A 56,415-nucleotide genomic window follows, 5' to 3' on the forward strand; every position below is an offset into this window, starting at 1 on the left:
AAGCATCAATCACGAAGGCGACATAGACGAAGCCTGCCCAAGTATGCACGTAGGTGAAATCGACGACCCACAGGGCGTTTGGCCGGCTGACGCGAAATGCCCGATTGACCTTGTCCAGCGGACACGGTGCCTTCGGGTTGCTGATGGTGGTGATCGTCTTCTTCCCACGATGGACGCCTGCCAGCCCCATGGCGCGCATTAATCGTTCCACCGTGCATTTCGCCACCATGATGCCTTCACGCCGCATCTGGTGCCAGACCTTGCGTGTGCCATAGAGACCGAAGCTGGCCTCATGGACCCGCTTGATCTGCTCCCTGATCTCGTCATCACGCTGCGCACGTGCTGGACGCCTGCCGGGATCGGCACGACGCGCGGCGTGTTCATGGTAGGAGGATGGGGCGATCGCCAGTTCCCGGCAGATCGGCTCGATACCCAAATCCTCGCGATGGACGTCGATGAACGCCATCATCATCTCCCGGGGCGGTCGAGCTCCGCCATCGCAAAATACGCAGATGCCTTGCGCAAAATCTCGTTGGCCCGGCGTAGTTCCTTCACTTCGCGCTCCAGCAATCTCAGGCGTTCCCGGTCATCCGCCGCCAGCGCCGCTGGCCCCGCTCGTCGGCTCGCCTCTTCGCGGCACCACCGGCGCAGCGTCTCCAGCGAGCAGCCGATCTTCGCCGCGATCGACTTCATCACTTCCCATTCCGAGCCGTACTCGGCCCGCTGCTCCACCACCATACGAACCGCCCGCTCGCGGACTTCAGGTGAAAATTTGTTGGTTGTCTTGCTCATAACGGATGCTCCTTCTCACAAGTTGGAGCCTCCTGGAAACCCGGGGCGCTTCAGCCCCTCTAGGCTGCCGCTTTAGGCTCGCGTAAAGCCTAGAGCAGATCACGCCTACTTCGCTGTCGAGTTACGTTCAGCTTCAAGTCGGTTCGCGAGCAGTCCCCGGGACCGCTCGACGTATGTGCGGCATGCGCCAAGCCTATCGTTGTATCGTCCTTCGCCCGCATTATCGGGGTGCGCGGAAATAAGGATGTCGCATGGCAGTTCACCCATAAGCTTGTAGCTCGCCGTGAAGCCTCTGACGATCGGGGCGCTTGACGGTGCGGAGTAGCGGTAGTCTCCGGCGGATACAGGGTTGAGGCTGGAAGCGAAGACGATCGCCTTGCACACTTGAACCTCGCACGACCGCCAGCTCCAGCTCATGCTGCCCATGGTATGCCCTGGCGTCGCGTGGGCGGCTATCGCGGTGTGGCCGAGCTGTATCACTTCGCCGTCCTCGACCACTCGGATCTGCGTTACGCGCGGCCAGACGCCACCATAAGCAAACTGCGGGTCGTCCTCCAGAAGCGCTCCAGCCCGCAAGCCGTCAGCCCCCCGGGCGCTCGCGATCACCGTCGCGCCGGTGTCACGGGCAAGCGCCGCTAGGCCGCCGCTATGGTCATAATGCGGCTCGGTGCTCAGTATGAATTTGATGTCTTTAGGGTCGAACCCTAAGCTGCGTACATTGTCCAATATCTCCGGGGCCGCTTGCGGCAGCGCGCCGTCAATTAGCACCAGCCCTGCACCAGTATCGATCAGCGCGACACTCAAGCCGGCGAACCCCATGAGATAACTGCCACCAAAGATTTTTTCGGGTGGCAAAGGCGCGAGCCATTTCTCCGCTCTTTTCAGCTCCATCGGTCTGGTCAGGGGGTCGTCTTCTACATGCAGTGCTGAATCGCGGGCTGCGCCCGCGACCACCGGGGCCCGCGCCTCCTGCGCATTGCACCCAGCCATGACGCTCATGCTCGCAAGCCACGCCCCGACTGTTATTGGTTTAATCATTTTCCTTCCTTTCATCCCCTGAATGCCAATCGGCCGAGCGCGCGACAAAGTATGAATTATCGACAAAGCCATGAGAATATTTGATGGGTGGGTTATGGACCGTGCCCAACTCCCACTTAACGCGCTGCGGGCCTTCGAGGCGGCTGCACGCCATCTCAACTTCACCCGCGCTGCGATCGAGCTTTGCGTCAGCCAAGGCGCGGTCAGTCATCAGGTCACGCAGTTGGAACGCCGCTTGGGCGCTCGCCTCTTCCACCGACTACCGCGTGGTCTCGCGCTCACTGACGAAGGTCATGTGCTTGTTCCTGTGCTCGCCGAGATGTTTGATCGTGTAGCCGAAACGCTCGACCAGTACGGCGAGGGCCGCTTCCGGGACCCCCTCAAGGTCGGCGTCGTTGGCACCTTCGCAACGGGTTGGTTGCTTCCGAGGCTAGACATCTTCGCCCGCGCTCATCCATCGATTGATCTGCGCATCTCGACCAACAACAACCGCGTTGACCTGGTCGCCGAAGCGCTGGATTTCGCGATCCGTTTCGGCGACGGTGCGTGGCACGGCACACATGCCGAACCGCTGCTGAGAGCATCCATGACTCCGGTCTGCGCTCCAGCCATTGCAGTGCGGCTCAAATCGCCCGTCGATCTCGTCCACGAGCGGCTGTTGCGCTCGTATCGCCCTGATGAATGGGCGTTATGGTTCGCCGCCGCCGGTGTACCCACCCCGATTCTTCGCGGCCCCATTTTCGATAGTGCAGCGCTGATGGGATCCGCCGCCGCCGCCGGTCTCGGAGTAGCGCTGGTTCCGGCGGAGATGCTCACTCGCGAGCTCGCGTCAGAATTGCTCGTCCAACCATTCCCGATCGAGGTTGATGTGGGCCGCTACTGGCTTACTCGTCTGATATCGCGTCCCGAAAATGCAGCAATGCGGCACTTTCGCGATTGGCTTGTGGCGGAGATGGGCAGTGCCTCCGTCCAATCTTCATCGTAGGTCTGCGATCCACCTATCTTCGGTCGCACCGGGCCGAGCATGGCCTTCCCGAAAGCCAACTTGCGGCTTTGGCGCAATGCGGCCAAGATCTGTCATTCAACAACCGGCCCAGTTGCGGCCGCGATCTTTGTCGGGCGGATTGTGCGCTGATTGTCAGGTATGACGATAGATCTGCCGTTGAGCCCACGTGCTGGAACGACGGCAAAGTCCCACTTGCCGCCTACCTATGTCGACCCATTGTCGCCGCTCAGGCACCAATTTCGCGTTCTCAGGTCCGGACCGTCCGGTAACCTCATCGGCCAGTCGTTGCAGTGCGGCCGTGCGGTCAACCTCCAGGAACAGCCAGTTGGGCGGGGTCCTTTCAAGGCCGGTGGCCGCGAGAGGGAACTGTCTGCATGCCTTCGTGGCTTTGGCGACAGCTGCTTTCAGCGCAGGCGCTGCGGATGCAGGGTATTGCGTCAGGTAGAGCGTGACATGTGCCAGACGGCCTTGGGTATGGAACGTGGTCATCCCCCGGGCGGCGAGATCGATGCTCGCCTTTTCCACTCCCTCAACGATGGATGGCGAGGGAAATGCAGGGTTGGTTATTTAGCAGCGCGTTTGGTCAGCCTGCAAATCCAGCGGGCGTTTCCGGGGGCGACCCTTCAGGACAGTTCAGCCCCCATCCGCATCTTTGGATGTCGAAGGTTCGTTAGACCCACTACCTGATTGGCGCTTTGTCCGCCCAGATCACTCAGAACGGACAAGGCGTTGGCTGGTCTCAATAACTGGCGCGAACCGTGAGCAGAATGTTTCGCGGCTCGCCATAGTTGTTATACGTGTTGATCGAGCCGACGCGGACATAATAGATCCTGTCGAACAGGTTGTTCGCGCTCACGAAGGCATGCAGGTGCTCGTTGAAACGGAAGCCCAACTGCGCGTTGGCGACCGCAAAGGCGCCCTGCTCGCGTACCCCTGCAACACCGGCGCCGACAACGCCACTTTGTGCGTTGAGGCCGACCGCAGCGAAAGCACCGCCCAGCACTTCAGGCTCGTAACGCACATAGGCCTTGAACTGGTGGCGCGGCGTGAAGATATCGAACACGGCGCCCTGCTGGCTGGCTGGCGCCACCGCATATTCGGTCTTCACGTTGGTATAGCCCAGCGTCAGCTCCAGCCCCGCAATCGGACTGCCGGTCGCTTCGAATTCGAGCCCCGCGATCTTCACTTCGCCTGCCGCGACGTAGAACCCGGGCGCGGTCACGTCTTCCAGCAGACGGTTCTTGTCCTTGCTGCGAAACACGGCAGCGGTGGCATTCAGCCTGCCGTCGAGGAAGCGCCCCTTGAGACCGAGTTCATACTGCTGCCCCACACGCGGATCTAGCACGGTGCCGTCCTTGCGCAGCGCCGTCTGCGGATTGAAGATGTCAGCATAGCTACCATAGAGCGTGACGTTCTCGGCAAGGCGCAGCACCGCGCCGACGCTGGGGGTGAACTGCCCGCGCTCCTTAGACGTCACGCGAAACTGGGTGACAGGCGACGGTGCGATCCCGCGGGTGCGGTTGGTATAGTCGCTGATCCGGCCACCGAGCACGATCGTCAGCGGCTCCAGCGGACGCAGGCGCAACTGCGCGTGAAAGCCCGATTGCCGCAGATCCGTCTCGCTTCCCGAGGTGAAGACACGGGCAGGTTGCGGAACGGCGTCAGCATCGAAAATCGAGAACCGCCCCGCCACCGTCTGGGATCTCGACAGAAACTCAGTCGTGCGCTTGTCGAAGCTGTAGCCGACGGTCAGATCATGCTGGCGTCCGAACAGGGTGAAGGGGCCAGTCGCATAGGCGTCCAACGCCTCCTTGCCGTTCTCACCCTCGCTGCGGCGGTTCACATAAGTGGCCGTAAGCGTCGCAGGGTCGACGCCGGTGCCAGGCTGGATGAAGGCGTCCATCCACGATCGCGGAATGTCGCGCTTCAACGCGCGCACAACGACCGACCAGTCCCCCACGCGCTGCTGCACTTCGGCGGCATATTCCACCGTCTTCTCGGTGAAGATGTTCCAGTCCGGCAGGTGCTGGAAGCTGCGCGGAAAGTTCAGGAAGCTCTGGTTGGAAAAGGCCGGCTGCCCGTTCATCGGGGTGTTAGCCTTGTTGTCTTGGTACGAAATCGAGGCGCCGATCGTCGTGCTGGGCGTCAGGTCGTAATCCAAGGCGCCATAGGCGATCATCTTGCGGGTGTGCGACTTCGCCTGGAAGAAATCGCGATCGGTCAGGCTGGCCACCGCGCGCACGCGCAGCCGCCCGGCTGCATCCACTGGGCCGCCTATGTCGAACTCGCCGCGATAGTTGTCCCACGAACTGACCGACAGGGCGCCGGAGACCGCCACCTTGTCCTGTCCGCGCTTGCGAATGAGGTTGATCGTGCCGCCTGGCGAACCCGACCCCCGAAACAGGCCTGTCGGTCCACGCTGCAATTCAAGGCGCTCGTAGATCACCAGATCAAATTCGGGCACGCCGGACGAGAACGTCGAGGGGATGCCATCATAGGCGTAGTCCAGCACGAAACCCCGCGCACGATAGTCCGGGTTGGAGCCATCGAACGGCATCACCGTGATGCCGGTCACCTGCTGCAGCGCTTCGCCGATCGTGAAGAAGTTGCGATCCTCCATCTGCTCGCGCGTCACCACGCTCACCGATTGCGGGATTTCCAGAAGGTCGGCGGGCGCCTTCCCCGCCACCGTCGCCTTCTTAGGCGCGTAACTGTCATCTTCGCGAATCGCAGTAACCGTGATCTCGCCGCGATGGGCGGATGCCCGGTCTTCGGTTTCGGCGAACGCGGGCATGGCGAACAAAGGCGCGCCCAGCAGGGCCGCCGTCAAAGGCAGTCGGATCAAATTTACCCCCTTTTTCAAAATTAGATTGTTACGGTATATCATCTCTATAAATTAACAAGAGGCTGACCATGACCTTCCCGCAGAACATCGTCCCGGCCGCCGATGGCCGCCTGCCCGTCACCCTGCTCTCGGGTTTTCTGGGCGCGGGCAAGACGACGCTGCTCAACCACATCCTCGCCTATCGCGAAGGCCTGCGCGTGGCAGTGATCGTGAACGACATGTCCGAGGTGAACATCGATGCCGATCTTGTCCGCGGTGGCGGGGCAGCGTTGTCTCGCTCCGAGGAAGCGCTGGTGGAAATGACCAGCGGCTGCATCTGCTGCACGCTGCGCGATGATCTGCTGCAGGAAGTACGCATACTGGCCGAGGCGGGCCGGTTTGACTACCTCGTGATCGAAAGCACCGGCATTTCCGAACCTCTGCCCGTCGCCAGCACCTTCTCTTTCCGTGACGAAGCCGGGCATTGCCTGGGCGATGTGGCGCGGCTCGACACGATGGTCACTGTGGTCGATGCGATCAATCTGTTGACGGATTACTCTAGCCAGGACTTCCTGGCAGATCGCGGCAAGGCGCTTGGCGATGAAGACTCGCGTAGCCTCGTGGGCCTGCTGGTGGAGCAGATCGAGTTCGCCAACGTGGTGATCGTCAACAAGGCTTCATCTGTCGAGCCGGAGCACCTCACGGTCGTGAAAAAGCTGGTCGCCAGCCTGAATGCCGATGCGACAATCATCACCTGCGACCACGGCAAGGTGCCGCTGACGCAGATCCTCACCACCGGCACTTTCGACGAGGAGAAGGCGGCGCAGCACCCGCTCTGGGCCAAGAAACTCTACGGCTATGCCAGCCACACGCCCGAGACCGAAGAATACGGCATCGAGAGCTTCGTCTACCGCGCCCGCCGTCCGTTCGATCCAGCCAAGTTCCACGCCTTCCTGACGACAGACGGCCTTGACGCAGTGGTGCGCGCCAAGGGTCACTTCTGGCTGGCGACCCGGCCCGACTGGGTGGGCGAACTCGCCGTCGCCGGATCACAGACCATTACCTCACGCATGGGGCGCTGGTGGGCGAGCATCCCCAAGCATCAGTGGCCGGAAGACAACCGCTTCGAGAGCTTCGTCGCTTCGCACTGGACGACGCCATGGGGCGATCGACGGCAGGAACTGGTATTCATCGGCATCGGAATGGACGAGACGCGCATCCGCGCCCGGCTGGATGCGTGCCTCGTGCCTGGCGATACCTTCGCACCTGCGCAATGGCTGAATATCCGCGATCCGTTCCCGGCCTGGGGCGAGCAGGCAATGGAGGCGGCACAGTGAGCATCGCGGCACTTGAACGCACCCGCGCCGCGTGGATTGCCGACGAGGCCCCCACGGTGCTTGAGTGCATCCATGACAGGCATGTCCAACTCGCCTTGTGGCAGCGCCACCGCTCGCCTGCCCTCGACTGGCTCGACAGCCTGGATTTCGACGAGATCGACGATGTGCAGAAGAACTTGGCAGTGGAAAGCTTGGCATCTTGCCTTCCCGGTGCTCTGATCGAAGCGGGCTATCCCGATGGGCCGCATACCGCATTGAGCCAGGAGATCAGTGACCTTGCCCACCGTTACGCCCAGGTCATGGAAGTCGGTTCCATCCGAATGCGGCTTGAGATCGTCGAGACCGACGCCTGCCGCAAGTTCCACATGGACAATGTCAAGGCCCGCCTGCTGATGCCGCTCACTGAGCCAGGCCCCCAGTGGATCGAGGCAGACATGCGGTTCGACCACCAGGTCAACCACCTGCGCGCGGGAGACGTCGGCTTGTTCAAGGGGCGGATCTGGGCCGAAACCCCGGCGATTCTCCATCGCTCGCCGCCAATCGCAGGAACCGGCGTCTCGCGCCTCCTCCTCGTATTCGATCTGGCCTCGCCGGCGCTTACTCCAGAAACCTGATTACGCAGATGCATAGGTTCGGTGCCGACCCTTATGAGACACTCAGAGCTCAAATCTTGATCCCTAGGTGCGGAAGGTCCGATATCTCGGCAGGTGTCGATCAACTCAGGCCATTCCCCACTGGCCAGATGGATGGGGGCATTTGAGACTATGCGGACGTTGTGTCTGTCAGCGATTATTTCGGGCAGCGGATCGAGGCGCTCGCAAAGGCTGGGAAGGCGCGCCGCCTTGGCGCCGTTTAATTAGCCCAGCTTATCGCGTCATGCATATTTGGCCGTCTAATCGCAAAGACCCTGCCACGCTAATCTCCGCTTGGAAACAGGAGGACGGCCATAGTGCTATTCAAGTCATTGCTACCTGCCTTAGCGGTAACCGCGGTAATGCTGGTATCTCCTGCACTTGGTACCGAGAGGAAGGAGAAACCTCTCGTCATTGTGGAGCAAGGAAGTCTTGCAGCCGGCGGGACGGTCCAGAAGACGCCCGGCAAATATACCAACAACGCCCCGACCTCCCAGGGCCAGAGCCTGCACGGTGATCATCTCTACGCTTTTTACCAAGTCCCCGAGAAACCGCGCCGCTTACCCATCGTAATGCTTCACGGTGCCTATCAGTCTGGGCGTAGCTGGGAAACGACACCGGATGGGCGCGAGGGCTTCCAGACCCTGTTCTTGCGCCGGCATTTCACGACCTACATCGTCGACCAGCCCCGACGTGGCCGCGCGGGCAACAGCACCGTTGCCGCCACGATCGACCCGGCGCCAAACGACCAGTTGTTATTCGATCAGTTCCGTCTTGGTGCCTGGCCCGATTTTTTCAACGGCGTGCAGTTTGATCGCGATCCCGAGGCGCTGGATCAGTTCTTCCGGTCGGTAACGCCCAACACCGGTCCTTACGATGCCAGCGTCGTTTCCTCGGCGATGACTGCGCTGTTCGAGCGCACTGGCCCTGCGATCCTGTTCACGCATTCGCAGGGCGGCGAACCCGGCTGGCTGACAGCGATCCACAGCACCAATGTCAGGGCTATTATTGCCTTCGAGCCGGGTAGTGGCTTCGTGTTTCCCATCGGTGAAGTGCCGACAGACATGCCAAGCGCTGCTGGGACGCTCAAGGCCGTCGAAGTCCCGCCGAACGACTTCGCCCGGCTTACCCGGCTTCCGATCGTCATCTATTACGGGGACAATATCCCAACGGAACCGTCGGCAGAACGCGGCAAGGACAACTGGCGCGTGCGCCTGGCAATGGCGAAGCTGTGGGTCGCCGCCATCAACCGACATGGGGGTGATGCCCAATTGGTGCATCTCCCTGAGATCGGCATCCGCGGAAACACCCACTTCATGATGTCGGACCTCAACAACGGCGCCATCGCCGATCACGTCTCTCGCTTCCTCGCCGAGAAGCACCTTGACTGAGCAGGATTTCCCGAAATGCCCGACCAATTTTCAAATCGCAGCAGGCGCGAGTTTCTTGGAACCTCGGCGCTGTTTCTCGCAACTACAATGACTGGAGTAGCGCCCATGAGCCAAGCCGCCACGCAGCCCACGGCCAAGCCGCTGAACTATCGCGATAATCCCTTCACACTGGTTTATGACGGCGCGCTCACGAAGAATGAGTCCGGCAAGGTGAATATCCATCCCTCCAGCTACAAGCTGCACGGGCTCAACATCGTCGCCAACGTCTACACGCCGGCGGGATATGACCCGGCCAAGTCCTATGCAGCGATCGTGGTCGCTCATCCCAATGGCGGGGTGAAGGAACAGACCGCCGGCCTCTATGCGCAGCATTTGGCCGATCGCGGCTTTATCGCGATCACCATGGATGCTGCCTATCAAGGCGGCAGCGGCGGCGTCCCACGCAGCGTCGACAAGCCGACCAACCGCGTCGAGGACATCCATGGCGCCGCAGATTTCATCGCGCGTTTCCCCGGCGTCGATGCCGATCGCCTTGGGCTCTACGGCATATGCGGCGGCGGCGGATACTCGCTGGCAGCGGCCAAGACGGACAAGCGTTTCAAGGCGGTCGCGACCTTGAGCATGTTCAATTCCGGACGCGTGCGCCGAAATGGGTTCCACGACACGCAGATCGCGACGATCCAGGAGCGTCTCGCGCAGGCTTCTGCTGCGCGCGCGCAGGAAGCGAAAGGCGGGGCGGTCCTATACTCCGGCGATGCGGACCTTACCGACGCCCAGATCGCTGCGCTGCCCTTTGATCTCTATCGCGACGGCTATCACTATTACTGGCGCACCAATGCGCATCCGGGCTCGACCTTCAAGTACACCACTAGCAGCCTCATGGACCTGATGCGCTGGGACGCGACCGACGAAATCGCCCTGATCGACGTTCCGCTGCTGATGATAGCCGGTAGCGAAGCCGATACCCTTTATCTGACCGAGGATGCCTTTCCGAAGGCAACTGGCACCAAAGACAAGGAATTATTCAAGATCCCAGGTGCGCGGCATATCGAGACCTATTGGGTGCCCGAATATGTCGAGATTGCTCTTGGAAAGCTGGTGCCGTTCTTTTCGCGCACATTGGGCGCCCGAAGTAGCACAAGCCTGGCCGCCGGTGTCTCGGCACAGGGTGCAGTCGAAGTTTCACGAAGCATAGGATTACCGCTATGAACATGATCATGCGCAGCCTGATTCTCCTGTCAGGCATAATGCTCGGCTCCGCTATGCCGGCTCCGGTGCAGGCCCAAACGGCCACCAAAGATGCCGCCGGCCAGCCTTCGCGCGCCCAGCAGCTGATGGGTGACATCGACCCCAAGCTGGCTCAGCTCACTGACGAAGTCCTGCTCGGTGATGTGTGGGAACGACCCGGCCTGCCCAAACGCGACCGCAGCCTCATCACCGTCGCCGCACTGATCGCGCTCAATCGCCCCGAGCAGCTGCGATCGCACATGCAGCTTGCGCGCCGCAACGGGGTCACCGAAACCGAGATCGTAGAGGCAATCACTCAACTTGCCTTCTACGCAGGTTGGCCAAACGCGATCACCGCCGTGGGCGTCGCCCGTGAAGTGTTCCACCCTAAGAGCCAGGCCGAGTGATGCGCCGCGCAACCAAGGCTGCCATGGCTATTGGCGTCGCCTGTTTGCCGTTGCCCGCTGTGGCAGTCGACGGTAAAGCTTCCACCCCAGGCGTCTCGGTGATCCGAGAAGGCTCCACCGAGAAATCGACCGGTGCGGCCGCCAATTTCTCCGGAACTGCACGAGTAGAGGGCCGCTTCCAGCGCGAAGCGCCCGCGCGTATCGGCGGCGGGACCGTCACCTTCGCTCCTGGCGCGCATACCGCATGGCACACCCATCCGCTCGGCCAGACCCTCGTTGTCACGCGTGGCCGCGGCTATGTGCAGCAGTGGGGACAACCGGCCGAACGGTTCGGCCCGGGCGACGTTGTCTGGATTGGACCCGGCATCAAGCATTGGCACGGGGCTGGCCCGGACGAAGCGATGACCCACGTCGCGCTGGCGGAGAGCAGCAAAGGGCAATCCGTGACATGGGGTGAGCTTGTCAGCGATGCGCAATACACGGCCGCAGTCCGTAATCAGCCACGATAGCGCAGGGTCTCCACGAACAGCGCGAAGGCCGGGGATGTGTGGCGGCGACTGGGGTAATAGAGGTGGTAACCGGCGAAAGGGCCGCACCAGTCTTCCATCACCCGGACCAGTTCGCCGCGTTCGATATAGGACAGCACCAGATCCTCCGGGAGATAGGTAAGGCCCAATCCGTCTAGGGCCGAGTTCAATCGGAGGCTGATATTGTTGAAGACCAGCTGCCCATCGATCCGGACGTTGACCTCATGCCCGTCTTTGTCGAGATCCCACGGGAAGATGCCGCCATAGGTTGGCAGTCGGATCCCGATGCAATTGTGCCCGGTCAGATCTTGCGGCGATCGAGGCACGGGATAGCGCGCGAAATAGTCGGGCGATCCGACAACGGCCATGCGCAGGTCAGGACCGATGCGCACCGCGATCATGTCCTTGGCCACCTGGTCGCCCAAGCGCACGCCTGCATCAAAGCCCTGGGCGACGATATCGATCAGGCCATGATCAACGACGATCTCAACGCTGACGTCCGGATTGTCGGGCAACAGCTTACGCAGAGCCGGTTGCAGGACGGAAATAGCCGCATGCTCTCCTGCGTTTATGCGGATCTTACCTGACGGCTTGTCGCGCAGTTGGCTAAGCGAGGCCAGTTCCTGCGCGATCTCCTCAAAACGTGGCGCCACCGTGTCGAACAGACGGTGACCCGCCTCGGTCGGTGAAACGCTGCGAGTCGTGCGGGTAAGCAAGCGCAGGCCCAGTCGTTCTTCCAGGCTTCGGATCGTCTGGCTGAGCGCCGACTGCGAAACACCCAGCTGAGCCGCCGCACGCGTGAAGCTGCGCTCGCGCGCGACCATCACGAAGGCGGTCAGCTCGTTATAGTTTTCGCCCGCCATTGATTAGATCACCTTATAGCGACATGCCGATTATAGCGCCTAATCGCATTTCGATGCTGGGGCTATATCCAAAGCGACAATTTCCTTGCGCTGCCTGTGCCCCATTTGCCGGACAGCCTGACCAGAGCTTCGGACACACCTCGCCATGATGCAGCGCGTTCACCCTTCCGGCGAGTCTCACAAAAGCGCCATATTGGCGATCATACTCATGAGCTATGTGATGATCGTCCTCGATATCTCGATCGTGCTTACCGGCCTTCCCAAAATCCACGAACAACTCGGCTTCAGCGAGGCCAATCTCGCCTGGGTCCAAAGCGCCTATACGCTGACGTTCGGGGGCTTCATGTTGCTGGGTGCCCGTGCCGGAGACATTCTCGGGCGTCGGCGAATGTTCGTAACAGGTCTTGCCATCTTCACGATGGCGTCGCTGGCGATCGGTGCGTCGCCGTCGGCCACATGGATGCTGTCGTGGCGTGCGATCCAGGGCTTTGGCGCTGCCGTGCTGGCGCCTTCGACCCTCGCGCTGCTGCAGACCAATTTCGCCGAAGGCCATGAGCGCACCCGCGCAGTTTCCTATTATGCGGCGGCAGCAGGCGCCTCGGCCACGGTCGGGCTGGTCCTTGGCGGTGTCCTGGCCGAATGGGTGTCCTGGCGCGCCGGTTTTTATGTCAACCTGCCGGTCGGCATCGGCCTGATCATCGCGGCCTATCGCTACATTGAGGAGACCCCCAAGCATACGGGTCTTTTCGACCTGCTCGGAGCGCTGACATCCACGCTGGGCATCGGCGGTCTGGTCTTCGGCTTCATCCGGTCGGCACAGAGCGGGTGGAGTGATCCAATCACGATCATGTCCATTGCCGGAGCTGCCGTGCTCATCGTGCTGTTCGTCATGATCGAGCGGCGTGCCGTCCAACCGATCCTGCCGCTCGACCTGTTCTCCAGCCGGGTGCGTTCGGGCGCTTATGCCGCACGGGTGCTTTATCTTGGCGCCATGGTCGGGTTCTTCTTTTTCACGACCCTCTACCTGCAGACCGTGAAGGGCTACGGCCCGGCAAAAGGTGGTCTCGCGTTCATCCCGGCAACCATCCTCCATGTGCCGCTCGCGATCGCATTTCCCCGACTGGTCAAGACGTACAGCGCCAACCGCCTGATGGTCGTGGGCATCGTCATGGGCATTGCGGGCATGGCGTGGCTCAGCTTTGCAAACGCAGGTTCGCCCTACATCACCGCAGTCGCGCTGCCGATGCTGCTGATTGGCGTGAGCCAAGGCCTGACCCTTAGCCCGCTGACGTCCGCTGGCGTCGCCGGCGTAGCCCATGCAAATGCCGGCGCTGCTTCGGGCGCCGTCAACGTCGCGCACCAAATTGGCAGTTCGGTGGGCCTCAGTATCCTGATCGCAGTTGCCGGCGTCGCAAGCGCCGGCCTTCAGGGCCAAGCCTTTGCCGTCAGGCGCATTGACACCGCGTTCGACACTGGGACGGTGATGCTGATTCTCGCCTTGCTAGTGGTGCTCACCACGATCGTCGCCGCGGACAAAGTTTCACAAAACAGACCCTGGGGTGCCACCGACGCCGCTTGAACGAAAGGCATATCCCATGTCCCAGTCCGTCCCCCACGTCACGCTCAACAACGTGATACGTTGTAGGCTTGTTCCATGAATGGGATGAATCGTCCATGCTCCTTTTCACTGGCCTATCGATAGGCTTTGCCGCTATCCGCGCCCTCACCTTGCCCGTTTCGGCCGCGAATCCGGCGGCCAGCGTATTAGGCAAATAGCGTGCCCCGTTGGCTGGGGGTGGTCGTATCGGCCTGCTGGAGCGGCCTGCCCTTCTTCACGGCAACCGACGCCATTCCGGCGATCGCGGACGGCCTCTTTCGCATGGAGGAGACGGAGGCTGGCGAGACGGATGGAGAAATGATCCGCATCAGCCACCAACCCGACGAGAGCCTGCGCGTCGATGGCGGAGATCATCCGATGCGCGCGCTGACGGTTCCGGTCGACAGCAGCCGTCTCGGCCTGTTCATCCTGCAATTGCAGAAGCTGGACCCGGCCGATGCCGACCGCGCGCCCAAGGCGAGGTACATGCTGCTACATCCCGGATCGGCATCCTGCCCTACGACGGAGCAACGGGCGCGCTCGTAAACCGGCAAGGCGGATCCGCCGCGCGCGATCCGCAATCGGCGGCCAGTTGCACCTTCCCCGACTGCGCGCTGCTCCGCCGACAGATGCTGGCCATCGCCGGCCAGCCCCAGCACGACCGGATTCTATTAATGAAGGTCAGCGACTGAACCTCCGTCCGCGCGGCCCATGTTGATCAGTTCCATGCGCTGCGGCACCGTGCCGATCTCGATCCCTTCCTCGCGAAACCGGCGCAGCAGGACGGTGAACACATTGCTTCGGGCGCCGTAAGCCGCCCGCGGGCTGGCGACATGGGCGAAGCTGTTGAAGAAGATGCGCCCGTCCGCAATCGAATCAATGAACAGGGAATAGGCCGGCTCCGCCAGCACCGCCGGTTCATCGGCATAGGTTGCCAGCACGATGTCCCGCACCTTGTCCGCATCCGTTTCGATCGGCACCGAAAACTGGATCTGCATCCGGCCTAACGGACTTGCCAGCGTTTTGTTGAGCACCGTCTTGGTGATCAGTTCGGAATTGGGCACGATCAGGGTCGAATGATCGGGCAGCTGGATCTCGGTCGATCGCACGCTAATCCGCTTCACATCGCCCTCATCCTGCCCGACCCGCACCAGATCGCCGATCTTGATCGGCCGTTCGGCGAGCAGGATTAGGCCCGACACGAAATTCTGCGTTATCGCCTGAAGGCCAAATCCGATGCCGACGGACAGGGCCGACAGCAGGATGGCAATGCGCTCTATTCCGATGCCGAGTGAAGCCAGCCCCCAGATCACCGCCAGCGCAATGCCGACATAGCGGGCGACGAGGCTCACCGAATTGCGACCGCTGCCATCCAAGTCGGTGACCGGCAGATAGCGCCGCTCCAGCCAGCGCATGAAGCCGCGCACCAGGGCCAGGCCGATCAACAGCACCAACATCCCACGCAAGATGGCTCCGGGCGAGATGGCGACGCCGCCGACCTCGAAGCCCTGCGCCAGCGCGCCGAGGCGGCTGAACAGGCTGGCGACATTTCCTGCGCCAAAAGGCGATAGCAGCAGTGAGAAGCCAAGCAGCAGCACCGCCAGCCGTAACAGGCCCGACAGCAGCACGCCGAACTGCTCGACCGCGCTCCCGCGCAGGCCAAGGCTGCGGACCAGCGCCATGCCGAAGCGGCTGGACCGGTCGAATATCGTCGTCGCCAGATCGTCGATCGCCGCCGTCAGCAGATAGACCGCCGAACCAAGTACCGTTGCCCAGCTCATCATCTGCAACAGGAAGAGGCTGAGAGTGAAATAGCCGAGCAGCAGGCAAACCGTCGCCACCGCGACCACAATCCATGCCACAAGGCTAATGAGACCGCTGACGCTCTCGTTACGATTGGCGTCATCCCCCTCCATCTTCGCCGCCCGCAGCCGCGCAACCGTGACGAGAACTGCGCTGACCAGCAGGATGTGGAGCAGGGCGAAGATCCCCTGGGTCGCTTCCTGCGCCGCCTTGCCCACGCCGGCCGACGCGTTGAACTGCGCATAGATCACGCCGAGGAAAGCCAGCACCGCCAGCAACAGGCTGTAGGGGCGCAGCTTCGTTGCGCCATTATCGCTGATCGCCGCGATCCGCCAGGACGGGCGGCTGCGCATCAGCAGCGCGCCGAGCACGGAGAAGGTGAAGCCGCTAAAGGCACAGCCGCCGACGAATGCGCCGAGCAACGGCTCCCACCGATCCGCGACCAGACCGGACCAGCGCAACCCCTGCGCGATCGACAGGGCAGCCAGCAACGGAGCGATTGTGCCGACCGCCACCCGCCACAACGCGTAGGTGGAACGCCGCACTCGCCGTCCCGGCACGCCTTCGGTCAGCATCCGCTGCCCCATATGCCGCGCAGCGACCTGTCCCGGCCCAACGATCAGCACGGCCAGCAGCAGACCCGCCAGCGCATGCCATGGCCGATGATCGCGCAGTTGCTCTGCGGCCTGCGTCCGGCCCGTCTCCAGAAAAGCGGTCACGCGCCGCATGTCGCGGGGGAAGGCATGGGCAAGCCCGGACCAGAAGCCGGGCGACAAGGGCGATGGCGAACGGGTCGATATTTTCTCGCTGAACTGCTCCGCCTCGCTCCGTTCGATCTCGTCGGCCAGTTGCTGCGCCTCGACACCGATCAGGTTGCCGCGCTTGATCGCCGAATCGATTGTGGATCGCTGCCGCGTCAGGGCCGCACGCTGCCGCTTGATGTCGGGTGCTTCGCTACTATCCGCCGCAACGGTGCCCAGACCCGTCAACTTGGCATCGAGCAGGGCCAGTTGATCCTGCAAGTCGCCGGCGGCATCCGACGCGGTCGTTTTGGCCGCCTGTATTTTTGCCAGCAACAGCTTGCGATCGCTGGCATCCATCCGTGTGTCGAGACTCTGATCGACCGAGCGCACATCCTTTTCCGCCTGTGCCAGCCGGATTGCCGCATCAGTGGCCGGGTCCGCCTGCGCATGCGCCGGGCCAGCCAGACCAAGGCTCAGGGCCAGCAGCATGACCATCATCAGGGCATGCATATGCCGTATCGAATCAATTGCCTGATCGTGTCGGAACAAAGGCCACCCATTTTATACGCGACGTTGCCGCCCTCTCTATGGCCGACAGGGGTTCAGGTCCACAGCTTGCAGACGGAAATCAGGTCAGACGCGGCGCGATGTGAAACCCGCTGGCCGTATTGCGGAAAGCGCGTGTCCCAATCTTAGCAAATGGCGAAACGTACCGACCTGTCCGCAAGGTCTGAGCCCTAGTCGCTGCTCATCGCATCAGTTAAATCCTGTTGGAACGATAACCGGCGGCCAAATCCCAATGGGGGAAGATCCCGGCCACGAGGCGACACATTTTAATTTTAGACGCTCAGATATTCATTTCTATTTTCGACAAGCAGACAGTGTGCTTTTCAATCTTCCTGACGCGAAGCGCAGCAGTCAGCGTTCGCTTGCCGCGACCAGGCTGAAGTGGCCGTAGCATTCGATCAGCATGTCCGTGAGCACGCGGATCTTGCGGGCCGGATTTTGCCCCGGAGGTCGAATGACATAGATGCCAAGGTCTGGCGGCGGATAATCCGGCATAACCGGAATGAGCGCCCCGGACGCCAGATGGCCGCTGATCAGTTCTTCTGGAACGCCCGCAAGGCCTATTCCGGCAAGAGCCGCGGCCACTAGCGCAACGGCATTGTCCGCCTTGAACCGCCCTTGTGGCTTCATCGATATGACCTTGTCGCTATCCATGGCCATCCAGGTTTCGGTCCCCTGCATGACTACCTCATGGGTCACGAACTCCTCCGGCGTTTTCGGTGCGCCATGCTTGCGGATATAGTCCGGGCTTGCGACATATTTCGCTGTTGTCGACCCGACGCGCCGCGCAAGCAGGGAGGAATCCGTCAGATGACCGACCCTGATCGCGCAGTCGAAGCCTTCCGCGATCAGATCGACAAAGCGGTCGGTATAGCTGGCCTGGACCTGCAATTGTGGATGACGCTGCGCCAACGCCGCCAGAACCGGCGCGAAATGGGTCGGGCCGAAGGACAACGGAGCGGCTATGCGCAACCGGCCGCGAAGTGCGCCGGCAGGTAAGATAGTCTCCCTGGCAATGTCGATTTCAGCGCAAACCCTGGCTGCATGATCGCGAAAGATTGCGCCCGCTTCCGTGAGGGCCGCACCTCTGGTGGTCCGGGCGAGAAGCTGAATGCCGAGATCCTGCTCCAGGCGCGCCAACCTCCGACTGACAATCGATTTGGAGACGCCGAGACGGCGTGCTGCCGACGTGACACCGCCCGCATCAGCGACTTCGACAAAAGTCCGCAATTCCTCGATGTCCACCGCAAGCGTTCCCAAAAGTGCGACACAGTGTGCCATCATCCGGCGCTACCGTATCACAAACAGGAAGGGCAATGTCCACCCGGCAGCGCAACATGCTGCGTGTCGTCCGCCAACCACCCATGACCACATGGTAGCAGAGGAACAATCATGACCTTTCGCAACGGCCTCGATTCCCTTCTTCGTCCCGAAGATTCGGTCCTCGTCCTGATCGACCACCAGCCCTATCAACTGGCCAATCTGAACAGCCATGATCCGCAAGCGGTGGTGAATAACACGACCGCGCTGGCGAAGCTGGCCAAGGCATTCAAGGTTCCGACCATCCTGACCAGCGTGATCGCCGACCGCGGCGGCCAGCTATTCAAACAGGTCACCGACGTGTTTCCCGGCCAGGAAGTAATCGACCGCACTTTCATTAACACCTGGGAGGACAAGCCAACCGTCGATGCCGTCAGGGCGACTGGCCGCAAGCAACTGATCATCGCCGGGCTGTGGACGGAAGTGTGCGTCGCGATGCCGGCTATCCAGGCGGTCGGCGAAGGCTGGGACGTGACGGTCGTGACGGACGCGTCGGGTGGCACCACGCTCGAAGCCCATGAGGTCGCCATTCAGCGCATGATCGCGGCGGGCGTGAACATGATGACCTGGATCGCTGTCGGATCCGAATGGCAGCGTGATTGGGCACGCCTCGAGACGGCTGCGCTGCTTCCCGAAATCCTTATCGACCACTGCGGCGGCAGTGGCATTGCCTATATGTGGGAACAGCAACTGCTTAACACGCCGTTTGTCGCGGCCGAGTAATATATCACACGTCATCGCCCCGGATGGCGCCGCCGCAAAGGCGGGTGCCATCCGGGGCGGCCTTACTCAGATCTGAACCTGACCACCATCCACGAAGAGTTCAACGCCGTTGACGAAGCTCGCCTCGTCGGAGGCCAGGAACAGCACGGCCTTGGCGATCTCCTCGGGCTGGCCGACCCGACCGGCCGGGATCAGACCAGCCAGATAGTCCTTCGCCCCCTGGGCCTGCTCGCCGCCGCCGAACAGGTGGTTCAGGCCTTCGGTATCGGTGACGCCGGGGCTGATCGCGTTCACCCGGATATGGCGATCCTTGAGGTCCAAGATCCAGTTGCGGGCGAAGTTGCGCACCGCCGCCTTTGTTGCCGAATAGACGCTGAAGGCGGGCGTGCCGGAGATGCTGGTGGTGGAGCTGGTGAGGATCACCGAAGCGCCGTCCTTCAAAAGCGGCAACGCCTTCTGCACGGTGAACAGAACGCCCTTCACATTGGTGTCGAACGTGCTTTGATAATGGTCTTCAGTGATCGAGCCGAGGGGGGCCATCTCTCCACCGCCAGCATTGGCAAAGATCACGTCGATCTGGGCATGCTGCTGCTGGACGGCATCATAGAGCCGGTCGATGTCGGCGAGACTGGACATGTCCCCGCGCACGCCGGTGACCCTACCTTCGATCTGCTTCAGCGCCGCGTCCAACGTCTCCTGCCGACGGCCGGTGATGAACACCGACGCGCCCTGCGCTGCAAAAGCCTTTGCCGTGGCGAGGCCGATGCCGCTCGTGCCGCCGGTCACCACCACCACCTTCTTGTCGAACTTGTCCGTCATCGTCTGTCTCCTTTGAGTTGGCGGCGAAGCGCCGCTGCCCCTTTCAAATGAGACAAGAACGATGATGCTTGTAGACGGCAAATATGGCACCTAGCGTTCCATTGGAGGAACGCTGGTGAAGATTGATCTCAACGACTATGCTTATTTCGCGGAGGTCGTGACCCATGGCGGCTTTGCGGCGGCCGGTCGTGCGCTGCGTGAGCCCAAGTCGAAACTCAGCCGACGCATCGCCGGGCTGGAAGAGCGCTTGGGCCTGCGCCTCATCGAACGGTCGAGCCGCCGCTTTCGCGTGACTGATACCGGACAGGCCTTCTATGAACGATGCCGCGCCATGCTGGCCGAGGCAGAGCAGGCCGAGGCGCTGGTCATGCAGGCACAGGCCGAACCGCATGGTCGTATCCGTGTCCGCCGTCAGCACCAATGGCACAGATTTGAGGTTGTGATCTAAGGAGGATCTGGGCTTCGTCGTAGTGACGAAGGAACGAAGATGAAGCCCAGATCCTCCAATGTAAAATCGCCCGCCAAGGCCCCAGCAGAGCGGGTAGTGAAGGACATCCGCCGACAGACCCGGCGCCACTTTTCGGCCGAGGACAAGATCCGCATCGTGCTGGATGGCCTGCGCGGGGAAGACAGCATCGCCGAGCTATGCCGCAAGGAAGGCATTGCCCAGAGCCTGTATTACACCTGGTCGAAGGAGTTCATGGAAGCTGGCAAGCGCCGCCTGGCCGGCGACACCGCCCGTGCCGCGACCACCGGAGAGGTCCAGGACCTGCGCCGCGAAACCCGGGCCCTGAAGGAATGCGTGGCCGATCTGACACTGGAAAACCGTCTGCTCAAAAAAAGCATGATCGCGGATGGGGGCAACGACGAATGAGGTATCCCGCATCCGAGAAGCTCGAGATCATCAGAACCGTCGAGCAGTCGCACCTGTCGGCCAAGCGCACGCTGGACCAACTCGGCATCCCTCGTCGGACATTCTACCGCTGGTATGATCGCTACCTCGAAGGCGGGCCGGAGGCGTTGGAAGATCGGCCATCGGCGCCGAGCCGGGTGTGGAACCGCATCCCGGCGGGCATCCACGACCAGATCATCGAGCTGGCGCTGGAACAGTCTGAGCTGAGCCCCCGGGAACTGGCCGTGCGCTTCACCGATGGGCAGCGCTACTTCGTGTCGGAATCCACGGTTTACCGCCTGTTGAAGGCCCGCGACCTGATCACCAGCCCGGCCTATGTCGTGATCAAGGCTGCCGATCAGTTCCACACGAAAACCACGCGGCCGAACGAGATGTGGCAGACCGACTTCACCTACTTCAAGATCATCGGGTGGGGCTGGATGTATCTGTCGACCGTGCTCGACGACTTCTCGCGCTACATCATCGCCTGGAAGCTGTGCACCAACATGCGAGCCGAGGACGTCACCGACACGCTGGACCTCGCCCTGGCGGCTTCTGGTTGCGACAGCGCCACGGTGCTGCACAAACCCCGGCTACTCAGCGATAATGGCCCCAGCTACATCGCGGGTGAGCTGGCGGAATACATCGAGGCCCGGAAGATGAGCCATGTCCGCGGCGCCCCGTGTCATCCCCAAACCCAGGGCAAGATCGAGCGCTGGCACCAGACCCTGAAAAACCGCATCTTGCTGGAAAACTACTTCCTGCCCGGCGACCTCGAAGCTCACATCGAGGCCTTCGTCGAGCACTACAATCACCAGCGATACCACGAGAGCCTGGCCAATGTGACGCCTGCCGACGCCTACTTCGGCAGGGCTCCGGCAATCATCAAACTGCGCGAAAGGATCAAGCGACAGACCATCGAACATCGGCGCTTGCAGCACCGCAAGTTCGCCGCCTAACATCAACCCCCTGACGAGGTCCGCACTCCGCTAATCTACGCCGCGAGTTGTGCCGAATGTTCTGACGACGGACACGCATGATCGGCGAAGGTGGCCACATCGAGGCCGCCAATCCCATATTGCGAAGAGAAAAGCCTGTTGCCGTTCAGATCGATAATGTCAGCTGAGAGAGTATCATTCCCCGCAGGCGATAGACCTACAACATAGGCGGCGTCCTCTATGATCCGTAACGAAACACGGGGACGGCCCCTCCCAGAGGGCAGAGAGATATGCTCTTCCAACAGGCCTTGCACGACCAGGCGACCAACTATCTCGGTGATGGAGCCTTTAGCCATTCCGGTCGCCTGCGCCAGTTCGACACGAGACAGGGCTCCGGCCCGTCTGATATGCTTCATGATCCGAAGCGTGCTGTCGTCAGAGCCTTTCGTGATCACGTTTGCCTTTTTAAGCGACGCGATCGAATTCAACAAATGATATCCCTTAAACTAATTTTTTCGGCGTTTGTTTTCTTCATAACAGCGGGCCTGTCGCATACCGACTCTGTGTGGACGGCTCTCCATCGACAAGTGGCATATTGAGCTTTGCAGCGTTGGTTGGTGCGGCCATGTGCCCGACCTGTTGACGCGGCGCATGGTGCCGCTGGCCGTAATGCCATTAGCGCGGCTCAGGTCCCAACCTGTGGATCGGTGCTAAAGCGCAACCCCATCAAATTTCATCCACACTACTATATTGCAACGAGAAATGTCCAAAAGCGGGGTCTCAATAAGCGCTGACTGGAAGCCCAGCGCAATCCCTCCTTCCTGAACTCCTTCAGACAGTTGAGGCGGCCAAATCTGGGTGTCAGCTTCGCCGCCGGTTCACAGTTTTTGCTATTTGCCTTACGTGGTCGAGCTGATCGGTATAGTGGTTTTTATCACTGCCAAATGATCAATATAATCTGTGACTTGCCGGAGAAATACGACAAAATTGGATCAGGCTGTCGTCTCAGACGATCCGATCCGCTGCAGCATCGCGGAGCTGATCGCGAAACCATATTAGTCCCGTGTCCGCCGACCGTGCATGATGATATTGCAGCATTTCGCGCATGACCGGCAGCTCGATGGGCGCATTCAGTATCCGAAGGGGCAATCGTGACGCCATAACCTTTGCAAGACGCTCGTGCATCAGGGCGAGCCTAGTCGTTCCCGGCAACATCCAGGCCACTTGGCTAAAGGCGGCGCAGATAATCTCTATCCGACGGCGGTCGCCATGTTCGCGCAGGTGATTTTCGATGAAGGTGCCATCGCGCGATACGCTGACGGCGACATGACCGGCGCTATAATAATAGTCTTCGGTCAGCGGCTCCTGCAACATGGGGTTGCCTGACCACCCGACGACGACATGGCGCTCCTCGAACAAAAGTTCGCGCGGATGCGGCCCTTCCAGGAAACGTTCGGGCGCGACGATGAAGTCCAGCTCGCCATCCTCAAGCCGGCCATGAATGTCGTTGCGGGGCAGCGTGATCTCTATCCGCACGCCCGGTGCGGACTTCTGCATCCGTTCGAGCATGGGACCAATCAGCACTGTGGTGACATAGTCGGATGCGACAATGCGGAAAATGCGCTGGCTGTGCGCCGGGTCGAAGGACAGCCCGCGCGCGATGATCCCACGCAGATCCGCTACCACGCCGGAAATTTCGGGCGCGAGGGAAAGCGCGGAAGCGGTGGGAATCATCTTCTTCCCATGCTGCACCAGGATTTCGTCGGAGAATGCTTCGCGCAAGCGGCGCAAAGCCGCACTCATGGCGGATTGCGTGAGGTTTAGGCGCTTGGCCGCGCGCGTTACATTTCGTTCCTCCACCAAAATGTCGAACGCGACTAGCAGGTTGAGATCAAAACGGTCCAGCCTCACAACCATCAATCCCATTGCTTGTTTTCGACATATATCATCCATTTTACTGCTTTTTCGAACTATGTCACCCACCATCCATCCCGCAAAGATCGGGCGAATAGGGAGGATGTATGATAAAAAAAATTCTTTGGAGTGCCACCATTCTGAGCAGCGCCATCGTGCCGCAGATGGTGTTTGCGCAGAACACGCAGGTATCTGACGGTGGACTGGCGGAAATCGTCGTGACCGCGCAGCGGCGCGAGGAAAGCTTGCAAAAGGCTGCCATCGCCGTGACAGCCGTGACCGGCGACGACCTGACCCGGTCGGGCATCACCGAAACGTCCAACCTCGGCAAGTTGGTGCCTGCCCTCGTAGTGCAGCCGACCGGCGGGACGACCAGTTTCTTTCTGCGCGGCGTCGGCACCAACTCGCAGAATAGCTTCTCCGAAAATGCGATCGCCTTCAATTTCAACGGCGTCTATGTCGGTCGCCCGACTGCGCCCGCCGGTGTCTTCTACGATCTAGAGCGGGTTGAGGTGGTCAAGGGACCGCAAGGTACGCTTTATGGTCGCAACGCGACCGGCGGCGCGATCAACGTCCTGCCCAAAAAGCCAGTTCTCGGCAAATTCGGCGTCGAAGGCCTAGCCGAATATGGCAACTACGACAGCAAAAAGGGCTTCCTGGCGGTCAACGTGCCGTTCGGCGAAGTCGCCGCGCTGCGCGTCGCGGGCCAAGTGGTCGATCGCGACGGCTATATTTCCGACGGCTATGACGATGACAAGGGCGAAGCAGTGCGTGCATCCTTCCTGCTCAAGCCGTCGGACATCTGGTCGATCAACATCGTGGGCGACTATTATCATCAGGGAGGCAAGGGTGGTGGCGCGGTGCTGTTGCCCAGCAAGGCTTTCGCCGTGCCCTCGGTAAATGATCGGGTCAGCATTTCCGATCCGCGCGCGCTCGCCGCCATCAACGGCTATGCTTCCACCTTGTTTGCCCCGCCTTTTTGCGCAGGCGGCTTCATCACCAGCGGCTGCATCGAAAATGCGCGTTCGGACGGCTATCTCGACAATCATTTCTACGGGCTGAGCGCGCAGGTCGATGGCGACATGGGCTTTGCCACACTGTCGGTCATCCCCGCCTGGCGCAAGTCGGAAGCGGATTTCCGCACCTACCTCCCCGGTTTCCGTGGCGAGATACAGGATAATGCAGAGCAGATGTCGCTTGAAATGCGCCTGACATCCGCCGCCGACCAGCGGCTGCGCTATGTCCTGGGCGGCTTCTTTTTCAATGAGCAGCAGGACACGCTCAACTATTTCCGTCAGGGCCGACTGTCCACCACCCGCTTCACCCCCCGCCTTAAAACGCAGAGCCTGGCCGCCTTCGGTCAGCTGACCTTTGACATTACCGACGCACTGCGCCTGATTGCGGGCGGACGCTACACACAGGAAGACAAGTCGCAACTTACAGCGTCGGCGGGCGGAGGATTGCCCGGCCCTGTCGACCCGCCACTGGGCATACCCGTGACTGGCGACCTCAGGTTCAATAAATTCACCTGGAAAGCCGGGATTGAACTCGATGCCGGCCCGGCCTCCTTGGTTTATGCGAATGTCGCTACCGGCTTCAAATCGGGCGGTTTCTACGTCGCGGCCCCACCCACCAACAGCTTCCGCCCGGAAAGCCTGACTGCCTATACGATCGGAGCCAAGAACCGCTTCTTTGGCAACAAGCTACAGCTCAATATCGAAGCCTTCTACTGGGATTATAAGGACCAGCAGGTGACATTCGTAGGTGGGGTGCAGACTGGCAATGGCCTTTTCGCGCAAGGGTCGCTCACCACCAACGCGGGCAAGTCGCGCATCTTCGGTACGGAAATCGAGGCTCGCTTCGCGCCGACCCGCGACGATCTGTTTAACGTCAACGTTCAATATCTGAACGGCAAATATAAGGGCCTGCAAACCGCCAACTTTTCCCCCACCGGCGCGCCCGTCACCACAGGCTGCAGCATTACAGGATCACGGCTCGCCAATCCCGGCATCAATAGTGCGCGCTTCTATGACATTGACTGTTCGGGCAAGCCCACGGTCAACTCCCCGCGCTGGGCGCTCAATATGGGCTATCAGCACAGCTTCCATATCGGCGGAGATATGGTGCTGGTGGCAGGTGTGCGCTCGAACATCGAAACCAGCCGCTACATGAACTCGAATTTCCGGTCGGAGGAAAAGCAGGGCAGCTTCATGATGTCCGACGCATTTCTGACGCTGGAAGGACCGCAGGACAAATGGAGCGTTACGGCCTTCATTAACAATATCGAGGATAAGGAAGTTCTGGCCCGCGCCGGCACGCGCCCGATCCTCGACTTCCCGGTCGGCACGTTGCGGCCGCCGCGTACCTACGGCGTGCGCCTGGGCTTCAACCTGTGAGCCTGATGTCAGCCCGGATCACCTGCGCGGCGTTATTCGGCGTGACCGCCCTGCTGGCTAGTGTCGCGGCGGCTGCCGACAGCCAGCCGCGTACCGCCTTCGTCACATTGGGAACGATGGGCGGTCCGGTGCCGGACGGGCATCGGTCGCAACCTGCCAACGCCATCATCCACGACCGGAAAACCTATCTGGTCGATACAGGGGACGGCACTGTGGAACAGATGGCGCGGGCGGGCCTGCCCCTATCGGGCATCCGCGCCATTTTCCTCAGCCATCTGCATGTCGATCATATCGGGGGGCTGGCGGCAATATTGGGATTGCGCAACCAGACTGAGGCGCGCGATGTGCTGACCATCTATGGTCCGCCCGGCACGCGTGAATTCGTGGCCGGCCTGGTCGCCAGCCTACAACCATCGGCCAAGGCGGGCTATGGCATCCCCGGAAAATCCTGGACGCCGCCTGGAAATACCGTGTCGGTGATCGAATTGCAGGACGGTGAAACTATCCGCGTGGACGATATGAAAGTCAGCGTCGCGCAAAATACCCATTATGATTTCACGCCGGGCAGCGTGGAGGATCGCAACTATAAATCCTTCGCACTGCGGTTCGACCTGCCCGAACGATCGATCGCCTATACGGGCGACACCGGACCCAGCCCCGCGGTCGAGCGCCTCGCGTTGGGTGCCGACCTGCTGGTCAGTGAAATGATCGACATGGACGCCACCATGGATCGCGTGGCGCGCACCAGCCCAAACATGCCCGCGGACGTCAAGGCGGTGATGATCCAGCATCTGACCAGGCATCACCTCACGCCGCAGGAAGTCGGCGCGCTGGCTGCGCGTGCGAAAGTGAAGGCACTGGCCGTCACACATATCGCCGGCGGCATGCCCGATGCCGTGCGGACCCGCGCCTATGGCGCTGCCATCACCAAGACTTTCACTGGATCAGTAACGATCGCCAACGATCTCGACCGCTTCTGATTTCTTCTCCTATCGCCCCTTTCTCATGAGGCACCGGACGGACAATGGACAACAAGACTATTCTCATTATCGGCGGGGGTATAGGTGGCCTTACATCCGCCATTGCGCTGCGCCGCAAAGGGTTCGACGTCACCGTCATCGAGCGGAACTCGGATTGGTCGGTCTATGGCGTGGGCATCATCCAGCAATCCAACGTCCTGCGCGCCATGGATCATCTGGGCCTTCTGGAGGAATATGTCGCCGCTGGTGCCGGCTTCGACACGGTCGAGGTGTTCGCCCCCGACGGCACCAAGGTCGCGCGCGTCCCCTCCCCCCGTCTGGTCGAAGGCTATCCTGCCAACCTCGGCGTCGGCCGCCCGGCCCTGCATAAGGTGCTGGGCGATCGCACGATCGCATCGGGAGCCAAAATGCGGCTGGGCGTCACGGCGACGAAGATCGACGATCAGGGCGACCAAGTGGCGGTGGCGTTTTCCGACGGCACGCAAGGCAGCTTCGATCTGGCCGTTGGTGCGGACGGCGTCTATTCGCAGACCCGCAAGATGCTGTTCCCTGATGAGCCCTTGCCCCATTATACCGGCCAGGCCGTGTGGCGTTACAACCTGCCCCGTCCCGAAGGCATGGATTCTCTTCAGGCCTATAATGGTCCGACCGGCGTCGGTCTGGTGCCGATTTCCCAAAGCCTGATGTATATGTTCGTGACTACGTCAGAACCGGACAATCCGCGATATCCGCGTGACGGTCTCGCGCGCGCCATGCGCGCTAAAATCGCCAATTGCTCCCCAGCGATCCGGGCCTTTGGAGAATATATCACCGACGACGCCGAAGTCGTCTATCGTCCGCTCGAAACGTTGATGGTGGACGGCCCCTGGCATAAAGGCCGCATCGCCTTGTTGGGCGACGCCGTACATGCCACCACGCCTCATCTGGGCCAGGGCGCGGGCATGGCGATCGAGGACAGCATCGTGCTGGCGGAGGAACTGGCCAGCCATGATGATCTGGAAAGCGCGCTGACCGCCTATCATGAGCGGCGCGTCGATCGTTGCCGTTACATCGTGGAAAAATCGCTCGAAATATGCATGGGTCAGCTCGGTAAGGGCGCTCCCGTCGACAATCATAAAGCCACCGCGGACATGTTCGCGATGGTATCCCAGCCGATCTGAAGGAGCCAGATATGAGCCGCGTTACAGAAATTCGTTATGTGGGTTACGCCATGCCCGATCTGGAGGCTGAGCGGGCTTTCTACGCCGACCAGTGGAAGCTCGTCGAGGCAGGCGAAAAGGACGGGATGGTCTATCTCGCTGCCGATGGGGGGGACGAGCATCATGTAGTGCGCCTGCGCCAGGCGGAGGAACAACGCATCGACGTGATCGCGCTGGCCGCCGACAGCCGCGCCGATGTCGACGTCTTGCATGACAAGGTCGTCGCATCGGGCTGCCGCATCATCTTCACGCCCAAGGATCTCGATACCCTAGGCGGTGGCTATGGCTTCCGCTTCTTCTCGCCTGACGGCTTGACCTTCGAAATATCGAGTGACGTCGCCCGCCGCACCGCGCGAGAACTGACCCGATGGGAAGGCGTGCCGCAGAAGATCAGCCACATCGTGCTGCATTCGCCTGATCACAAGACGATGGTCGAGTGGTTCTGCCACGTGCTGGGCTTCAAGGTCAGCGACTGGCTCGGCGATTTCATGTGCTTCCTGCGCTGCAACAGCGCGCATCATCGCATCGCCTTCCTGCCCGGGCCGCCCTGCCTCAACCATGTCGCCTATGACATGCTTACGCTCGACGACATGATGGTCGGCATCAACCGGCTGCGGCTGAAAGGCACCGACATCCGCTGGGGTCCGGGCCGTCACACGGCGGGCAACAACACTTTCAGCTATTTCACTACGCCCGCTGGCTTTGCGGTCGAATATAGTTCGGAACTGGAGGACGTGGACTTCGAGGGTCATGAAGCGCAGGTCCATGCCCCCGCGCCCGGCATCATGGATCAATGGGGCATCGGCGTCGGTGGTCCCCAGACCATGCCGCATGCAGCGCCCGACAAGGGCCTGTTCCAGGCGACGGAGGTCTGATCGATGGCTTTATTCGAATATTTCCCCAACTATATCTGGAACCTGTCAGTCGCGATCGCGATGGAGAGCGGCGGGCGCATCGGCGAGATCGTCGATATGTGCCAGCCGATCAAGGACGCGGCCTCATCAGGCGCGGACGCGGGCACGCCCATGTTCATGGCGCAGTGGGTCGCGATGGCCGACAAGCTGATCGACCTAGCAGATGAAGATGTGGCGCAGGGCCACGCCTTCTCCGCCTCTGACAAGCTGGAGCGCGCGTCGCTCTATCTATTCAACGCCGAACGCATGCAGGGCCATGGCCATCCCGGTCGTCAGGCCACCTATGGCAAGGCGCGCGACACATTCGATCGGTCCACCGCGCTAGGCCAGATCAACCGTCGGCGCGTGGAAATTCCGCTCGTTACTGGCACGATGCCTGCGCTCTACACGAGCGCACCGGGGGAAGGCCACCATCCCGTCGTAATCTATTGTAACGGCCTCGATAGCTGCAAGGAGCTGCTCTACTGGTCGCGCCTGCCCGAAGCACTGGCACGACGCGGCATTTCAACGCTCTGCGTCGATCAGCCGGGGTCGGGCGAAGCACTCCGCCTCCAGAACCTGCCTGTCGATCCGCATAGCGAAAACTGGGCGAGCAAAGCGGTCGACTGGCTGGAGCAGCAGCAGGATGTCGATCCCAGGCGCATCGGCATGACGGGTATTTCGCTGGGCGGCCATTTCGCGCCGCGCGCGGTCGCTTATGAACCGCGCTTTGCCAGCGGTGCCGTCTGGGGCGCGAACCACAATTGGGCCGAAGTCCAGCAGAAGCGCCTGAAACGCGAGGGCGAAAACCCCGTTCCCCATTATTGGGCGCATGTCATGTGGGCCTTTGGCGCGAGCGACATGGACGACTTCCTGGCCAAGGCTGAGGGCATGAACCTCAACGGCCATATGGACGGGATCAAGGTGCCCTTCCTCGTCACCCATGGCGCAAAAGACCGGCAGATCAGCGTCGATTATGCCCATGACTGCTATGACCAGCTGGTCAACAGCCCCAACCGCGCGCTTAAACTGTTCACCGAGCGAGAAGGCGGCGTGGAGCATGTCGGCGCGGACAATATGTCCTATGGCCGCGACTATATCGCCGACTGGTTCGCCGAAACCCTGCGCGGACAAAGCGCATGATGGCTGAGCAAGAGCAGACCGGTCAAGTCATCGCTTATATCGTGCGCGAGACGATCGTCAGCGCTGCGATCAATGGCGTGATCAGCGCGTTGTTCTTCTTCGCCATCTTCGGCACGGCGTGGCGCATTGCGGCGGGGGAATGGGGCTATGCCATCGATTTCCTGCCGCAAAGCGCTGCTGTGGCACTCATGGCCTGCATGGTGCCAGGCATGATCGCACGACGCGCCCAACGGACCGGGCGTCTGGCCGGCGACAATGGTCGTCCGGTGACGGTGCAATGGCTGTTGCGGACTGCCTTCGTCTCAGTCCTGTATGCTCTGTTGCTTGGCGCGGTGATCGCGTCTTTCTGGATGTTCAGTATTGTCGCCACACTGGAATGGCCGGTCGCCCTCCTCATGAAGATCATCTACGGCGCCGTCCTTGGCGCGTGGGTCACCCGGCATGTGCTGCGACGCATGGTTCGCGGCGCACCCCTTACCTAGGAAATATGCTCATGGATTTTGCCTCCGTTCGCCGCATCGTCACCGGTCACGACGCCTCCGGTCGCGCGATCATTCAGGAAGACGCCCCGGTCCAGCGCGTACAGCGTGTCGGCGGGGACATCGGCCCAATGTTCCACGAGGTCTGGAACACGCAGGCCACGCCCGCGCCCATCGACGCTGACTCTTTCGAACCGGCCGAACAGGGCATCATCCTGGCCGCGCCGAAGAACGGTACGCGCATCCGCGTACTCGACATCCCGCCTGAGGGCGAAGGCATCCGCACCATGACGCCCGAGGAAGCCCGCGCCCATTTCGCCGAAGTCGGCGCGCATGACGCCTCCGCTCATCATGGCGAAGGATCGCGCCACGCGCTGATGCACCGGACCGAGACTATCGACTATGGCATCGTGGTCGAGGGCGAACTGGTCCTGATCATGGACGAAGGCGAAACCACCGTGCGCGCTGGCGACATCGTGATCCAGCGCGGCACTAACCATGGCTGGTCCAACCGTTCCGACCGCAATTGCCGCATCGTCTTCATCCTGATCGACGGCGCATTCGACGCTGAGCTGAAACGATGAATGTTGAGCCGGCGCGCGGAGTGATCCACGCGTCGACATTCTAAGATAGTATTGGAAGGAAACAGGCCCATGCGTTTCGCAACGTGCGCCAACGGCACCCCCGATGGGGAGTTGATACTCTTATCGCGGGACGGCGCACGCGGCCTGCCGCTCGGTGCGCGCTGGCCTAACCTGCTGCATGCGATCACCGATTGGAACGCGTTGCTGGATGACGCGGCATCCCTTTCGGCGACGCTGGAGGCCGGTGGGGGCGATAGCGTCGATCAAGCCACCCTGCTCGCTCCGCTACCGCGCACCTGGCAATGGCTGGACGGGTCGGCCTTCGCAAATCATGGCGCTCTGATGCAACGGGCGTTCAATCATCCCCCGATCGAAACCGACCTTCCCCTGATGTATCAGGGCATGAGTCATTGCTTCCTGGCCCCGCAGGAAGATGTCGCCTTCCCAACCGAAGCAGACTTCATCGATTTCGAAGGCGAATTTGCCATCGTCACCGATGACGTGCCGATGGGCTGTTCGGCGCAGGACGCCATGGGGCATATCCGCCTCATCCTCCTGATCAACGACTGGTCGCTGCGCGCTGTGGCCCCGACGGAAATGAAGACCGGTTTCGGCTGGATCCAGGCAAAGCCCGCGTGCAGCGCCGCGCCGATCGCAATCACGCCTGACGAGCTTGGGGGCAATTGGCGCAATGGCCGCGTTTGCCTGCCGCTGCGCGTGGAGATTAACGGCGCATGGTTCGGAAACCCGTCAGGCGAAGGCATGGGCTATGGATTCCATGAACTGATCGCCCACGCCGCCCGCACGCGGCATCTATGTGCAGGGACGATCATTGGCTCCGGCACGGTGTCTGACGCTGATTACGAGCAAGTGGGATCGACCTGCTTGTCCGAACGGCGCGCGATCGAGATGATCGACCAAGGCAAGTCCGTCACGCCCTTCCTCCACTTCGGCGACCATGTGCGAATGACCGCCGGAACCGGCGACAGCCCGTTCGGCGAGATTAGTCAGACCGTTACGGCGTTCAAGCCCTGATCCCTTCTGATTCACCCCACGTCGTCTCCTACAGACAGCACCCTTGCAGGTACGGCTAGGCGCCGCACCTGGTGTAGGGCCGATCGTGGCTGCATGCCTACTGGCGCGCATGCCCGAACTCAGACGCCTTTCCAGCCGACAGGTTGCAGCCCTTGCCGGTCTGGCGCCGTTCGATCGGCAAAGCGGCAACACCAGCCGGCCTGGACGCTGCCCGGACGGCAGGCCAAGCGTCAGACGTTCCCTCTACCTAGCAGCGCTCACCATCGCGCGCTCAGGCAAAGGGGACTTCGCCGCCACAACCAGACGGCTGCGCGGCGCCGGCAAACCTTTCAAGCTTGCGATCGTCGCCACCATGCGAAAGCTCCTCATCACGCTCAACGCTATGGTCAAAAACAACACCAAATATCGCAATGCATGAACACAGTTGCTCAGGAGAGCCTTGGCATAAAGCGACATGCCGACGCCATCGTGCCAGATGATCTTGCAGAGGTCGCCGCGGCGTCCCCTGAAAATGTAGAGGTCGCCCGCGTAGGGATCACGTCCGAAACTTTGCTGCACCTGCAGGGCCAGGCTGCGCATGCAGCGCCACATGTCCGTCTGCCCCGTTGCAATCCATATCCGAACGCCGGAGGGGACTGGGATCACGGCTTGACCGACCGCAGCACTGCCGACACCAGCCCAGGTGATGCGCCAGCGGGAATACGCACAATCGCCCGCTCGAACTCCACGGTGATCGCCGATCCGCTCACTGGCATCGGATCGGGCTGCACCTGCACTTCTGCAAAGCCTTGGGCTGCCTGCCCCATTTGCCGCCGCCATCTGTAGATCTGGTTCGGCCGCAGATCGGCACGGCGGGCAATCTCCGCCACGTTCGCGCCGAGCGCCGAAACCCCCTCAAGTCCCCACTCCTGCTAGATATGCGATGGAACGCCCTGCGACTCCGTTAAACCGAATTGCGTCGCTATCGCCAATCCCGCTGACCATGCCAATCGGATTGTTCATGACAATGTATCGTCCTGAAAACTGTTGTAACTGGCCGGTAGCCGACCATCCGGTTTCAAGCCTAGATGTAGCGATAGCTTCCGTTCGCGCGAGATTATTTGGCTAACCAACTATGCCGTTCACCGGAGCCGCCGGGAACGTTCTTATCTGGCTAGAAAGCTATGATAAAACCGAGCGTCGTAAATAACGTCTTTCCGCAAGATGAGTAGCGCGCGTTCCGGATTACTCATCTTCACCATCGGCCAGCATCCGCATCGCCGCCCCGTCCAAATCGTCATATTGTCCGCTGCGCAGCGCCAGAAAGAAGGCGCAAAGCGCCACCAGCCCGCACAAAAGGGCAATGGGGATAAGGAGGACGAGGCCGGTCATTTCGCGCTCCCGTTCAGACGCAGGGCATTGGCGACGACGATAAGGGAGGAAAGCGACATGGCGATCGCCGCGACCAGCGGCGTGACCTTACCCGCGATCGCCAGCGGCACCGCCAGGATATTATAGCCGATGGCGAGCGCGAAATTCTGCTTCACCACTCGCACCGTCCGGCGCGCGACGCGCAGCGTGACGGCAACGGGCGCCAGCCGGTCGCCCAGAAACACGGCATCGGCGGTCAGCTGGCTAGCATCGCTTGCCGATGCCGGCGCCATGCTGGCATGGCCCGCCGCTAGCGCCGGCCCGTCATTGAGGCCGTCGCCGACCATCAAGATCTTTTGACCCCGTCTTTTCAGCCGTTCGATCAGCGCCAGCTTGTCGGCCGGGCGCAGATGGCCGATCGCGGTCGTGCCGGTCGCGCGCGCGACATCTTCCAACGCTTCGGGCCTGTCTCCGCTGGCAATCAGGATCGCCAGGCCATCCTGCTTCAAATCACCAATCAGGTCGATCGCATCGGGCCGTAGCGCGTCGGCGAAGCTAAGCAAGGTCGCATGATTGCCACGCCGATATTCGCTGGCGAGGCCGAACAGGTTGATCAGGCTGCGCGGCCGTGTGAGCGCCACGTCATCATGCCCATAACGCCCAAATACGCCTTCTCCGGCAACCTCCCGCACATTCTCGATCGCGGCCGCCTCGCCCCCGTTCAGTGCCTGCCGCAGCGCATTACTGAGCGGATGGCGACTGGCACACGCCAGCGCGAGCAGAATCGCCTTGTCCTGCGCCGCCAGCCGATCGAGATCGCGCGGCACCGGGCGCCCCAGCGTCAGCGTGCCGGTCTTGTCGAACACCACTTCATCGACCTCGGCCAATCGCTCCAGCGCCGATCCGTCCTTTACCAGCACGCCGCGCCGCATCAGCGCGCCGCACGCCACCACCTGCGCCGCCGGCACCGCCAGCCCGAGCGCGCAGGGGCAAGTGATGAGCAGCACGGCCACCGCGATCAGCAGCGCCTGATGTACGCTTGCGCCGGCGATCATCCACCCCGCGAAGGACAGCGCCGCCAGCAGATGCACGCAGGGCGCATAGAGCCGCGCCGCCCGGTCGGCCAGCCGCACATAGCGCGACTTGCCCTGGCCCGCCTGCTCCATCAGCCGGGCGATGTCGGCAATGACCGTATCGGGGCCGGCCGCCGTCACCGCGACATGGATCGGCCCGTCAATATTCAGCGCACCGGCCTGCACCATGTCGCCGGGTCCGACAGGGACCGGCGCGCTCTCGCCGGTCAGGAAAGCGATGTCCATGCCCGACATGCCTTCGACCACGCGCCCGTCCGCCGCCAGCCGCTCGCCGGCCGCGACCAGCATTCGCATTCCCGGTCGCAGGTCGACGGCCTTCGTCCAATGGCTGTGCCCCTGCCCGTCCAGCACCAGCGCGCCGGGCGCACTTTGCTTCAGCAGCGCCGCCACGCCGGCACGCGCCCGCACCCGCATCATGCTGTCCAGGCACCGCCCAGCCAGCAGGAAGAAGAGCAGCATCACCGCCCCGTCGAACCAGGCATGATGGCCGTTGGTTAGCGTCTCATACAGGCTCATGCCGGTCGTCAGCAGCACTCCGATGCTGATCGGCACGTCCATGTTCGTGCGCCCTTGCCGCACAGCGGCGAAGGCGGATCGGAAAAAGGGCTGGCCGGCATAAGCGACCGTCGGCAGCGCGATCAGCGCGGACAGCCAATGGAACATCTGCCGCGTCGCTCCATCCGCCCCCGACCAGATGGACACGGACAGCAACATGATGTTCATCGCGGCAAAGCCGGCCACCGCCAGCGCCCGGATCAGCGCCTTGTTCTCCGCCGCCGCGACATCGACGCCCGGATCGGCCAGCATATCGGCCTCGAAACCAATCGCGGCGATCGCGGCCTTCAGCGCCGGCGGTTCCAGCGTCGGATCGTGGCGGATGGCGACGCGCTTATCGGTCATGTTGACCCGCGCGGATTCGATCCCCGGCACTTTGGCCAGGCCTTGTTCGATTTTGGCGATGCAGCCGACGCAATGCAGCGCAGGGACCGCAAACAGGCTTTCGATATTGTCGGCCGCAGGGATTTCCGCGAAAAGAAGCTGGGTCGCCATCAGAAGACCTCCTGCAACAGATGCTGTTCGCCATGGTCGATATCGGCGCGGACCTGCCAGCGCCCGGCGGGCAGGCGGACGTCGCTGACATAGCGCCCCGGCGCCGCCTCATGGAACATAAGCTGTATGTCGGGAGCGCGGCCCAGCGGATGCTCCGCCACCGCCGCGATCCGGGCGCCCGCCACCGCCACGCCCTTCGCATCGGTCAGCGTCAGCGCGACATGGCGGTCCGCATCCAGCGCCATGACGTCCTGCCAGCCGAGCCGATCCTGCATCCGTGCCTGTGCCAGATAGCGGTTGAACTTCTGGCTTTCGACATAGCTGTTATCGACCACCGTGCCGCCGAAGGACTGTACCGCGATGGTCGCCATCAGGGCATTCACGACAATCACCACCGCGAAGAAGGCGACCAATATGCCGGTCATGTGCCAGCCGGTGAAGCGACGGATCATATCTCAGGGCCTTTCGAAACGGGCGGGTTCGCTGTCGCCGCCGCCTTCGCGATCGGTGGCGCGCACGGTGAAGGTGAAGTCCTGCCGGGCGGTGCCGGCGGCGGGCGCCGCGATGAAGAGGCGCAGCTTGGCCACGCTGTCGGCCGGGACGGTGGCGGTGACGGCGGGGGCGGCCGCCTCGCGCGGCATGGCGTCGGTCCACAGCATCGCGCCGGGCAGGCCATCGACGGCAACCGTGACCGGGCGGGGCCGCGCCTCCATATTGCGGACCTTGACCATATAGGCGTTGCGGATCGCCCCGTCGGACAGGCGCACGAAGATCGGGTTGCGATCCTGCTGCGCGGCAATGTCGATCCGGGTGCGCGCGCTCAATGCGAACAGCATCGCCGCGCCGATCGACACCCACACCGCCGCATAGGCCAAAGTGCGCGGTCGCAGCAGCCTGTTCAGCACGGGCTTTGGCGCCGCGCCCTTCCTCTCCGCCTCCGCGTCCTCCTGCGTGCAATAGTCGATCAGGCCGCGCGGCCGCCCCACCTGCGCCATCACCGTGTCGCAAGCGTCGATGCACAAGGCGCAAGTGATGCAACCGACCTGTGCGCCATCGCGAATGTCAATGCCGGTCGGGCAGACCGCGACGCACTGATTGCAGTCGATACAGTCGCCGAACAGGGCGGGATTGGCCTGCGCTTTCTTCACGCTGCCGCGCGTCTCACCGCGCCAGTCCTTGTAGGTGACGACCAGCGACGTTTCGTCCAGCATGGCGGTCTGGATGCGCGGCCAAGGGCACATATAGATGCACACCTGTTCCCGCATGAAGCCGCCCAGCAGGAAAGTCGTCGCGGTCAGCACGGCCACGGTCGCATAGGCGACCGGCGCAGCGCCGCCGGTCCAGAACGCATGGCTAAGGCCGGGCGCATCTGCGAAGTAGAAGATCCAGGCGCCGCCGGTGGCGAAGGCGATCGCCAGCCAGATGCCCCATTTGGCAAGGCGGCGGGCCAGCTTCGCCGCGCTCCATGGTGCCTTCGCCAGCCGGATCTGCGCATTGCGGTCGCCATCAATCGCGCGCTCGACATGCTGATACAGGTCGGTCCACACCGTTTGCGGGCAGGCATAGCCGCACCAGGCCCGCCCCACCGCCGACGTCACCAGAAACAGCCCGATCCCCGCCATGATGAGCAGGCCGGCGACATAATAAAATTCATGCGGCCAGATTTCGATCGCGAACATATAGAAGCGCCGGTGCGCCAGATCGATCAGCACCGCCTGGTCGGGCGCATAAGGCCCGCGATCCCAGCGCAGCCATGGCGTGCCCCAGTAAATGGCCAGCGTCATCGCCATGATCGCCCATTTAAGGCGCCGATAGAAGCCGTCGACCGCCTTGGGATAGACGCCCTTGCGCTTCTCATAGAGATCGGAAGAACCGGCTGACATCAGCATGGCGGGATTCCGTTGGGTCTTAAAATCTCCGTCATCCCGGGCTTGACCCGGGATCCCACTTCTTCTTCGCGCCTGTTGAAAAAGGCAGCTGGACCCCGGGTCAAGCCCGGGGTGACGGAAGCGGAGAGATTATTGCGCGCCATTGCCCGCTTCCACTGGCGCCGCCTCGCCGCCGCCCAGGCTATGGACATAGGTGGCAAGCATGCGAATGGTCGCCTTGTCGAGCTTGTCGTCCCAGCGCGGCATCACGCCCTGACGGCTGTTCCATACCGTTTCGCGGATCGTCTCCGCGTCGCCGCCATAGAGCCAGAGGCCGTCGGTCAGGTTGGGGGCGCCCAGCACCCGCGTCCCCTTGCCATCCGCGCCGTGGCAGACCGCGCAATTGTCGGCGAAGACCTTCGCCCCCCGTTGCGATGCGGCGCTGGTCTTGTCTTGTCGGCTGATGACGCGGACATGGGCCAATACATCATTGACCTGCGCGCCGGTCAGCAACTGGTCGCGGCCGAATGCGGGCATGATCGATACGCGCGTCTCCGCATGATCGGGGTTGCGCACGCCGTCGGTGATCGTCTTTTCGATCGTGGCGAGATCGCCGCCCCACAGCCAGTCGTCGTCGTTGAGGTTGGGATAGCCCTTCGCGCCCGCCGCGCCGGAACCATGGCACTGGACGCAATGGACCTTGAAAGCGGCGCGACCACCCTCGACCGCCGCCTGCATCAGTTGCGGCCTGGCGGGCAGGTCGGTGATGGCGGTGTCCGCAATCGCTCGCCGCAACGGCGCGACTTCCGCTTCCCGCGCAGCCAGTTCCTTGTCCAGCGCCCCCCGGCTCGACCAGCCCAGCGCCCCGCGCGTATAATCGTGCAGCATCGGGATCGCCGGATACGCAATCACATAGCCGATCGCGAAGAGGATGGTCGCATAGAAGGTCCACAGCCACCAGCGCGGCAGCGGCGTGTCCAGTTCGGCGATTCCGTCCCACTCATGGCCCTTCAATTCAGTGCCGGTGGCAACGTCGATATGTTTGTCCTGTCCGTCAGCCATGATCGGCCTCCGTCTCATCACTCTGGAAGATCATCGTGGAGGCGTGGCGGCTGTGTCGGCGGCCACGCGGCAGGAAGTGACAGCCGACGAGGACAAGATAGGTCGCCCCCATGAAGACCAGCCCCCAGCTGTCGGCGAAGTGGCGCAAGGCATCGTAACTCATCGCGGCTGCTCCCCTTTCTGGTCTTCTTGGGGCTTGGCCGCGTCCACATCGACAAGCGTGCCCAGCATCTGGAGATAGGCGACCAGCGCATCCATCTCGGTCAGCCTGGCGGGATTGCCGTCGAAGTCGCGCTGCTGCGCCTTGGGATAGCGTTTGAGGAGGTCGCTGGCGTCGGCATTTGGATCGGCCTGTGCGGCCAGATCTGCGTTCGCCTTGGCCACATCATCCTTGCTGTAGGGCACACCCACCCGCCCCAGCGCGGTCAGGTCGTCGCGCATGTCGCCGGCCGTCAACTCGCGCTCGGCGAGGAAAGGATAGGTCGGCATGATGGACTCCGGCACCACGGCGCGCGGATCTTTCAAATGCTGGACATGCCATTCGTCCGAATAGCGACCACCCACTCGCGCGAGGTCCGGCCCGGTGCGTTTCGACCCCCATTGGAACGGATGGTCGTACATACTCTCCGCCGCCAGGCTGTAATGACCATAGCGCTCCGTTTCGTCGCGGAAGGGGCGGATCATCTGGCTGTGGCAATTGTAACAGCCTTCGCGGATGTAGATGTTCCGGCCCGCCAGTTCGAGCGGGGTATAGGGGCGCATCCCCTCCACCTTCTCGATCGTATTGTCGATCCAGAAAAGCGGCGCGATTTCCACGATGCCGCCAATGGCGACGACGATCAGAGAGGCGATGCCCAGCAGCGAGATATTCCGCTCCAGCCTGCCATGGTCGAAGAATTTGGAAGCCATGTTGGCGTCTCCTTATGCAGGCTGGGCAGCGATGAGAGGCTTGTCGGCGATCGGATCATAGGCCGCGTCGCGCATCGGCTTTTCCGTACGCAGGGGCGTGCCCGCGATGGTCATGCCGATGTTCCAGGCCATGATGATCGCGCCGCTCAGATACAGCAGGCCGCCCGCCGCGCGGATGAGATACATGGGCAGCATCGCGCTCACGACTTCGGAGAAGCTGTAGACGAGATAGCCGTCGGCCCCATATTCCCGCCACATCAGCCCCTGCATGATGCCCGCGACCCACATGGCGGCGGCGTAGAGGACGATCCCCAGCGTCGCGAGCCAGAAGTGCCAGTTCACCAACCGCAGCGAGTAAAGGCGTTCCCGCCTCCAAAGGCGCGGCGTCAGATAATAGAGGCAGGCAAAGGTGATGAGGCCGTTCCAGCCCAATGCGCCGCTATGCACATGGCCGATCGTCCAGTCGGTATAGTGGGACAGGCTGTTGACCGCCTTCACCGACATGACCGGCCCTTCGAAGGTGGACATGCCGTAGAAGGCCAGCGCCATCACCATCATGCGGATGATCGGATCGGTGCGGATCTTGTCCCAGGCGCCGTTCAGCGTCATCAGGCCGTTGATCATCCCGCCCCAGCTGGGCATCCACAGCATGATCGAGAAGACCATGCCCAGCGTTTGCGCCCAGTCGGGCAGCGCGGTATAATGGAGGTGGTGCGGACCTGCCCAGATATAGAGGAAGATCAGCGACCAGAAATGGATGATCGACAGGCGATAGCTGTAGACCGGCCGTTCCGCCTGCTTGGGCACGAAATAATACATCATGGCCAGGAAGCCGGCGGTCAGGAAGAAGCCCACCGCATTATGGCCGTACCACCATTGCGTCAGCGCATCCTGCACCCCGGCAAAGGCGCTGTAGCTTTTGGAGCCGAGCAGGCTGACCGGCATGGAGAGGTTATTGACGATGTGCAGCATCGCTATCGTCAGGATGAAGGCGAGGTAGAACCAGTTCGCCACATAGATATGCGGTTCGCTGCGCTTGATGACGGTGCCGCCAAAGACGATCAGATAGCAGACCCAGACGATCGTCAGCCACATGTCGACATACCATTCCGGCTCGGCATATTCCTTGCCCTCGGTCATACCGAGCAGATAGCCGGTCGCGGCCAGGACGATGAAGAGCTGATAGCCCCAGAAGACGAAGTCAGCGAGCTTGGGCGCAAAGAGCCGCGCGCGGCAGGTGCGTTGCACGACATAGAAGCTGGTCGCGATCAGCGCATTGCCGCCAAAGGCGAAGATCACCGCCGATGTGTGCAGCGGGCGTAGGCGGCCGAAGCTGGTATATTCGATGCCAAGATTGAGCGCCGGGAAGGCCAGCTGGAGCGCGATATAGAGACCCGCCAAGAAACCGGCGAGGCCCCAGAAGACGGTCGCGATCACGCCCCAGCGGATGACGTCGTCATAATATTTGCCCTGATCGGCGGGCATCTTCAACAGACCGCGCGCAAACCCCGCATAGTCGGCGCTGCGCATGGCATAGACGGCCAGCCCCAGCGCGATCGCGCTCACGATCCCCATATGGACGGCAAAGCCGCCGTCGCGCGCCGCCAGCATCGCCGCAAAGGCGATCAGCGCCAGCGCGAACCAGCCGCCCGTCCGCATCACCAATCTGTCCATCGACTTGTCCCCGCATCAGCTCATTGCGGTGCTCCATCGGACAGGCGCCGCGCTTATGCCTTGATCCTTGTCAAAAGCGGGCGGCGGGGTCTTTACGGGATAGTGCGTAGGGAGAGGAGAAGGCACCCTTCCATTCGTCATCCCCGCGAAGGCGGGGATGACAGAGAATGGCTATCTGGATTAAGCAGGTTCTAGCCCGCCTCCGTCAGCGCCTCCAGCGCGGCGCTGTCCACCAGCCGCACGCCGCGCCGGCCGACCAGATCGATCACGCCCGTGCGCTTCATCTCGGTCATCTGACGCGAGACGGTTTCGATGGTCGTGCCCAGCACGTCCGCAATCTGCTGGCGCGACAGGGGCAAGTCGATCACGCCGTCCGCATCCGCGCGCAACCGTCGCCCCATGTCGAGCAGGAAGGTCGCGACCTTCTCTCGCGCGGTCTTGCGACCCAGCAGCAGCATCCAGGCGCGGGTGCGGTCCAGGTCGTCGAGCGTTCGCTGCAAAAGGCGATGCTGCAATTCGCCATGGCGCAGGGCAAAGCCGTCGAAACTGCCGCGCGGAAACAGACACAGCCGTGCGTCGGTCAGGGCTGTCACGCTATGCGGCGTGCGTGCGCCGAAGGGGCGACCGATAAAGTCGGCAGCATAGACCACGCCCACGATCTGCTCACGCCCGTCGCCGGTGGAGGTAGCGAGTTTCAGCGTCCCGTCGATCACATTGGCGACCACGGTGCTGTCGCCCCCCTCCCACATCACCGTCTGACCGGCCTGCAATGTGACGCGCCGCCCGATCCGGCTGAGCGCGTCGCGATCGGCATCATCGAGGCCAGCGCAAATGGCATGATCGCGGACCACGCAGTTTTCGCAGGACTGCCCGCCACAGGAGCGAGCCACGGGCGGAAGGGCGCCGTTTTGCGCCATGTCAAATCGCATTTCCATGCCCGCTGCATGACGCGGCGGCAGGCCGCGACCTATCCGTAAATGTCCCTAGAGATGGGTGGGATCGGCCAGTTCGGAGTAGGAGATTGCGCGCTTAACTTCGCACATTTCCCACCTACTGCGACATTTGCGAACAAATGTTGGAAATTTTGTTGCGAGAGCTGCGGGTGTGGTTGTCGCGGTGTCTATAGCAAGGATGGGGGGCAGCAGTGCTGGATTGCTCCACCTACTGTTATCCTATCGAAGGCCGGGATTTCAGGCCGCCATGCGCTTCCCCTCCTGCGACCCCAGCCTTCGCTGGGGTGACGAATAGGGCCATCACCCGCCCGTCGCCTCCATCCCTTCACCCGCGTGAAATGCTATGCGCAGCGCTTCGGCGAGGCTTTTCACCTCCAGTTTCTGCATCAAATTGGCGCGGTGGATTTCGACCGTCCTTGGGCTGATGCCCAGATCATAAGCGATGCTCTTGTTAGGCAGCCCGTCCACAAGCCCGTTCAGCACGTCACGTTCCCGGTCGGTCAGCACGTTCAGTCGCGCCTGCGCCTCCTGAGCGCGGGCGCTGGCGCCGCGTGCCGCGATCGACTGGCGGTGGGCAGCTTCTATACAGGAAATCAATGCCGCTTTTTCGAACGGCTTTTCGATGAAGTCGCTGGCGCCCGCCTTCATCGCGGCGACCGCCATGTCGATGTCGCCATGGCCCGTCATGATGACCACCGGCAGCATCACGCCATGCGTGCGCAGCTCACTCTGCACCGCCATGCCGTCGATATCGGGCATGCGCACGTCCAGCAGCACGCATCCGGCCGGCAGGGCGGCCGCCTCCTTCAGAAATTCATGCCCCCCGTCGAACAGGCGCACGGCATAACCACTCGTCTTGAGCATGAAGGATAGCGACCGGCGGATCGCATCGTCATCATCGACGACATAAATGGGATAGGGCTCGCTCATGCGCGTCTCCGGCTCAGTCTTCGGCGATATCGAGGGTGAAGTGGAAGGCGGTGCCGCCCCAGGATGAGGGTCCGGCCCATATGCGGCCGCTATGCCCCTCTACGATGGTCTGGCTGATCGACAGGCCCACGCCCAGGCCGCGCGCCTTGGTCGTCGAAAAAGGGGTGAAGAGCGTGCGCGACATATCCGGGTCCAGCCCTGGCCCACTGTCGGCCACGATCACCTCAACCTTGCCCGGTACGTCGGTGGCGGGGGCAGCGGTTACGCGCAGGATGCGCACCGGGCTGTCCTGCATCGCCTCCACCGCATTTTTGACGAGGTTGATGACCACCTGCTGCAATTGCACCCGGTTCACGAACACGCGATCGATGGCAGGATCGACGCTGACGTCCATGTCGATGCCCCGGCTGTCGATGCCAATGAAGGCCAGAGCCGCACCCTCCGCCAGCAACCCCCGCAAGGGTTCGGACTGGCGCATGGTTTCGCCGCGCTTGATGGATTCGCGCAGCGAGCGGATGATCTCCCCCGCCCGCAGCGCCTGCCCCGCGCTCTCGTTCATCGCTTCGCGCAGCATATCGCGATCGACGGGGCCATCCCCTTCTAGCAGATCGCGCCCCGCCTCCATATAATTGGCGATCGCGGTCAGCGGCTGATTCAGTTCATGCGCCAGCGCGGCGGCCAGCGTGCCCATGGCGGTGACGCGCCCGGCATGGGCGAGTTCGGCCTGTAAATCGGCGACGCGTCGTTCGGCCTGCTGCCGTTCGGTCAGGTCGCGGATGAAGCCGGTGAACAGGCGGCGGCCTTCCGTCTCCACTTCCCCCACCGACAATTCGATGGGGAAGGTCGATCCGTCCCGCCGCCGCGCGCTGGTCAGCCGGCCAATGCCGATGATCCGCCGTTCGCCAGTGGTCAGATAATGGTCGATATAGCCGTCATGCCGCTCCCGATCGGGCGAGGGCATCAGCATGGAGATATTCTCCCCCAGCACGTCGCCTTCGGCATATTGGAACATGCGTTGCGCCGCCGGGCTGAAGGACACGATCCGCCCGCGCATGTCGATGACGATCAGCGCATCAGGCACGGTGGTCAGGATGGACCCCAGCAACGCCTGTTCCAGACTATGATCGCGCAAGCCCAATCCGTCGGTGTCGTCGTCCGCTACTGCCATCGGGGGATCATGCCGTCCTTTCAGTGCGCCAGCAAGAGCGGCACGGGCGCGGTGCGCAGCAGCGAGCGGGTGACGCCGCCGAAGATCAGCTCGCGCCAGCGGCTGTGGCCGAAGGCACCCATGACGACCCAGTCGGCGTGCAGGCTGGCCATCGCGTCGCGCAGCGCGATCTCGGTCGGGCGGTCGGTGCGGGACCAGCTGTGTAGTTGCGCCTTTATGCCATGGCGGGCGAGATATGCGGGTGCATCCGTCGCAGGGAAGGCGCTGTCGGCCTCCTCCACAGTCACCACATCCACCGCCTCAGCCAATTTGAGCAAAGGCACGGCGGCGCGTAGAGCGGCGCCGGCGTCCGCCCGCCGAGCACCAGATCCGGCACGATCGGCAGAGGATCGCGCAGGCTGCTCCGGCCGCCTTCGGGCAAGCTGGCCACGATGATGTCGGCCAGTTTCGCGGCGGACAGCAGGCCCGGCAGGCTGTCGCCCTGCATCGACTGCCAGTCCCATGCCACATCCTCCTGCGCGAAATGCGCTTCGGTACGGGTCCGGAACGCCTCGTCAATGGCGTGGAGTTCGGCCGCGACCATGGGGGCATAGCCCATGCCGTCCTGTGCGCCGGCCGCGATCATATCCGGGATCGGCGTCACCTGGACACACTGGACATGGGCCAGCCCGGCACGGGCCAGGTCGCAGGCCACCTGCAAGCGGCTATCGGCGCCATGGTCATCATGAATATGCAGCAGGATCGTCTTCATGGCGCATCTCCGTCGGTTCATGCCCCGATTATGCCTGCCCCCGCGCGATCACTATCAGGGATAGTCCTTATAGCATTTCCGGGCCTGAAAAGGGATTCAAACTGGCATGACATGGACCACGATACGCCTGGAACTAGCCCGCACTCCGGCGTTCCCCAATGGGTCGGCCGCGCGCAGCTATGTGATGCGTCTGCCGATCGCCCCGGACGGCCGGATTGACGAGCAGGAATATCGCCACCATCCCGAATATGCGACCGTGCGCCGCTTCTGGCCGAACGAGCCGGACCAGCATGGCCATCTGCTGCGCACGGCGGAGGGGTGGACGCTGTCCTATGCCCCACATGACCCGTCGTTCCGTATAGAGGCGACAATGATCCGGTCGGGTAGTCATCTCATGCTGATCGAGCCGGATGGGCAGGCCCTGCCCTTCGAGGTCAAGGCCATCGCAGCCTGAAAGCGGCGGCCCGCTCGGACCGCCGCTCCGCCCACTACAGTTTGAAGCCAATCCCCACGCCCACGACCAGCGGGTCGAGGCTGACGCGCACCTTCTGCACGCCCGCTGCCGCGGTCGACAGGCGCGCCGTGGTGTCGATGTCGATATATTTGACGTCGATATTGAGGAACATGCGCTCGTTGAGGTCGATGTCGACACCCGCCTGCGCCGCCCAACCGAAGCTGTCGGACATATGCACCTTCGTCTTGCCGACCGCACCTTCCAGACCGCTCGACGCATCCTCATTGTAGAAGAGTGTATAGTTGACGCCCGCGCCGACATAGGGGCGGACCTTGGCGTCGGGCAGGAAATGATATTGGGCCGTCAGCGTCGGCGGCAGCACCCAGGTCGAGGCCAGCTTGCCGATCGAACCGGTCGTGCCGGTCCGGCCGCTGGCCGTATGTTTGGTGGTCGCGGCGATCAACTCGAAACCGATATGGTCGCTAGCCATCCAGGTGAAATCGACTTCGGGCGTCACCGCATTGTCGACGCTTACCTTCTCGCCGGGGAAGCCGGGTAGCACCGAACCGCTCTTCTCATTGGGCGCGACCATGATGCCGCGCACGCGGATCAGCACGTCGCCCTGCTTCGCCTGTGCCGGGGTGGCGAGTGCGCCGACGATGGCGGCGGCACTCAGCAAAATGGCTTTCCTGTTCATTAGGAGTCTCCTTCCCTTCCGGTTGGTGACCGCCCTTTGCGCCCGGTCGATCAGCCCGGCATTGATCCGGCGCAAGCTGCAATTTGACGTGGCGCAATGCGTGGAAGTCGCGCCTGTGCGATCCGGCAGCCATGTGGACCTATCATCTCGATCTGCTCGCCCGCCCGGTGCCGCGCTACACCAGCTATCCCACCGCCGCCCAATTCAGCGACGCCGTGGGTGAGGCGGACCTATTGGCGCGGCTGGATGGGATGGAGGCGGACACGCCGCTCTCCCTCTATCTCCACATCCCCTATTGCCATGACATATGCTGGTATTGCGGCTGCAACACCGGTGCGGCCAATCGCACTCAGCGCCTGACCGCCTATGTCGAGGCGCTGGAACGGGAAATGGCGATGATCGCCGCCCGGCTTGGTGGGCGGGGGCGGGTGCGGCGAATCGCCTTTGGCGGAGGCAGTCCCAATTCGCTGCCGCTAGTCGATTTCATCCGGCTGTTGCAGCAGCTGACCCGCTGCTTCGATGCGGGTGATGCCCATGTATCGGTCGAGCTGGACCCGCGCCGGCTGGACAGCCAGTGGATCGCGGCGATGGCGGCAATGGGAGTGGACCGCGTCAATCTGGGCGTCCAGACCTTCACACCGGCGGTGCAGGCACGCATCGGCCGGGTCCAGCCGCATAACATGGTGGAGCGCGCGGCGGAGGGGTTCGCCCGCGCCGGGGTGTCTGTGGGGTTCGACCTGATGTATGGCCTGCCCGGACAGGGGATGGACGATCTGGTCGCGACGCTGGAGGCCAGCATCGCCATGGCGCCGGCACGGATCGCGCTGTTCGGCTATGCCCACATGCCGCGCCTGCTGCCGCGTCAGCAGCGGATCGACGCCAGCGACCTACCCAACCTCGTAAGCCGGTTCGCCATGGCGGCGCAGGGGCATGACCGGCTGGTTGCGGCGGGTTATCAGGCGATCGGCTTCGACCATTTCGCCCTGCCCGGCGATTCATTGGCGCGGGCCGCGCGCGACGGAAAGTTGAGGCGCAATTTTCAGGGCTTTACCGATGATGATGCCGATGTGCTGATCGGCATGGGGGCGAGCGCGATCAGCGCGTTTCCCGATCTACTGATCCAGAATGAGAAACGCGCGGGAGCTTGGCGCGATCGGGTTGCCGCTGGCCGGCTGACCGCCATGCGCGGGCTAATCCGCGATGATTACGACCGGCGGCGGGGCCGCATCATTGAGGCGCTGCTCTGCCGAGGCGAGGCGCATCTGGGCGCAATACCGATGCCCGACCTGTCAGATCTCGAAAAGCTGGGGTTGGTCCAGTGTAGCAAGGATGGGGTGCTGCTAACCTCCGCCGCTCGCCCCTATGCGCGCGTCATCGCGGCCCGGTTTGACCCCTATCTGGCGGCCGAGGAAGAGCGGTTCAGCCATGCGGTCTAGCGCGGCTTGGCTGGCAGTGGTCGCCTGCTTCACACTGACGGCCGGTGCGCTGCCGGCTCCGGCGACCCCGCGCGCCATCCTTTTTTGCGGCAGGCCGCCGCCCGGCTGGGTACCGCCCCGGCATCGCCAGCCCCCAACGCGACCCGTGCCGGGCGGTCCCTGCCATGTTCTGCTGTGCAACTCCGACCGCGAAAGGCGGGGCAGTGCGTAGCGATCTGCTGAACCTAAAAGAATGACCGCTTCAAAGAAATGAAAATGAGTCACTGGACGACGTTAAGTGGCGGATCCCGGCACCGGCTTGCTGCTCTGCTCAAACTAGCGATGTGGCTTCCTTTTCGCGGCGCATAACCTTGCCCAGCGCCTCCCGGTATCCATCTACGACATTGGCATAGAGATGGATTTCCTGCTGAAGACCGTTTTTCATGCCGACGCCTTGAGACTTCTCGTTCGCGTGTCGCATCGTCTCCACGATCAGCATTATCATCTACAAAGGCTCATTAGGAAGGCCCGCGTCTCATGCAGGCCAAGATTGTCGAAGAACGATCCGGTGAATGCATCTCCGTCGTTGGTCAGTCTGTGCATGTCCACGGTCAGGTGCGTGACATAAATGCTCACGTGGGCCGTGCTGTCGTTTATCCGGTCTTTGAAATCTTTGAGAAAGCCATTCAGTTTTGGCTCTTCGCCTTCGCACGGAGCATCTCCAATATAACGGCGGCTGAGATTATCTTGATATCTCGCTGCCCCAGCACCAGAAACACGTCCCGCTCCAAACGCGAAAGGATACGGGCTGCATGGCCAGGCTCAAGGGCGCTCACCCGAGCGCAATGCTAGGCCTGGGCCGCAACCTCAAAGCTGACGATTGGCGCTGCCGCCTTGGGTCCAGGATCTTCGCCCCTGGCAAGGGCGAGCTTGGCCTCCGCGCGACGTAGCCGTGCCTGTGCGAGAGTAACCTCAGGATAGCGTCCGAATGAAAGCAGCTTCTCTTCGCCGTCGAACCGATATTTCATGCGCCAAAGGCGCGAGCCTGTTGGGCGGACAAGCAGATAAAGGCCTTGGCCATCTGCCAGCTTGTAATCCTTCGAACGCTTCGTGGCGTAACGAACCTCGAGTTCCTTGAGCGGCATGGGGGGATCTCCTGCTGAACGCTGGCGATTACCCCAGAAAATACCCCCAAATGCAAATCGATGTCCTGGGATTTGCCGCGATTCGATGAGCCTGGCTGCGATCTCAGGAAACGGCGCAAATCCGCCAGAAAAGGCATAAAAAAACCGCTCCGGGATGATCCGGAACGGCTTGATACTTATCTGTTTGGTTGCGGGAGGGCGATCCAACCGTGACCGACAAACGCCAGGAAAATCTGGTTTGTCGGTATCGGTGGTTGCGGGGGCTCGCAACCACCGATACCGACATTTGCTGCAAACCTTAATCTAGCAAACCTTAATCTAGCACACCCTACGCAACGGTGTTGCAGGATTATTGTTCTATTACAATGTGTTAGATAAAATTAAAATGTAACACTCAGCGACACTCACGCCGCCACTCAATGAGTTTTTGCTATTTTATGGAATAATAATAATGGCTAAGGCGACACTCAATGAGTTTTCGACACTCATTGAGTTTTTCTGTCAATACTCAATGGGACTTGACGATATAGCCCACATCTACTAGCCAAATTTCGCTTTACGTAATGCCTACCAGCCTCCCTGCTAGCCCGCACTATTCATGAGGCCTCCGCTCCGGGTTCGTGCGAGCATGGTTTGTCGGTCGTCGGGTGATCAGAGCAAGCTCCTCCGGCGGTTTTTTTCACCGCGTCAGGATCGATGGGCTTTTCGAGGTTGAAGGACGAGGGCTCGGGCTTTGGGCGGCACTGCCGCGCTGGTTATGTGGGTGCCGGCCGGAGGCCGGTGGCAATGGTTCTGAACAGGCTGGCATCGGGACAGGCTGACGCGAAGGCGACGCGGATGCGCGTAGCGGTTTCGATGACGCGGGCGGCGACCTTGAGCAACCGCAGGCGCAGCGTTGCGAACTCGGCGGTGGCGAGCGCGGCAGCCTTCGGGATTTCCTGCTGGATGCGCCACACGAGCCAGTAGGCGGCGGTGTGCAGGATGAGGCGCATCTGGTTGGCATTGGCTGAGCGGCACGAGGTACGATCGCTGGCAAGCTGGGTCTTGTGGCGCTTGATCAGGTTCTCGGCGTTGCCGCGCGCGCAGTAGAGGGTGTCGTAGATATGCTCAGCCGAACCTTCGGCCAGCGAGGTGACGACATAGCGGATGTCCATGCCCAGCGTGCTGGCCTCGATCCGGGCGACGACGCGGCGCTGGCACTTCCAGCTCTTCGCGCCGTAGCGGGTCTCGGCATAGTTGCGCAGGACCGGATATTGGCGCTGAGCCCGCTTAACCGCGCAGGCATCGGCGGCAGCGACGATTTCGGGATCAGCACGCAGCGCGGCGTTGGTCGGCAGGCCGAACACGTAGTCGACGCCGGCCGCCTCGCAGAAGGCCATGACCTCGGGCCGGCCATAGTGCCCGTCGCCGCGGATTGTGATGTGCGTTTCGGGCCAGTGCCGGCGCAGATGGCGCACCAGGCGCCGGATGTGGCCGGCAGCTTCGGCGCCCGACGGTGTCTTGCCGGTGCGCAGCAGCATCGCCACCGGTCGGCCGGTGGCAGTGTCGTAGACATGGATCGGCAGGAAGCAGCGCTCGCCATGATGCCCGTTCCAGAAGGAGAGCTGCTGATAGCCATGAACAACGTCACAGGTGTCATCGATATCCAGCGTCACCGCCGCCGGCGCGGCGGGGTAGCTGGTGCAGTAGATGTCGATCATCGCGGCCATCATCCTGGCCAGTTCGCGTGTGGTCGGCGCATTTTCCCACCGGCTCATCGTCGGTTGGCTGGCCAGCCCCGCGCCCGATCCCGGCAGCTTGCCCAGCGCCAGACGGAAGCCCGGATCGTCGCGCAGAGCGTCGAGATCATCGGCGTCTTCATAGCCGCAGGCGATCGCGAACACCCGGGCACGCAGGATGTCATCAAGGCGATGGATCACCCGCACAGGGTCCCGCGGATCGGCAATGCAAGCCGCAAGCCGCCGGCAAAGCCCCATCGCGCGCTCGGCCTGTGCCAGCGGCAGAACACCGCCATCCGAGGTGAGCCGACCTCCGTCGAACGCGGCTGTGATCTTCTTGCGCCCGATCGCTGGAAACGAAAATCCCGGCGCGCTATCATCGCTCCCGGCGGGTGTGGCCCGTGGCATAAATTGCCTCGCTGCAGGACTGGTCTAGACACCCATTTTCCTACATCAAAGCAATCGCTTACACCACTCCCGCCAACCCTGCTGACTGAGCCCGATGAATAAGCCGGGCTAAAGATGCCGGTCGTGTCCCACGGGGTGGTGTAGGAACCGTCGATCTACGGCAGGATCGGGTTCAGGTCAGGCGGCCAGTGCTGGCAAGCTGACAATAGGATTATGGCTCACCGAGCCGAGCGTTTCCAGCGTCATGTATCGGCGCGATACGGCCCACTCATCATTTTGCTCCAGCATAAGCGCTCCGACGAGACGAACCACAGCGGCATCATTGGGGAAGATACCGATCACGTCGGACCTTCGCTTGATCTCCTTGTTGACCCTTTCCAGCGGGTTGGTGGACGCGATCTGCGCCCAATGATCTTTGGGGAAGGCCATGTAGGCGAGCACGTCCTCGCGTGATGCGTCCATCATGTCGGCCAGCTTTGGAAACTTCTCGCGCAGGGCATCGGCAACCTGCTCCCACTGCTGGTGCGCCGCCTCGGCCGTTTCCTGCGCGACGATCGTCTTGATCATGGCGATGACGGCCGGCCGCTGCTTGGGCGCGGCATGGGCCAGCGCGTTGCGCATCCAGTGCACCCGGCAGCGTTGCTGGCTCGCGGCGAACACCTTGCTGGCGGCGGCGCGCAGTCCCTTGTGATCGTCGGCTATGACCAGCTTCACCCCGCGAAGGCCCCGATCTGCCAGCGAACGCAGGAAGGCTTTCCAGAAGGGCTCCGCCTCCGAGGGACCGGTGGCGACGCCGAGCACTTCGCGGCGGCCATCGGTATTGACGCCCACGGCGATTATCGCCGCCGTCGAGACGATCCGCCCGCCTTCCCGGACTTTGAGGTAGGTGGCGTCGATCCACAGGTAGGGCCACTCGCCCTCAATCGGCCGCGCCAGAAAGGCATTCACCCGCTCGTCGATCTCGGCAACCAGACGACTGACCTGGCTCTTCGATACGCCGCTGGCGCCCATCGCCTTGACCAGATCATCGACCGAACGAGTCGAGATCCCGTGCACATAGGCCTCCTGAATTACCGCTGCCAAAGCCTTCTCGGCGGTCCGGCGCGGCTCCAGGAAACTCGGGAAGTAACTGCCCTTGCGCAGCTTCGGGATTGCCAGATCAATCCGGCCAGCGCGGGTGTCCCAACCACGCTCGCGATAGCCGTTACGGTGGTTGAGCCGGGCTGCACTACGAGCACCGGCAGGAACCCCGGTCTTCGCCTCGATCTCCATATCCATCATGCGCTCAGCGGCAAAAGCCAGCATCTCGCGCACCAAATCGCTGTCAGCCCCTTGCTCAATCAGCTCAACAAGGGCCATTCTGTCGTCGGTCATCGTCTTCTTCTCCAGGTTCGAGTTCGCATCCGAACCCTACCAGAAGATCGACGGTGGCCACCCTCTCAGGGAAACCTTCCTACACCACCCCGTGGGACACGACCAAAGATGCCCGTCTCCTTTCGCTTGTTTTGGGGCGAGTAAGGCAGCACTACGCGCGCAAATCGACAGCGGCAGATCGCACTGACGACGCGCTTGTCCGCACCATAGATTTGGCCATGAGCAAGTTTTCCGGCAATGGCGTAGGCGAAAAGAGGCTCGCCACACTCGCATTGACGAGCTTGCGTCGCAATGTCGTCTCCTGATTTCAGCGAAAACAGGGAACTGGAATGCAAAGGAGCGCTTGGCCTGTTCGTTCTGGCAGTCGGCGCGATTATGCTCCGCCGCCGTCGCCGGGCAATCGGTTGATCGGGAAGGAGCCCATCAGTGCAATTCGACCATGCATATCGATGGGGTCTGAAGGCCGCACAGGCCGGCTTGCCGCGTCACGCCAATCCCTACCGTGCCTCCCATGTTCGGGCAGCATGGGAGATTGGTTATGCAAGCCACGCAAGTGGCGGTCTCGAGCGATACCGCCACCGATAAATCCAGGAAACTTGGAGCCTGATGCCCGTAAACATCTGGGTGTAAAGAACGTCATGTGGCAAGCGGCCAAATCCCCTTCCCGCCTTCTCCATAAATCGGGGCGAGTTCCACCGTGTTGCGACCTGCGGCCTTGGCCCGATAGAGTGCCTCATCCGCGGCCTTGATCAGGAATTTCTGATCGGGATGGCCGGAATGCAGGGCAATGCCGATCGACGCGGTGACACTGAGGCCGCCCGAGCTTCCCGTTTCGAAAATATGGCCCTCCATATCTGCCCGAATGCGCTCCGCTATGTTGGCCGCAGCCTCGATGCCTGTCTCGACTAGGACGATCAGGAACTCCTCGCCCCCGTACCGGAAAACGAAGTCCGTCGCCCGGACATTCCCGACGATCACTTGTGCCACCTGCCGGAGGACTTCATCACCGACCTGATGGCCGTGCCGATCATTGATCGCCTTGAAGTGGTCGATATCGACCAGCATGACGCTGAGCGCTGTCCCGTTCTCCTTCGCGAATGTGACCTCGCGGCCAAGTATGGCAGGCAGGAAACGGCGGTTAAGGGCACGGGTCAGCGGATCGCGTCCTCCTTCCATGGTGCTTAATGTCTGGAAGAGATCAGCGACCAGGAAGGAAATTTCGTCAACTGCGGCGCGCAAATCCGCCAAGGCGGATGAGCCATCCTGACGCTTACGGGGAGCATCCAGCTCTGGCAGGAGCATCTCATCGATGCGCTCGACAAGTCGGACCACAGTGCTGAACTGCGCCGATTGCTCAAACATGAACTGTGCCCGATGCCGAAGCCAAAGTCCGAAGGCGGAATCGCCCAAGCGGAGCAACCCGCCACCAGGGCCAGCTTGCAGAAGCGCGAACAGTGTGTTCTGGCTCCACTCCGCTGCGTCTCTTTGTCGACTGCAGCGTCCTGATCCAGAGAGAAGAGCCGATAGGCTTCATCTAGTCTCGCTCTTGCCGTGGTGTCCTTTACATAGGACTGGCTGATGAGCATGACGGCCGTGTCCATTCGCGCATCAGCAAGTTGAAGCGCGCGAATGCCTACCAACGGATCGACTGCCTGACCCTGCAGCAATTCAGCGAGCCGTGTCTTGATCACCAGCGCGCCTGTCATTACGAGATGGACCGGAATCTTGATGCGAGCGTGGACTTCGCCAATGATCTTCTGGCGGGCCTGCTTTTCGGGGGAGTCGCGAATGTCCTGTCCGGAAAACAACTGCGTGAGCCACTCAATGAGGGAAGAGCTGAGCCTCTCCTGCACCACAGCGTGGTTCAGGAACTGGGCAGCCTCCTGGTCACGAAGCAGCGTATCGTAGAACAAAGCGACGAGTTCACGGCCATGTTCGGCAGCCATCTCCGCGAGAAGTTTGAGCGGCGCATGGGAGTGCCGGCTATGGGCGGGCAGCTTCGCCGACCCTTTGATCCGCTCTTCGTCCGTAAACATCAATGTGATCCCTTCCGCGCCCCTTTAAGGGCGATGCCTTACCCAGTCGACGTCCAATAGAATTGAGAGAATGCGCAGAACGTCAATCATGAGAAGGGCGCCCGGCAATTCTCGTCGTCATCGACCGAACTGCAGTATTTCGTGGCGATCGCTAGAGCACATACCCGCCATCGATCGTCAGACTGGCACCCGTCATGTAACCAGCCGCCGGGCTAATCAGATAGGAAACGAGCGACGCGACCTCCTCCGCTTTGCCGACCCGCCCAAGTGGAATGAGGTCGCGCAGGCGCGGAACCATCGCAGCCGTCAGATCGGTTTCGATCGGTCCCGGCTGGATGTTGTTGACCGTGATACGCCGGGGCGCGAGGTCGAGAGCGACGCCCTTGACCATGGTCGCGACGGCGGCCTTGGTCATGGCGTAGACGCTGCTGCCCTGCGAGCCAGTTCGAATAGCGGTGTTGCTGCCGATCGTGATCACGCGCCCGCCATCGCGCATCCGCGCGGTCGAAGCCTGGATGGCGAGGAAGACGCCGCGCACGTTGACGTCGAGCATCAGGTCGAGATCCTCGAGCGTGAACGCCTCGATTGTCGCGCGGCGAAGGACGCCGGCATTGACAACCACGACGTCGAGCATGCCCAACCGATCGACCGCATGCGCCACTGATGCGGTGATAGCATCGGCATCGGCGCTATCAGCCTGAATCGCGATGGCGCTGCGTCCCAGGCCGTTGATCGCTTGGACAACCTCAGCGGCGCGATCAGGTTGCGAGACATAGGTCAGCGCCAGATCGAAACCATCTCCGGCGAGCCGGTTTGCGATGGCGGCGCCAATGCCACGCGATCCCCCGAACACCATGGCGACCCGAGCGCTCACGGGATCAGCACCAACTTTCCGGTGGTCCTGCGGCTCTCCATATCCGCGTGGGCCTTCGCCGCATCCGCAAGGGCATATTCGCCGCCGATCCGGACCTTGAGCCTGCCGTCCGCGACCCACTGGAAGAGCTGCGCGGCATGCTTGCGAAGCAGTTCCGGGGTATGGATATGGTCGAAGAAGACGGCGTAGCCGATCTTGATGCTCCTGGGCAGGCTCATGATATCGAGTGGCCCTGGCCCACCCAGCACCGGGCCATACCAGCAGAAGGTGCCCGACCGGCGCAGGACGTCGAGTGAACCCTGAAACGTTGTCGGTCCCGATCCATCATAGACGACATGGACGCCCTCTCCATCGGTCAGGCGCAGGGCCTCTTCGGCAAATCGCCCTTCCGTATCGACAATGACGTGGTCGGCGCCCGCCTCCCGGGCGGTGGCGACCTTTTCTTCAGATGAGACCCGACCGATCACCTGGCCGCCGCGCAACTTGATGATCTGGGTCAGGAGCAGGCCAAGACCTCCTGCCGCAGCGTGAACGAAGGCGATATCACCGGGCAGGACCGGATAGAAGTCGGTCGCGAAATGGCTGGCGGTCAGCCCCTGCATCATGATCGAGGCCGCCGTTCGATCGTCGACCGCATCGGGAACCGGCACCAGCGACGTTGCCGGGATCGCGACCCGCTCAGCATAACTGCCGGGCGCATAGACCCAGGCGACACGCTGGCCGGGCTGAACAGCCTCGACGCCTTCGCCGACTGCCAGAACTCGACCGACGCCTTCGACGCCCAGGATCTTGGGATTGGGCATGTCAGTCCAGGCAATCCCCTGACGCACGCCGATATCCATGAAGTTGACCCCGGCAACCGCGATCTCGACCAGCGCCTCGCCCGGCCCGGCGACAGGCTCCGGTCGCTCGATCTGCTCCAGCACCTCGCGGCCCCCGGTCGCGGTCATCACCACTGCTCGCATGTCTTTCTCCTATCTTGAATGATCGTTCAGTAATTGGTCAAAAAAGGGGTCAGCGCAGCGCGCGCATGACCATCTCCTGCAGGGCAGCCAGGGTTGATCGGTCGGCGCCGCCACGCCCGGCGACGCGGATCCCGGCGATATTGGCGATCAGGAATTGCGCGAGAGCCTCGGGATCGAGGCTGGCTGCAACATCGCCCTCACGCTGCGCGTCGCGCATGCGCGAGGCGATGGCCATGTGCAATGTCCTGCCCAGTGCTGCATGGATATCGGCAAGGTCCGGCCGCGATGCGCCGAACTCGCAGGTCGAGCCGACGCCGAGACAGGGCGTGGCTGCTGTCTCCACGACGCGCCGCAGCATGGCCCCGATCCCGTCAATGGCGCGCGCGCCGCTGCGAAGCGCCTCGAAATGCGCCGCGCATTCGCCCATGCCGTAGCGCCGCACCGCCGCGCA

The 56,415-nt window shown here is 62.2% G+C and carries 56 protein-coding genes, 4 pseudogenes and 1 other annotated feature (1 of these 61 only partly in view); of the genes and pseudogenes, 24 read left to right on the forward strand and 36 right to left on the reverse strand.

All coding sequences use genetic code 11. The annotated features are described in order from the left end of the window. Both F4U94_RS17910 and bla read right to left on the reverse strand, forming a co-directional pair. Positions 1-792: pseudogene (locus tag F4U94_RS17910) on the reverse strand (IS3 family transposase); the annotation flags it as partial. Continuing rightward, positions 397-511: a sequence feature (AL1L pseudoknot), on the reverse strand. (Overlaps the previous pseudogene by 115 nt.) Before the next feature lie 105 nt (positions 793-897). Continuing rightward, on the reverse strand, positions 898-1,791 hold the full coding sequence (gene bla / locus F4U94_RS17915; RefSeq protein ID WP_232016179.1) for a subclass B3 metallo-beta-lactamase: 894 nt from the start codon (positions 1,789-1,791) through the stop codon (positions 898-900). Positions 1,792-1,924: 133 nt separating this feature from the next. Here bla and F4U94_RS17920 point away from each other — a divergent pair, with 133 nt between their 5' ends. Further along, positions 1,925-2,815 (forward strand): LysR family transcriptional regulator, encoded by an 891-nt coding sequence (locus F4U94_RS17920; RefSeq protein ID WP_120253519.1) that lies wholly within the window; start codon positions 1,925-1,927, stop codon positions 2,813-2,815. A 760-nt stretch (positions 2,816-3,575) separates the two neighbouring features. Here F4U94_RS17920 and F4U94_RS17930 read toward each other — a convergent pair. Beyond that, positions 3,576-5,681: a TonB-dependent siderophore receptor gene (locus tag F4U94_RS17930; protein ID WP_170271958.1), complete on the reverse strand. Its 2,106-nt coding sequence runs from the start codon at positions 5,679-5,681 to the stop codon at positions 3,576-3,578. Positions 5,682-5,749: 68 nt separating this feature from the next. Between F4U94_RS17930 and F4U94_RS17935 the strand changes: the two genes are divergently transcribed. The 6 genes from F4U94_RS17935 to F4U94_RS17960 all read left to right on the forward strand — a co-directional run bounded on the left by F4U94_RS17935 (position 5,750) and on the right by F4U94_RS17960 (position 11,163). Next, on the forward strand, positions 5,750-6,997 hold the full coding sequence (locus F4U94_RS17935; RefSeq protein WP_120252883.1) for a GTP-binding protein: 1,248 nt from the start codon (positions 5,750-5,752) through the stop codon (positions 6,995-6,997). Then, complete coding sequence (locus tag F4U94_RS17940; protein WP_170271959.1) at positions 6,994-7,611, forward strand: DUF1826 domain-containing protein; 618 nt, start codon at positions 6,994-6,996, stop codon at positions 7,609-7,611. Before F4U94_RS17935 ends, F4U94_RS17940 begins: the two co-directional genes overlap by 4 nt. A gap of 380 nt (positions 7,612-7,991) precedes the next feature. Further along, positions 7,992-9,020, forward strand: coding sequence for an alpha/beta hydrolase (locus tag F4U94_RS17945; RefSeq protein ID WP_120252881.1), 1,029 nt, complete (start codon positions 7,992-7,994; stop codon positions 9,018-9,020). A gap of 15 nt (positions 9,021-9,035) precedes the next feature. Further along, positions 9,036-10,229, forward strand: coding sequence for an alpha/beta hydrolase (locus tag F4U94_RS17950; RefSeq protein ID WP_120252880.1), 1,194 nt, complete (start codon positions 9,036-9,038; stop codon positions 10,227-10,229). Continuing rightward, positions 10,226-10,654 (forward strand): carboxymuconolactone decarboxylase family protein, encoded by a 429-nt coding sequence (locus tag F4U94_RS17955; protein WP_170271960.1) that lies wholly within the window; start codon positions 10,226-10,228, stop codon positions 10,652-10,654. Before F4U94_RS17950 ends, F4U94_RS17955 begins: the two co-directional genes overlap by 4 nt. Next, on the forward strand, positions 10,654-11,163 hold the full coding sequence (locus F4U94_RS17960; protein ID WP_232016178.1) for a (R)-mandelonitrile lyase: 510 nt from the start codon (positions 10,654-10,656) through the stop codon (positions 11,161-11,163). The genes F4U94_RS17955 and F4U94_RS17960 overlap by 1 nt, the downstream gene beginning before the upstream one ends. Here the strand turns inward: F4U94_RS17960 and F4U94_RS17965 are convergent. After that, complete coding sequence (locus F4U94_RS17965; RefSeq protein ID WP_120252879.1) at positions 11,151-12,044, reverse strand: LysR family transcriptional regulator; 894 nt, start codon at positions 12,042-12,044, stop codon at positions 11,151-11,153. The genes F4U94_RS17960 and F4U94_RS17965 overlap by 13 nt on opposite strands. A gap of 208 nt (positions 12,045-12,252) precedes the next feature. On the opposite strand from F4U94_RS17965, the gene F4U94_RS17970 reads away from it, so the two are divergent. Both F4U94_RS17970 and F4U94_RS17975 read left to right on the forward strand, forming a co-directional pair. Further along, a complete protein-coding gene (locus F4U94_RS17970) occupies positions 12,253-13,623 on the forward strand; it encodes an MFS transporter (protein WP_249042083.1) in 1,371 nt (456 codons plus the stop codon). A gap of 198 nt (positions 13,624-13,821) precedes the next feature. Beyond that, positions 13,822-14,187 carry a hypothetical protein gene (locus tag F4U94_RS17975; protein WP_145986294.1) on the forward strand — a complete coding sequence of 122 codons (366 nt, stop codon included), beginning with the start codon at positions 13,822-13,824 and terminating at the stop codon, positions 14,185-14,187. 125 nt (positions 14,188-14,312) lie between these two features. On the opposite strand, the gene F4U94_RS17980 is transcribed toward F4U94_RS17975, so the two are convergent. Together F4U94_RS17980 and F4U94_RS17985 are read right to left on the reverse strand one after the other, a co-directional pair. Next, positions 14,313-16,697 (reverse strand): DUF3772 domain-containing protein, encoded by a 2,385-nt coding sequence (locus F4U94_RS17980; protein WP_120252877.1) that lies wholly within the window; start codon positions 16,695-16,697, stop codon positions 14,313-14,315. A gap of 408 nt (positions 16,698-17,105) precedes the next feature. Then, the gene (locus tag F4U94_RS17985; RefSeq protein ID WP_120253516.1) at positions 17,106-17,999 is read right to left on the reverse strand and encodes a LysR family transcriptional regulator; all 894 of its coding nucleotides are present in this window, start codon (positions 17,997-17,999) and stop codon (positions 17,106-17,108) included. Between the two features lie 147 nt (positions 18,000-18,146). On the opposite strand from F4U94_RS17985, the gene F4U94_RS17990 reads away from it, so the two are divergent. Then, positions 18,147-18,797 (forward strand): hydrolase, encoded by a 651-nt coding sequence (locus F4U94_RS17990; RefSeq protein ID WP_120252876.1) that lies wholly within the window; start codon positions 18,147-18,149, stop codon positions 18,795-18,797. 66 nt (positions 18,798-18,863) lie between these two features. Here the strand turns inward: F4U94_RS17990 and F4U94_RS17995 are convergent, their stop codons facing one another. Further along, a complete protein-coding gene (locus F4U94_RS17995) occupies positions 18,864-19,616 on the reverse strand; it encodes an SDR family NAD(P)-dependent oxidoreductase (RefSeq protein ID WP_120252875.1) in 753 nt (250 codons plus the stop codon). Positions 19,617-19,731: 115 nt separating this feature from the next. Between F4U94_RS17995 and F4U94_RS18000 the strand changes: the two genes are divergently transcribed. Further along, on the forward strand, positions 19,732-20,064 hold the full coding sequence (locus F4U94_RS18000; RefSeq protein WP_232016170.1) for a LysR family transcriptional regulator: 333 nt from the start codon (positions 19,732-19,734) through the stop codon (positions 20,062-20,064). 39 nt (positions 20,065-20,103) lie between these two features. Beyond that, positions 20,104-21,467 (forward strand): IS3 family transposase gene (locus tag F4U94_RS18005; RefSeq protein WP_409592734.1). Its coding sequence is split into 2 segments (ribosomal slippage): positions 20,104-20,451 and positions 20,454-21,467, totalling 1,362 coding nucleotides; the frame shifts between segments, so codons are not numbered across the junction. 35 nt (positions 21,468-21,502) lie between these two features. Here the strand turns inward: F4U94_RS18005 and F4U94_RS18010 are convergent. Beyond that, positions 21,503-21,937, reverse strand: coding sequence for a MarR family transcriptional regulator (locus F4U94_RS18010; protein ID WP_120252874.1), 435 nt, complete (start codon positions 21,935-21,937; stop codon positions 21,503-21,505). A gap of 514 nt (positions 21,938-22,451) precedes the next feature. After that, positions 22,452-23,363 carry a LysR family transcriptional regulator gene (locus tag F4U94_RS18015; protein ID WP_246171684.1) on the reverse strand — a complete coding sequence of 304 codons (912 nt, stop codon included), beginning with the start codon at positions 23,361-23,363 and terminating at the stop codon, positions 22,452-22,454. A 104-nt stretch (positions 23,364-23,467) separates the two neighbouring features. Between F4U94_RS18015 and F4U94_RS18020 the strand changes: the two genes are divergently transcribed. The 9 genes from F4U94_RS18020 (at position 23,468) to F4U94_RS25575 (ending at position 32,487) form a co-directional block, all read left to right on the forward strand. Continuing rightward, complete coding sequence (locus F4U94_RS18020) at positions 23,468-25,756, forward strand: TonB-dependent receptor (RefSeq protein WP_120252873.1); 2,289 nt, start codon at positions 23,468-23,470, stop codon at positions 25,754-25,756. A gap of 5 nt (positions 25,757-25,761) precedes the next feature. After that, complete coding sequence (locus tag F4U94_RS18025) at positions 25,762-26,736, forward strand: MBL fold metallo-hydrolase (RefSeq protein WP_120253514.1); 975 nt, start codon at positions 25,762-25,764, stop codon at positions 26,734-26,736. 44 nt (positions 26,737-26,780) lie between these two features. Continuing rightward, positions 26,781-27,896 carry an FAD-dependent oxidoreductase gene (locus tag F4U94_RS18030; protein WP_120252872.1) on the forward strand — a complete coding sequence of 372 codons (1,116 nt, stop codon included), beginning with the start codon at positions 26,781-26,783 and terminating at the stop codon, positions 27,894-27,896. Between the two features lie 11 nt (positions 27,897-27,907). Continuing rightward, the gene (locus F4U94_RS18035; RefSeq protein ID WP_120252871.1) at positions 27,908-28,810 is read left to right on the forward strand and encodes a VOC family protein; all 903 of its coding nucleotides are present in this window, start codon (positions 27,908-27,910) and stop codon (positions 28,808-28,810) included. A 3-nt stretch (positions 28,811-28,813) separates the two neighbouring features. Beyond that, entirely contained in the window at positions 28,814-29,971 is a 1,158-nt protein-coding gene (locus F4U94_RS18040) for an alpha/beta hydrolase family protein (RefSeq protein WP_120252870.1), read from the forward strand. Beyond that, complete coding sequence (locus F4U94_RS18045) at positions 29,968-30,453, forward strand: hypothetical protein (RefSeq protein WP_145986293.1); 486 nt, start codon at positions 29,968-29,970, stop codon at positions 30,451-30,453. The genes F4U94_RS18040 and F4U94_RS18045 overlap by 4 nt, the downstream gene beginning before the upstream one ends. An 11-nt stretch (positions 30,454-30,464) precedes the next feature. Continuing rightward, positions 30,465-31,034: a cupin domain-containing protein gene (locus tag F4U94_RS18050; RefSeq protein WP_120252868.1), complete on the forward strand. Its 570-nt coding sequence runs from the start codon at positions 30,465-30,467 to the stop codon at positions 31,032-31,034. A gap of 69 nt (positions 31,035-31,103) precedes the next feature. Continuing rightward, positions 31,104-32,069: a fumarylacetoacetate hydrolase family protein gene (locus F4U94_RS18055; RefSeq protein WP_120252867.1), complete on the forward strand. Its 966-nt coding sequence runs from the start codon at positions 31,104-31,106 to the stop codon at positions 32,067-32,069. A 109-nt stretch (positions 32,070-32,178) separates the two neighbouring features. Next, positions 32,179-32,487 carry a transposase gene (locus F4U94_RS25575; protein WP_425505087.1) on the forward strand — a complete coding sequence of 103 codons (309 nt, stop codon included), beginning with the start codon at positions 32,179-32,181 and terminating at the stop codon, positions 32,485-32,487. Positions 32,488-32,513: 26 nt separating this feature from the next. Here the strand turns inward: F4U94_RS25575 and tnpB are convergent. The 15 genes and pseudogenes from tnpB to F4U94_RS25065 form a co-directional block, all read right to left on the reverse strand. Beyond that, positions 32,514-32,714: pseudogene (gene tnpB / locus F4U94_RS25580) on the reverse strand (IS66 family insertion sequence element accessory protein TnpB); the annotation flags it as partial. Further along, positions 32,711-32,938 (reverse strand): transposase, encoded by a 228-nt coding sequence (locus tag F4U94_RS18070; RefSeq protein WP_120252864.1) that lies wholly within the window; start codon positions 32,936-32,938, stop codon positions 32,711-32,713. The pseudogene tnpB and the gene F4U94_RS18070, both read right to left, overlap by 4 nt. A gap of 355 nt (positions 32,939-33,293) precedes the next feature. Beyond that, the gene (gene ccoS / locus F4U94_RS18075; protein WP_120252863.1) at positions 33,294-33,440 is read right to left on the reverse strand and encodes a cbb3-type cytochrome oxidase assembly protein CcoS; all 147 of its coding nucleotides are present in this window, start codon (positions 33,438-33,440) and stop codon (positions 33,294-33,296) included. Beyond that, on the reverse strand, positions 33,437-35,563 hold the full coding sequence (locus tag F4U94_RS18080) for a heavy metal translocating P-type ATPase (protein WP_120252862.1): 2,127 nt from the start codon (positions 35,561-35,563) through the stop codon (positions 33,437-33,439). Before F4U94_RS18080 ends, ccoS begins: the two co-directional genes overlap by 4 nt. Beyond that, positions 35,563-36,015 carry a FixH family protein gene (locus F4U94_RS18085; protein ID WP_120252861.1) on the reverse strand — a complete coding sequence of 151 codons (453 nt, stop codon included), beginning with the start codon at positions 36,013-36,015 and terminating at the stop codon, positions 35,563-35,565. The genes F4U94_RS18080 and F4U94_RS18085 overlap by 1 nt, the downstream gene beginning before the upstream one ends. A 3-nt stretch (positions 36,016-36,018) precedes the next feature. Next, positions 36,019-37,452, reverse strand: a complete 1,434-nt coding sequence (gene ccoG, locus F4U94_RS18090; protein WP_120252860.1) for a cytochrome c oxidase accessory protein CcoG — start codon at positions 37,450-37,452, stop codon at positions 36,019-36,021. Positions 37,453-37,581: 129 nt separating this feature from the next. Next, positions 37,582-38,493 (reverse strand): cytochrome-c oxidase, cbb3-type subunit III, encoded by a 912-nt coding sequence (gene ccoP / locus F4U94_RS18095; RefSeq protein ID WP_120252859.1) that lies wholly within the window; start codon positions 38,491-38,493, stop codon positions 37,582-37,584. Then, a complete protein-coding gene (locus tag F4U94_RS18100; protein WP_120252858.1) occupies positions 38,486-38,656 on the reverse strand; it encodes a cbb3-type cytochrome c oxidase subunit 3 in 171 nt (56 codons plus the stop codon). Before F4U94_RS18100 ends, ccoP begins: the two co-directional genes overlap by 8 nt. After that, on the reverse strand, positions 38,653-39,402 hold the full coding sequence (ccoO, locus tag F4U94_RS18105) for a cytochrome-c oxidase, cbb3-type subunit II (protein WP_120252857.1): 750 nt from the start codon (positions 39,400-39,402) through the stop codon (positions 38,653-38,655). Before ccoO ends, F4U94_RS18100 begins: the two co-directional genes overlap by 4 nt. 12 nt (positions 39,403-39,414) lie before the next feature. Beyond that, positions 39,415-41,076, reverse strand: a complete 1,662-nt coding sequence (ccoN, locus tag F4U94_RS18110) for a cytochrome-c oxidase, cbb3-type subunit I (protein ID WP_120252856.1) — start codon at positions 41,074-41,076, stop codon at positions 39,415-39,417. A gap of 191 nt (positions 41,077-41,267) precedes the next feature. After that, positions 41,268-42,011 carry a Crp/Fnr family transcriptional regulator gene (locus tag F4U94_RS18115; RefSeq protein WP_120252855.1) on the reverse strand — a complete coding sequence of 248 codons (744 nt, stop codon included), beginning with the start codon at positions 42,009-42,011 and terminating at the stop codon, positions 41,268-41,270. A 318-nt stretch (positions 42,012-42,329) separates the two neighbouring features. After that, positions 42,330-42,959, reverse strand: a complete 630-nt coding sequence (fixJ, locus tag F4U94_RS18120) for a response regulator FixJ (RefSeq protein WP_120252854.1) — start codon at positions 42,957-42,959, stop codon at positions 42,330-42,332. A 13-nt stretch (positions 42,960-42,972) separates the two neighbouring features. Then, positions 42,973-44,127 (reverse strand): sensor histidine kinase, encoded by a 1,155-nt coding sequence (locus F4U94_RS18125; RefSeq protein WP_120252853.1) that lies wholly within the window; start codon positions 44,125-44,127, stop codon positions 42,973-42,975. Positions 44,128-44,147: 20 nt separating this feature from the next. Continuing rightward, entirely contained in the window at positions 44,148-44,435 is a 288-nt protein-coding gene (locus F4U94_RS25060; RefSeq protein ID WP_249042084.1) for a universal stress protein, read from the reverse strand. After that, positions 44,411-44,878, reverse strand: a complete 468-nt coding sequence (locus F4U94_RS25065; protein ID WP_232016164.1) for a hypothetical protein — start codon at positions 44,876-44,878, stop codon at positions 44,411-44,413. The genes F4U94_RS25060 and F4U94_RS25065 overlap by 25 nt, the downstream gene beginning before the upstream one ends. Before the next feature lie 106 nt (positions 44,879-44,984). Here F4U94_RS25065 and F4U94_RS18135 point away from each other — a divergent pair, with 106 nt between their 5' ends. Continuing rightward, the gene (locus tag F4U94_RS18135) at positions 44,985-45,332 is read left to right on the forward strand and encodes a hypothetical protein (protein WP_120252852.1); all 348 of its coding nucleotides are present in this window, start codon (positions 44,985-44,987) and stop codon (positions 45,330-45,332) included. 34 nt (positions 45,333-45,366) lie between these two features. Here F4U94_RS18135 and F4U94_RS18140 read toward each other — a convergent pair whose 3' ends face one another. Further along, on the reverse strand, positions 45,367-46,029 hold the full coding sequence (locus F4U94_RS18140; protein WP_120253513.1) for an OmpW/AlkL family protein: 663 nt from the start codon (positions 46,027-46,029) through the stop codon (positions 45,367-45,369). A 131-nt stretch (positions 46,030-46,160) separates the two neighbouring features. On the opposite strand from F4U94_RS18140, the gene F4U94_RS18145 reads away from it, so the two are divergent. Next, positions 46,161-47,465, forward strand: coding sequence for a radical SAM protein (locus F4U94_RS18145; RefSeq protein WP_120253512.1), 1,305 nt, complete (start codon positions 46,161-46,163; stop codon positions 47,463-47,465). Positions 47,466-47,775: 310 nt separating this feature from the next. Here the strand turns inward: F4U94_RS18145 and F4U94_RS24445 are convergent, their stop codons facing one another. The 5 genes from F4U94_RS24445 to F4U94_RS18160 form a co-directional block, all read right to left on the reverse strand. Beyond that, positions 47,776-47,949 (reverse strand): hypothetical protein, encoded by a 174-nt coding sequence (locus F4U94_RS24445; RefSeq protein ID WP_161600439.1) that lies wholly within the window; start codon positions 47,947-47,949, stop codon positions 47,776-47,778. 181 nt (positions 47,950-48,130) lie between these two features. After that, a complete protein-coding gene (locus tag F4U94_RS25585) occupies positions 48,131-48,280 on the reverse strand; it encodes a phage integrase central domain-containing protein (RefSeq protein ID WP_425505088.1) in 150 nt (49 codons plus the stop codon). A 12-nt stretch (positions 48,281-48,292) separates the two neighbouring features. After that, positions 48,293-48,796 (reverse strand): Arm DNA-binding domain-containing protein, encoded by a 504-nt coding sequence (locus F4U94_RS25070; RefSeq protein ID WP_249042085.1) that lies wholly within the window; start codon positions 48,794-48,796, stop codon positions 48,293-48,295. Positions 48,797-49,344: 548 nt separating this feature from the next. Beyond that, positions 49,345-50,715: an IS1380 family transposase gene (locus F4U94_RS18155; protein ID WP_120252850.1), complete on the reverse strand. Its 1,371-nt coding sequence runs from the start codon at positions 50,713-50,715 to the stop codon at positions 49,345-49,347. 177 nt (positions 50,716-50,892) lie between these two features. Further along, complete coding sequence (locus F4U94_RS18160; protein ID WP_120252849.1) at positions 50,893-52,089, reverse strand: IS256 family transposase; 1,197 nt, start codon at positions 52,087-52,089, stop codon at positions 50,893-50,895. Positions 52,090-52,515: 426 nt separating this feature from the next. Between F4U94_RS18160 and F4U94_RS25590 the strand changes: the two genes are divergently transcribed. Continuing rightward, positions 52,516-52,674 carry a ribosome modulation factor gene (locus F4U94_RS25590; RefSeq protein WP_419555358.1) on the forward strand — a complete coding sequence of 53 codons (159 nt, stop codon included), beginning with the start codon at positions 52,516-52,518 and terminating at the stop codon, positions 52,672-52,674. 51 nt (positions 52,675-52,725) lie between these two features. Here F4U94_RS25590 and F4U94_RS18165 read toward each other — a convergent pair whose 3' ends face one another. From F4U94_RS18165 to F4U94_RS18185, 6 genes and pseudogenes are all read right to left on the reverse strand, one after another. Then, positions 52,726-53,337, reverse strand: coding sequence for a GGDEF domain-containing protein (locus F4U94_RS18165; RefSeq protein WP_170271961.1), 612 nt, complete (start codon positions 53,335-53,337; stop codon positions 52,726-52,728). Beyond that, positions 53,338-53,544 (reverse strand): annotated as a pseudogene (locus F4U94_RS25595) (diguanylate cyclase); the annotation flags it as partial. Between the two features lie 161 nt (positions 53,545-53,705). After that, positions 53,706-54,125: pseudogene (locus tag F4U94_RS25600) on the reverse strand (protoglobin domain-containing protein); the annotation flags it as partial. Between the two features lie 151 nt (positions 54,126-54,276). Beyond that, positions 54,277-54,999: an SDR family oxidoreductase gene (locus F4U94_RS18175; protein ID WP_232016162.1), complete on the reverse strand. Its 723-nt coding sequence runs from the start codon at positions 54,997-54,999 to the stop codon at positions 54,277-54,279. Then, positions 54,996-55,964: a quinone oxidoreductase family protein gene (locus F4U94_RS18180; RefSeq protein ID WP_004207066.1), complete on the reverse strand. Its 969-nt coding sequence runs from the start codon at positions 55,962-55,964 to the stop codon at positions 54,996-54,998. Before F4U94_RS18180 ends, F4U94_RS18175 begins: the two co-directional genes overlap by 4 nt. A 49-nt stretch (positions 55,965-56,013) precedes the next feature. After that, a protein-coding gene (locus F4U94_RS18185; RefSeq protein ID WP_120252847.1) for a TetR/AcrR family transcriptional regulator crosses the window boundary here: on the reverse strand, positions 56,014-56,415 show its 3' portion. 165 nt of this gene lie beyond the right edge of the window; the window shows 402 of its 567 coding nt (coding positions 166-567); the start codon falls outside the window, past its right edge; it ends in the stop codon at positions 56,014-56,016.

This window comes from Sphingobium limneticum (genome assembly GCF_008710155.1).
In the GTDB taxonomy this organism is placed as follows: domain Bacteria; phylum Pseudomonadota; class Alphaproteobacteria; order Sphingomonadales; family Sphingomonadaceae; genus Sphingobium; species Sphingobium limneticum.

Excerpts from the sequence above, each read along its gene's own strand:
- ccoS (WP_120252863.1), bottom strand. The coding sequence starts at position 33,440 with ATGACCGGCCTCGTCCTCCTTATCCCCATTGCCCTTTTGTGCGGGCTG.
- ccoP (WP_120252859.1), bottom strand. The coding sequence starts at position 38,493 with ATGGCTGACGGACAGGACAAACATATCGACGTTGCCACCGGCACTGAA.
- F4U94_RS18035 (WP_120252871.1), top strand. The coding sequence starts at position 27,908 with ATGAGCCGCGTTACAGAAATTCGTTATGTGGGTTACGCCATGCCCGAT.
- F4U94_RS25065 (WP_232016164.1), bottom strand. The coding sequence starts at position 44,878 with ATGAAGACGATCCTGCTGCATATTCATGATGACCATGGCGCCGATAGC.
- F4U94_RS18015 (WP_246171684.1), bottom strand. The coding sequence starts at position 23,363 with ATGGTTGTGAGGCTGGACCGTTTTGATCTCAACCTGCTAGTCGCGTTC.
- F4U94_RS18135 (WP_120252852.1), top strand. The coding sequence starts at position 44,985 with ATGACATGGACCACGATACGCCTGGAACTAGCCCGCACTCCGGCGTTC.
- F4U94_RS17980 (WP_120252877.1), bottom strand. The coding sequence starts at position 16,697 with ATGCATGCCCTGATGATGGTCATGCTGCTGGCCCTGAGCCTTGGTCTG.
- F4U94_RS18160 (WP_120252849.1), bottom strand. The coding sequence starts at position 52,089 with ATGACCGACGACAGAATGGCCCTTGTTGAGCTGATTGAGCAAGGGGCT.
- fixJ (WP_120252854.1), bottom strand. The coding sequence starts at position 42,959 with ATGAGCGAGCCCTATCCCATTTATGTCGTCGATGATGACGATGCGATC.
- ccoG (WP_120252860.1), bottom strand. The coding sequence starts at position 37,452 with ATGCTGATGTCAGCCGGTTCTTCCGATCTCTATGAGAAGCGCAAGGGC.
- ccoO (WP_120252857.1), bottom strand. The coding sequence starts at position 39,402 with ATGGCTTCCAAATTCTTCGACCATGGCAGGCTGGAGCGGAATATCTCG.
- F4U94_RS18040 (WP_120252870.1), top strand. The coding sequence starts at position 28,814 with ATGGCTTTATTCGAATATTTCCCCAACTATATCTGGAACCTGTCAGTC.
- F4U94_RS18180 (WP_004207066.1), bottom strand. The coding sequence starts at position 55,964 with ATGCGAGCAGTGGTGATGACCGCGACCGGGGGCCGCGAGGTGCTGGAG.
- F4U94_RS18155 (WP_120252850.1), bottom strand. The coding sequence starts at position 50,715 with ATGCCACGGGCCACACCCGCCGGGAGCGATGATAGCGCGCCGGGATTT.
- F4U94_RS18050 (WP_120252868.1), top strand. The coding sequence starts at position 30,465 with ATGGATTTTGCCTCCGTTCGCCGCATCGTCACCGGTCACGACGCCTCC.
- F4U94_RS17920 (WP_120253519.1), top strand. The coding sequence starts at position 1,925 with ATGGACCGTGCCCAACTCCCACTTAACGCGCTGCGGGCCTTCGAGGCG.
- F4U94_RS17950 (WP_120252880.1), top strand. The coding sequence starts at position 9,036 with ATGCCCGACCAATTTTCAAATCGCAGCAGGCGCGAGTTTCTTGGAACC.
- F4U94_RS18085 (WP_120252861.1), bottom strand. The coding sequence starts at position 36,015 with ATGATCCGTCGCTTCACCGGCTGGCACATGACCGGCATATTGGTCGCC.
- ccoN (WP_120252856.1), bottom strand. The coding sequence starts at position 41,076 with ATGGACAGATTGGTGATGCGGACGGGCGGCTGGTTCGCGCTGGCGCTG.
- F4U94_RS17970 (WP_249042083.1), top strand. The coding sequence starts at position 12,253 with ATGAGCTATGTGATGATCGTCCTCGATATCTCGATCGTGCTTACCGGC.
- F4U94_RS18045 (WP_145986293.1), top strand. The coding sequence starts at position 29,968 with ATGATGGCTGAGCAAGAGCAGACCGGTCAAGTCATCGCTTATATCGTG.
- F4U94_RS17995 (WP_120252875.1), bottom strand. The coding sequence starts at position 19,616 with ATGACGGACAAGTTCGACAAGAAGGTGGTGGTGGTGACCGGCGGCACG.
- F4U94_RS17955 (WP_170271960.1), top strand. The coding sequence starts at position 10,226 with ATGAACATGATCATGCGCAGCCTGATTCTCCTGTCAGGCATAATGCTC.
- F4U94_RS18145 (WP_120253512.1), top strand. The coding sequence starts at position 46,161 with ATGTGGACCTATCATCTCGATCTGCTCGCCCGCCCGGTGCCGCGCTAC.
- F4U94_RS17935 (WP_120252883.1), top strand. The coding sequence starts at position 5,750 with ATGACCTTCCCGCAGAACATCGTCCCGGCCGCCGATGGCCGCCTGCCC.
- F4U94_RS18020 (WP_120252873.1), top strand. The coding sequence starts at position 23,468 with ATGATAAAAAAAATTCTTTGGAGTGCCACCATTCTGAGCAGCGCCATC.
- F4U94_RS18115 (WP_120252855.1), bottom strand. The coding sequence starts at position 42,011 with ATGGAAATGCGATTTGACATGGCGCAAAACGGCGCCCTTCCGCCCGTG.
- F4U94_RS18025 (WP_120253514.1), top strand. The coding sequence starts at position 25,762 with ATGTCAGCCCGGATCACCTGCGCGGCGTTATTCGGCGTGACCGCCCTG.
- F4U94_RS25575 (WP_425505087.1), top strand. The coding sequence starts at position 32,179 with ATGCCCGAACTCAGACGCCTTTCCAGCCGACAGGTTGCAGCCCTTGCC.
- F4U94_RS18100 (WP_120252858.1), bottom strand. The coding sequence starts at position 38,656 with ATGAGTTACGATGCCTTGCGCCACTTCGCCGACAGCTGGGGGCTGGTC.
- F4U94_RS24445 (WP_161600439.1), bottom strand. The coding sequence starts at position 47,949 with ATGATAATGCTGATCGTGGAGACGATGCGACACGCGAACGAGAAGTCT.
- F4U94_RS18125 (WP_120252853.1), bottom strand. The coding sequence starts at position 44,127 with ATGGCAGTAGCGGACGACGACACCGACGGATTGGGCTTGCGCGATCAT.
- bla (WP_232016179.1), bottom strand. The coding sequence starts at position 1,791 with ATGAGCGTCATGGCTGGGTGCAATGCGCAGGAGGCGCGGGCCCCGGTG.
- F4U94_RS18080 (WP_120252862.1), bottom strand. The coding sequence starts at position 35,563 with ATGGCGACCCAGCTTCTTTTCGCGGAAATCCCTGCGGCCGACAATATC.
- F4U94_RS18140 (WP_120253513.1), bottom strand. The coding sequence starts at position 46,029 with ATGAACAGGAAAGCCATTTTGCTGAGTGCCGCCGCCATCGTCGGCGCA.
- F4U94_RS17960 (WP_232016178.1), top strand. The coding sequence starts at position 10,654 with ATGCGCCGCGCAACCAAGGCTGCCATGGCTATTGGCGTCGCCTGTTTG.
- F4U94_RS17990 (WP_120252876.1), top strand. The coding sequence starts at position 18,147 with ATGACCTTTCGCAACGGCCTCGATTCCCTTCTTCGTCCCGAAGATTCG.
- F4U94_RS17945 (WP_120252881.1), top strand. The coding sequence starts at position 7,992 with ATGCTGGTATCTCCTGCACTTGGTACCGAGAGGAAGGAGAAACCTCTC.
- F4U94_RS17965 (WP_120252879.1), bottom strand. The coding sequence starts at position 12,044 with ATGGCGGGCGAAAACTATAACGAGCTGACCGCCTTCGTGATGGTCGCG.
- F4U94_RS18055 (WP_120252867.1), top strand. The coding sequence starts at position 31,104 with ATGCGTTTCGCAACGTGCGCCAACGGCACCCCCGATGGGGAGTTGATA.
- F4U94_RS18030 (WP_120252872.1), top strand. The coding sequence starts at position 26,781 with ATGGACAACAAGACTATTCTCATTATCGGCGGGGGTATAGGTGGCCTT.